A 56,084-nucleotide genomic window follows, 5' to 3' on the forward strand; every position below is an offset into this window, starting at 1 on the left:
CAGCCGGGAAACCCCTTCGGTATATTCCGTAGTCGCTTGTTGAAATAATTGATCCCGTAATTCCACCGGCCACTCCATCGTCTATGAAAATTACTGTACCGGCTTCAAATAAAACCTTACAAAAAGTTTCGCTGCTCTCGATTGGCAGTATGTGTCGGTTCTGGAACAATGAAGGAGCGTGGTAAGTCCATACTTGCGCTACACTGGCGCAAAACTGCCACCGGTAAGTAGGGTGTGCCTATGGCCAAGTCCATAAACGAAGACCAAAAACTCGATAACCAACTTTGCTTCAGCCTTTATTCTGCCTCCCTGGCAATGAGCAAGATGTACAAGCCTCTATTGGAGACACTGGGAATAACCTACCCCCAGTACTTGATGATGCTGGTGCTCTGGGAAGACGATGGAATCACCGCTACGGAGCTGAGTCTGCGGCTTGGCCAGGATAAAGGTGCCCTAACGCCAGTTATCAAACGACTGGAGAATCAAAAGCTGATCAACCGCCACCGAGACCCGGAGGATGAGCGTCGAGTCATTATCGAGCTGACTGATGCCGGTAGGTCGATGCAAAAAGAAGCTGCTTCAATTCCCACTCAAGTGCTGAATGCCTGTGGCTTGAATCCTCAGTCTGCACGGGCGCTAAAGACGCAAATAGAGACGCTTCGCCAATATTTAGCGAACCCCTAATCTTCCCCTCTTTTATCGCCCCGCCATTAGCGGGGCCCCCGCTTTGACTCCATTTGTTATAGCTATCGTCCTTATAGCGACATTTAATTATCGCAATAACAGTTATCGCAATAACTTTATCTGGCGTCCAAGCTGACGCGCTGTTTAGAAGCTGACTTAGAAATCCGGACTACTACCCCCAGCTCAATAAATCCAGCGGGAAAAGGACTGGACTCCATTCCAGGCGGCTTCTGACAGACAAACACACATCAATGAGGACAGGTTAATGCAAACAGTTTACACCGCAGTAGCAACCGCAAATGGCGGCCGTGATGGCGAAGCTCAATCATCAGATGGAAAGTTAAGCGTCAAGCTCAGTATTCCCAAAGAGCTTGGCGGCCCCGGTGGCGATGGCACCAACCCAGAGCAACTGTTTGCTGCGGGTTACTCTGCCTGCTTTATTGGCGCTCTTAAGTTTGTCGCCGGTAAAGAGAAAGTAAAAGTCCCGGAAGAAACCACTGTGCGCGCTGAAGTTGGAATCGGTCCCCAGGGTAAGGGGTTTGGTCTGGATATTGACCTCTATATCGATCTTCCTGGTCTGGATCAAGCGACGGCAGAAAAAATTGCCAACACCGCTCACGATGAAGTTTGCCCTTATTCCAATGCAACCCGAGGCAATGTTGATGTGCGCCTGCACATATCTTCTTAAGCAACCGGTAGAGAATTGAAGGTATCCGTTATGAATGGCTTAAAAGTTTCCAAGCTGGCACTACCCCTTTTCTTTGCTCTAGGTATGACTTCTGCATCTGCTTCTATTTCCCCTGGTGTTGAGCAAAATACCCAGGGGTTCCTTCAAGCTCTGGCACAAGGTGGCGGCAAACCCATTGAGCAACTATCACCAAAAGATGCCCGCGCCGTCCTGGTCGGAGCCCAAGAGGGTGCGCAATTGCCGCCCGCTGAAGTCAGCAAGAAAACCATTACGGTTAATGGAGAAAAGCTGGAACTGACTATCGTTAAACCGAAAAACACCCGGGGCCAGATTCCCGCCTTTATGTATTTCCACGGCGGAGGCTGGGTCTTGGGTGACTACCCAACCCACGAACGCTTGATCCGCGACCTGGTTCAACGCTCCGGCGCCGCTGCGGTATATGTGGATTACACCCCATCTCCAGAGGCCAAGTACCCGACTGCAATTAACCAGGCTTATGCGGCTACCCAGTGGGTCGCGGAGAATGGCGAAAAGATCGGGGTCGACGGTTCCCGTCTTGCCGTGGCCGGTAACAGTGTCGGTGGCAATATGGCAGCCGTGGTTGCCTTGATGGCGAAAGAGAAAGGAACACCGGATCTGCAATTCCAACTGCTGCTCTGGCCGGTTACCGATGCCAACTTCAACAACGCTTCTTACAAGCAGTTCGCCCAGGACCACTTCCTGACACGGGATATGATGAAGTGGTTCTGGGATAACTACACTACCGACCCCAAACAGCGCAACGAGATCTATGCTTCACCTCTGCGCGCAAGCAAATCCCAGTTGGTCGGCTTGCCTCCCGCTCTGGTGCAGACTGCTGAGATGGATGTGCTGAGAGATGAAGGCGAAGCTTACGCCCGCAAACTTAACGAAGCTGGTGTGACCGTAACCGCTGTTCGCTATAACGGCATGATTCACGACTACGGCCTACTAAATGCCCTGAGTGACGTACCCGCAGTGCAGGATGCACTTGATCAAGCGGGCTCCGAGCTTAGGGAACACCTCAAGTAAAACTTAAAAGCCCTGCAATGCGGGGCTTTTTTATTCAGGTACCTAAAGCAGCGTTTTAGCCACTGCCTCAATTTCTATCAATGTCTCTGGCGACGCCAGGGATGTGACTCCCACTCCCGTGATTGCCGGGCGAGTAATACCCAAATATTTAGATAGCACAGGGACTATTTCCCCCAGATGCTCACTAACTTCTCCACGCACATAGATACGTAACTGCAAAAGGTTCTCTACCGACGATCCGGCCTCATCCAATACTGTCAATAAGTTTTGCATGGCGCTTTCCGCCTGAGCACCAACCCCTTTGTTTTTAACTTCACAATTACTATCCCAATCCACCTGACCCGATACAAATACCAAGCCTGTTTTGGTATCGACTCGGGCGTGGGATAGGCAGGAAGAACTGCCATCATAAAGTGAAGAAGGATTAATATTCAGAATACTCATAACAGACCTGTACGCTTTCTAGCTTTTGAAAAAATCATAGTAGAAAGGCAGCTTTGCCAAAGCTATGGAGTAAAGCTTGTTACGGATACAATCAGGAAGCCATTGACTTAGAAAACCGTTGGTGCAGATCATTGAGAATCCAACTTACCAATGGATCATTTTCCACTCGGGGATGAAAGGCGGCTACAACTTCGTAGCCAGGTGGATACTTGTCCAAGGTAATTTCCACCAAGCCCTCACAAGGCATCAACCTAGAGGGAATAAAGGCCAGGGTATCCGTCCTTTTCAAGAACTCCTGGGCTATATAAAAAGAGGGTGCCGAAGCAACAATCTCTCTTTTTAGATCTTGCCCCTCTAGCCAACGATCGGCTGAACCGCGCAAGCCTCCAACCCCTGGCGATGTAATCACAAAATCAGATTGCATCAACTGATCAATAGGGACCAACTCATCTAAACTATACATAGGATTAGCCGATACACAGACATAACGCTCATTAAAGAGCACCTGTGTATTAATTCCATCAGGCACATACCCCGCTGATGTGAAAGCTAAGTCAATTTCTCCCTGATGCATTTTCTGGGTGAGCGAGACGCTTTCAATATTAGTGACAATAAATTTCACTTTCGGCGCATATTGCCTGACCCTTTGGATCAACTCGGCAACAACCACTTTTTGCGCGTAATCTGTTGCAGAAATCACCAGAGTTCGGGAAGTCTGGCTTGAATCAAGAGAGCCGGGGGCAGGAATCTCACTGAGTAACGTCAGCACCTGTCGAATCTGTGGCTCTATAAATTTTGCATAACTGGTGGGAGCCATCCCATGCCCAGTGCGCACAAATAGATCATCCCCAACTATTTTTCTAATCTTCTTCAGCTGCAAACTGACAGCTTGCTGCGAAACCTGCAGATGCTCTGCGGCAAGGGAGATACTTTCAACCCTGAATAGTATTTCCAGGGTTTTTAAGTGATTAATTTCAAGATCTTTGATCATATCAACTACAAAAGCGGAGCTTTCTGCCAGTCACTTACGGCTGTAGATAAAGATTAAAATAGTGGTTTCTAATACTGAAGTTAACGCGACCTCCAAAGCCATAGTGGCCGCGCTGTATTATTAAAAATACTCAGGGGATTTTTCTGGCCGCACGATTTGCAATTTGAAATCCCAGGCGGGCCGCGGTACGCGCACCATGATCCTCAATATCGAAATAAGGATTAAATTCAGCGACATCCGCCAAACAAACTTTATTGGATTCCAAAACGGTATCCAGCAAGACTTCCAAAAACTCCATGGAAACCCCCCTGCCAGAGGGGGCACTCACCGCTGGCATTACTGCCGCCGGCAATACATCCAGACATACCGTCAGATAGACAAAATCCACCTTCTCAATAAAGTCGCGGATTCGCGCCTGAACCGTATTCAGATTCCAACTACTGATTTCACGATCCCGAATAACCTGGGCACCCAGCTCATCAGCTCTCTGGTAGAGAGCAGGTGTGTTGGCGTTATCCGCCGCACCTACACAGAGATAATTAAATTCGCGACCATTTATCCTGCACTGCTCCGCAATCTGGAAAAATGGCGTGCCCGATGACCCCTTTGGCGCAGGAGTGCGTAAATCCAAATGCGCATCAAAATTGATAATACCCAGGCTGCTCTCGCGGTGATGCTCGCGCATCCAGCGGGCAATCCCCTGATAACTGCCAAAAGCAATTTCATGGCCGCCTCCCAATACCAGAGGAAAGTGACCGGCACCGAGCAACTCATTGATACGGGCACCCAATAGCGATTGGGCAGACTCCAAGTCTTCCCGTTCGACCCTGACGTTACCCGCATCGTATAAGGGCGCATCAAAAGTTGCCGGCAAATTCGCCATGGCCAAACGTAATATTCTCGGTCCCTTGGCCGCGCCAATTCGCCCTTTATTTCGACGCACACCCTCATCAGAAGCGAAGCCGAGAACAGTCAGGCCGGGAGGGTCATCCAATTGCAAAGGAGAAATCCGCTGGTGCCAGCGCTCACCTGCACGTCCATCCTCAGAGTCGGTGCGACCACTCCATAACTGCATATCAGCAAGTTGTAACATCAATACCTCCGAGGAAGATCTTTATTGGCTTCAAGCCCCCACTTTGTAGGCAAGTTGAACCGGAATATCCATTGGCCGTGCGCAATATGCGCGCGCAAACCTTCGCACAGTGGGCTGTGGGAACTGTAAAGCCCCAACGCGAGAGCTGCCGATACTTTTGGAAGTAGACGATCAAGCAATGCCCTCTGCAAGTACCTTAAAATATGTCACGGAAAAGAAGCATTTAAGTTACGCTTCTATAACACTAACGTGCCGCATTTTTCAACAGCACGTGTTGCATGTCGGTACTATACCGCAGACGCTGTAGGCTGCTCCATAGCTTTCCCTTTGTGGGAACGGAAATTAACCCAAGCTCGAGTCCCGACATGAGAAAGCAGGAGTACGATAAACATTGCTGTTAATGTACTGGCCATACCAAGCTGCTGGGAACCAACTAACATTAATCCCCATCCAATTATCAACCACTGAGCAATATAGAACGGAGTTATGTTTTTACCCCAAAACACCATTACGTCAATGAGCTTTCTGTTCTTTACTTTGTTTAAGAGGAAATTACTAATCCAAAGCCAAAGGAAAGTATAGCCAATAAGCAGAATAATTAGACCTGGGCCACCTCTCATGTTTTCGGCAAAAAAGTATTGCGTATTCAACATGATTAGAAGGCCACCTATGCTCATTAGGGCTAAGCCAATCCATATGCTGCGTGAGAACAATGCATCTATATTTTTTGTATTTTTAAACCAGTAGCCAACTGCCATGCCTGCGAGGGGATAGGCAAGCCAGGAAAATAACGGGAACATTACCCCTTCGCGCTTATTGCCAAAAAACAACTGTAAAATTTCGTCAATAACAACGGAGTTACTGCCGATATCCCAGACGAGTGAGGAGCCGAATGCTACGATAGCTGCCGCAGCGAGCCAGTATATAGGATGAGGCAAGAAGTGCCTGACTAGTGCACAAATAGCAAGCGCAAGGCCAGCAAACTGGAAAATATCTACCATAAGAAATTCACTCAGCGGTGTGTATTCTCCCAGTTGCTCTTGTGTCACAAGGCCAAACTGTAAAGAAAGCCACATAGGCACTGTGCCACGGGCGAAATTAAGTAAATACCCTATTGCAAAAAGACCAGCAGCACGAAACAAATCCTGTTTCAGACTCGGCTTCGAACTATAGCCAATGAAAATACCCATAATCAGCATAAACACTGAAGCTGCCGGAGTTCCCGCAGATACCTGGATAGCAACACCAATAGCACTGTCTGCCACGTCTGTTCGTCCATAATGATATAAGACGTGAATAGCAATCATAAACAGTACGGCAATGCCTCGGGTCAGATCAAAGGCCAAAATACGAGGATTTTCTTGCGGGAGCACCACTGCTCCTGAAAGACTGGAATTACTCATTTTCAAGAGCTCCTAGCTTTAGAGTAATGAATTTAGTGTGCATTAACTGATATAGAGATATTGCAAAGGCAAGATGCACTTCCTGTGAAAATGTAAGGTATACAAAAAGCCTTATTACTTATTTATCGGTTACAGCCCCCTGATCATTAATGTTAAGAGGGGACCGTTTATTTATTCCGATTGTAAATCTAAAGAGGCTTACAGTTTATAAGTATGCCCTATTTATCAGCCAACGCTGTGACATTGGTTAGCAGTATCAAAAAGTGTCGCCCATTGTAAATACAAAGCGGCACTCATGAACTAAAAATAAAGCCCTCGATAGATACTAAATAGAGATCAACATTCCAATTCTCAGATAATAATGGGCGCAAAAACCTTATAAAAATTGTTGATAATATTGTTGCTCATTTAGCACCAACTTATCCTTATTTCCGATATACATCCACCCTAAGAATCAACTTACCCGATTCTCAGTTGCATATCAGCAAGCTGTAACATCGCGCCCCTCCAGGAAAATTCTTGCAGGCTTTAAAGCGCCAACTTCATAAGCGAGCTGATCCGGGGTATCCATCGGCCAAAGAACAATATCTGCTCGCAGCCCCTCGCGCAGTACACCGCGAGAACAGCACAAACCCAATGCCCGAGCGGCTGCACGGGTAACACCTGCGAGAGCTTCTGCCGGAGTTAAGCCAAACAGCTGACAACCCATATTCATCATCAAACGTAGGGAAGCGATTGGACAACTCCCGGGATTAAGGTCTGTAGCCAATGCCATACAAACCCCCGCCTCGCGTAATTTTTCAATGGGCGGAACCTGGGTTTCGTGCAGCGTATAGAAAGCACCCGGCAGGAGGACGGCCACGGTGCCGCTTTCCGCCATGGCCCGGACATCCGCATCGCTGATGTATTCAATATGATCTACCGATAATGCCCCGGACTTTGCCGCCATTTCAGTGGCCCCTGTACGCGCCAGCTGCTCGGCGTGCACTTTTACTGGCAGGTCCAGTTTTTTCGCTGCATCGATAACTCTCTGGCACTGATCGACAGTAAACCCAATCGTCTCGCAAAACATATCCACGGCATCGGCCAATTGCTCGCGGGCTACAGCGGGCAATATCTGCTCGCAGATAAGATCGATATATTCATCGGCACGACCGTCGTATTCCGGTGGCAGAGCGTGTGCTGCCAGACAGGTCGTTACTATTTCCACTGAGTTGTGTTGCGCCAGACGTCTCGCGGTGCGCAATTGCTTTAGTTCAGTATCCAGATCCAGGCCATAACCGGATTTAATTTCCACGGTTGTAACGCCTTCGGCCATCAGCGCGTGCAGACGGGGCTCAGCCAACTTATACAGGTTCTCGGCACTCGCACCCCGTGTCGCCCGCACGGTAGAAATAATACCCCCGCCAGAGCGAGCCACTTCTTCATAACTCTCTCCCCCCAGGCGACGGGCAAACTCCCCCGCGCGATGGCCTCCATATACGAGATGCGTGTGGCAATCGATCAGGCCCGGAGTTGCCCATTGACCTTCGCCATCAACAATGCGGTCTGGGGTGCACTCGGGCAGATCCCGGCGGGGACCAATCCATACGATCCGACCTTTGGTTACCGCAATTGCAGCATCCTCGATAACACCGTAACCACCGGCAATGGATGGGTCCATTGTGGCGGCATTCAAATTGGTAATCAGCAAATCACAGCGTTCTGACATAAGCTTTTAGCGGCACGCTTTTCCTTTTAAACCATAGATGCTCGGCCCGATGACCGACAAACCAGTAACGGGCAGGATACAGCTCCCCTCTTCGACTTGACAGCCCGCAGCAGGGAAACCATAGTAGTCGTAACTATCCTTGTATATACAACAATATACAAGCCACGGAAGCACTGTACCTGAGTCTATGAATACTGCAAGTGAACCCCGATACGCGGCCATCAAGCGCCATATCCGCCAACAAATTGAGTCTGGCGAGTGGCCAATTCATTCCCAGGTGCCCTCGGAGAACCAACTGGCACAGCAATTCAGTGTGAGCCGGATGACCGCAAGGCGGGCACTCACCGAGTTAACCGATGAGCGCGTTCTGATGCGCTCCCAGGGGCTGGGTACTTTTGTCGCCGAGCCGGTGCCCGCCAGCTCACTGTTGGAAGTGCGCAATATCGCCGACGAGATCTCGGCCCGGGGGCACAGTTACAGTAACCGCATTCTGTTAGCTCAACCCTGTGTCGCCAGCGCCGATGTAGCCCTGGCATTGGAAGTGCCCGAACAGGCAAAAGTGTTTCACTCCATTATTGTGCACTGTGACAACGGTTTACCGGTGCAGTGGGAAGAACGATTTACCAATCCAGCCTTGGCTCCAGATTACCTGGACCAAGACTTCGCCCACACCACCCCCAACGCCTATCTTTCCAAAGTCGCACCGCTGACCGAGGCCGATACAACCGTCGAGGCCATAGCTGCGGAAGCCGCTATCGCCCACGCACTAGAAATTGCCCCCGGAGATGCGTGCCTCCAGGTTTGGCGACGCACTAAATGCAGTGCCGGCACCGTGAGCTTCGCGCGCCTGGTTCACCCTGGCAATCGATACCGCCTCGGTGCACAACTGAGATTCTAGTTATTGATTTATCCCGCGCGCCCTGGGAAAAGAAACAATCAAATCCGGGACGTGTGAATTTTTTTACGAGAAAAATTGACGAGGAAGCTATGTCTACCGACAAACGCCACGATCCCAGCCGCAAAATCCGCGCGCCTCGCGGCAGTGAGCTCAATGCCAAAAGCTGGCTCACCGAAGCTCCCCTGCGCATGTTGATGAACAACCTGGACGCCGAGGTAGCTGAACGCCCGGAGGACCTGGTGGTGTACGGTGGTATCGGCCGCGCCGCGCGGGATTGGGAGTGCTACGACAAGATTGTCGAGGTGCTGAAGCGCCTGGAAGACGACGAAACTCTGCTGGTGCAGTCCGGCAAGCCTGTCGGAGTCTTTAAAACCCACGCCGATGCACCCCGGGTATTAATTGCCAACTCCAACCTGGTACCCCACTGGGCCAACTGGGAACACTTTAACGAGCTGGATAAAAAAGGCCTGGCCATGTACGGCCAGATGACTGCCGGCTCTTGGATTTATATCGGCTCCCAAGGCATCGTCCAGGGCACCTATGAAACCTTTGCCGCCGTCGCACGCAAACACTTTAATGGCGAAGCGAAAGGCAAATGGATTCTTACCGGTGGCCTCGGCGGCATGGGTGGCGCTCAGCCACTGGCGGCGACCATGGCCGGTTTCAGCATGATCGCAGTAGAGTGCGACGAAACCCGTATCGATTTCCGTCTGCGCACTGGCTATGTAGACAAAAAAGCCACCAGCCTCGACGAAGCCCTGCAAATGATTGAAGCCGCGATGGAAAAAGGCGAAGCCATTTCCGTTGGCCTGCTGGGCAACGCAGCAGATATTTTCCCGGAAATTGTAAAGCGAAATATTCTGCCAGATTCGGTTACCGACCAGACTTCCGCTCACGATCCTTTAAATGGCTACCTGCCCCAGGGCTGGACTATGGAATACGCTGCGGAGATGCGCAAGAAAGATGAAGCCGCAGTAGTAAAGGCAGCCAAACAGTCTATGGCGGTTCAGGTTGAAGCCATGCTGGAGCTGCAAAAGCGCGGCGCCGCAACCCTCGACTACGGCAACAATATTCGTCAGATGGCTCTCGAGGAAGGTGTGGAAAATGCCTTCGATTTCCCCGGCTTTGTACCCGCTTATATTCGTCCGCTGTTCTGCGAAGGTGTCGGTCCTTTCCGATGGGCGGCCCTGTCCGGCAACCCGGAAGATATCTACAAGACCGATGCCAAGGTTAAGGAACTGATTCCCGACAATCCGCAGCTGCACAACTGGCTCGATATGGCCCGCGAGCGGATTCACTTCCAGGGACTGCCCGCACGTATCTGCTGGGTGGGCCTGAAAGATCGCGCGCGTCTGGCACTGGCATTTAACGAAATGGTAGCCAACGGTGAATTGGAAGCACCGGTAGTGATCGGCCGCGACCACCTCGACAGCGGCTCTGTAGCCAGCCCCAACCGCGAAACTGAAGCCATGATAGATGGTTCCGACGCTGTCTCCGACTGGCCGCTGATGAATGCCCTGCTGAACACTGCCTCCGGCGCTACCTGGGTATCCCTGCATCACGGTGGTGGCGTAGGCATGGGCTTCTCCCAGCACTCTGGTGTGGTCATTGTCTGTGACGGTACCGAAGCTGCGCGCAAACGTATCGAACGGGTTCTCTGGAATGATCCCGCCACCGGCGTAATGCGCCACGCCGATGCCGGTTACGAGATCGCAAAAAAATGTGCAAAAGAGCAGGGCTTGGACCTGCCCATGCTGAACGACTGATTTTTTACCGCAATAAAAATACCGCCGGCGGAAATCTTTTACAGCCCGAATAATTTTTATCGGGCTGCGCCGCCGGCGCCTCACAGGGTGTTGAAAAAGCCAACAAGCAACTTTTTCAAGCCATCTTTGCGGCACATGTCCACAAAGATGGGCACTCAAATCAAGCAATTGCAGTGCTTGATTTTGCGGCAGGCGCTTTCGCACCGCCCGCGCAGGCTGTTTTTCAACAGCCTGCTAAGCAGTAAATATTTTTTGGTGAATGAATTTATGTATCAATTGGAAATCGATCCCGGTCAATTGAGCCTTGCGCAACTGCGCCGCGTAGCCCGCGAGTCGGTGCAGCTGTCCCTGGCGAAAAGCGCCTACCCCGCTATTGAAGCCTCTGCCCACACTGTTGCCCAGGTTATTACCGAAGGGCGCACGGTTTACGGAATTAATACCGGTTTTGGTTTATTGGCCAACACCCGTATTGAAAAGCACGACCTGGAAAACCTGCAACGCGCTATCGTACTCAGCCATGCCGCCGGTACCGGCAACTTTATGAGTGAAGCCACCGTGCGTCTGCTGATGGTGTTGAAAATCAATTCGCTCGCGCGCGGCTTCTCCGGTGTGCGCCCACAGGTTATCGAAGCTTTAATGCAACTGGTCAATGCCGGTGTATACCCCGCTATCCCTGAGAAAGGTTCTGTCGGCGCTTCTGGCGATTTGGCGCCCCTGGCTCATATGAGCGTGGTACTTCTCGGTGAAGGGGAAGTATTTATCAAGGGCGAGCGCAAGAGTGCTCACGAAGGCCTCAAAGCCGCGGGGCTTGAGCCCATTACCCTAGCTCCCAAAGAAGGCCTCGCCCTGCTAAACGGCACCCAGGCTTCTACCGCCTTTGCCCTGCTCGGCCTGTTCGCCAGTGAAGACTTGTTCGCCGGTGCCCTGGTAACCGGTGCCATTACCCTGGAAGCCGCCAAGGGCTCACGCCGCCCTTTCGATGATCGTATTCACAACGCCCGCGGCCAACAGGCTCAGCGCGACGTAGCGGCAATTTATCGGGACCTGCTCGGTGAAACCAGCCAGATCGGTGATTCCCACCAGTTCTGTGAAAAAGTACAGGACCCCTACTCCCTGCGCTGTCAGCCCCAGGTCATGGGTGCCTGTCTGCAGCAGATGCGCTTCGCTGCCGAAGTATTGTTAGCCGAGGCAAATGGTGTTTCCGATAACCCGCTGGTATTTACCGACGAGGAAAATCCGGATAACTCCGACATTATTTCCGGCGGTAACTTCCACGCGGAGCCTGTTGCTATGGTCGCCGACAACCTGGCGCTGGCATTGGCAGAAATCGGCTCCCTATCCGAGCGTCGCATGGCCCTGTTGATAGACAGCAACCTATCGGGCCTGCCTCCTTTCCTGGTGGAAAATGGCGGGGTGAACTCCGGCTTTATGATCGCCCAGGTCACCTCAGCGGCGCTTGCCAGTGAGAACAAATCCATGGCGCACCCAGCCTGCGTGGACTCACTGCCCACCTCCGCCAACCAGGAAGACCATGTATCCATGGCCACCTTTGCTGGCCGTCGCCTGCGGGATATGGCCGACAATACCTGTGGCATCCTGGCGGTGGAGCTACTCGCTGCCTGTCAGGGACTGGATTTCCGCGCGCCGTTAAAATCCACGGAAAAACTGGAGGCCGCCAAGGCAAAACTTCGCGCCCGAGTACCTTTCTATGACAAGGACCGCTACTTTGCCCCGGATATTGAAGAGGCAAAGCAGTTGCTGAGCAGCGGCGCCTACTTAGAGTCAATAGACCCCAACCTCCTGCCCAGCAGTCACTAGGTTAAAAAACCTTCATGGCTTGATTCGCGCATTGCGAGAGAACCATTTTTCTCACAATGTGCGAATTTTTAGTGGTTTCACCCGCCTGCCGACCTTACCTTTTTTGACTCCGAACAAGTGGGTCTATCAAATTGAAACTGAAGAGTTTCCATCAACCAATACAGACCTGCCTCGGTATTCAGCTTTGCTAGAACATTTACTCTGCCCCGTGATGATTCACGCGCCAAAAATGCTAGGCTGAATGTAGAAGTGTTACCCGCCAATAGGTGTGGAGGTCTTGATGAAACCGCTGCCCACTAGATTGCTGCGAGGCTCAGGTTGTGCGCTCGCCATCGCAGCAGGACTGGCTCTATCGGCCTGTAATGGAACATCCGGCTATCCCTGCGGAGGCAACGATTGTTCCGCCAGTTATTACGGATACAGCCCTTATTACAACAAGACGTATTACAACCTGCGTGGCCGCTATGCCCACTGCCACCCGGATGGCACCTGTCACAATATGCAGCACTGTAACTTCTACTGGGACGGCAACTTTTATCGCCTGAGACCGCCTGCGGTTGTAAATACCCAGTATCAAATTGTCGATCCACCGCCGCGCGCAAGACCTTACTAAGTCTGAGATTCTGTGCTCGCCTAGTTGGCGCGCCTAGGGGCTTGGCCCCTGCCGGGCCTCTCCGGGGGGAAATTCCACTTACCGGAGAAAGCACTATGAATAGAGCTGTAAAAACGGTGATTCTCACCGCCACGGTGTGCACAGCCCTAGCCCTGGGTGCCTGTGCCACCGATGGTTACTACACCACCTACACCAGTTACGGTGGCCCAAGTGGAGGGCAAGTCGCTTACACCTCCTCCTACGCTTATCCCTATGCCACGCCCAACTATTACGCTTCGAGTAATGTCTATTTAACTTCCTACAGGACACCGGTTTACCAAACCGTTGGTTTCACTCCGGTGAATACCTATTATTACCGTGGTGGCTACGCCAGTTACCGATCCGCATCATTCCGCGGCCACCCTCGCTACCGGGCTCGCTATTACTATCGCGGAATGCCCTACTACAACCGTTTCTATTATCCTCGGTCACCCCACGCCCGCTACCGGGCCCATCACCGAGGCTATAGAAGTTATCACCGCGGCGGTTATCGCGGCTACCGGGGCCATAGAGGCCACTATCGTGTTCGCGGTGGACACCATCGCGGTAGACGCTAACTCCAAGCTTTATTAGGTAACTAACCCCGCTGTAGCAAACCATCAAAAGACGCAGCGGGGTTAGTTAATCGCCAACCTCAATACAACCATCCGTTTAATTAGCCTTCTCCCTCCAATACCACTGTCGCCACTTTTAACAAATTGGCGCGTTATACATCTCAATGACGGCTATTACCTCTACCCTGAATAAACAAGTTATTCGGGAATGCGTCACTCACACCACTCAAAGAGGTAACTGCGGTGCAGAAAATACTACTTATTCTGCTTGCCGTGGCCCTGGCGACAGGAGTTGCCGGTTGTTCGACAACCGCGCCCCAGGGAAGCCCAAAGTCATTAACCCTTGACGGTCAGAAGTTTCGCTGTGTTGAGCAGGAATTGGAGACCAAGGTACTGGTTAGATGTGTTCGTGCGGGGTAAGTTATTTGCACCGTGAGAATTTGTAATTTAATCGTTTGTATCAGGGCACGCGGACAATACGCAGGGTATCGGTGTGACCACCAATATCCTGTTGATAGCCCCGGGATATCAACACGAAGTCCCCTGAAATTAGCAGTTCCTGATCCAGCAAATAAGAAATTGCTTTTTGATCTCGCAGTGGGCCGTCCATATTGGAGACATCCATTAATACGGGGTCAACGCCGCTGTAGAGGGCTACACGATTGCAGCACTTTTGGTGCCGACAAAAAGCGTAAATAGGAATTAATGCACATACTCTCGACATCAATAACGCAGTATTTCCAGTTTCGGTCTGGCAAATAATGGCTTTAATTTCTCGGCAATGATTCGCGATGATCATGGCGGCCATGGCGATACACGCATCACCCGCAGGGTAATCGCCGCGAAGGCTTTCCGGCGTGGAATAAATTTTACGGTGTTTTTCTGCCCCAAGAATAACTTCAGCCATATGCTTAACGGTTTCAATAGGATATTCGCCTGCCGCTGTCTCAGCAGATAACATTACCGCATCAGTACCATCCAGTACTGCATTGGCCACATCGCAGACTTCTGCTCGAGTAGGTACTGGACTCGAAATCATCGACTCCATCATTTGTGTCGCAGTAATAACTACCCGATTGAGATAACGGGCATAGCTGATCAAATGTTTTTGTACTCCCATTAATTCTGCATCACCAATCTCCACGGCAAGATCACCACGCGCTACCATAATGGCATCACTGGCTAAGATGAGCTTCTCAAGGCGAGCATCATTGGATACCGCTTCAGCCCTTTCAATTTTGGCAATAATATGTGCGGTGCCACCCGCCTCTCTGAGTAACTTTCTCGCTTTGTGAATATCGCGAGCATCGCGAGGGAAAGAAACGGCTAAATAATCTACCTGTAACTCGGCGGCAACTTTGATATCCCGATGGTCTTTTTCTGTCAGTGCCGGCGCAGTAAGGCCACCTCCCTGCTTATTTATTCCCTTTCTATCAGATAGCCAGCCACCATTTTCAACCTCGGTTTTTAATGACAGACCAATAATTTTTTTGATGCGCAAACTCAATCGGCCGTCATCCAGTAACAGGCAGTCTCCCTCATTACAGTCTTCTGCGAGTGCTTCATAATCAACCCAAACACCTTCAGGACTGCCACTTTCTTTATCCCAATCAGGGTCCAAAATAAATTCTTCACCTTTGCGCAGATATATACGCCCATCAGTGAATTTTCCGACACGAATTTTGGGCCCCTGTAAATCTCCCAGCAGGGCAATATGTCTGCACTGACGCTCGGCTTCTTCACGGACAAATTTTGCCCGGCGCCGGTGATCATCGATTTTTCCGTGAGAGAAATTCAGGCGAACCATATCCACACCGGCCTTGATTAATTGCCGAAGTGTTTCTTCTTTATCGGTAGCTGGACCCAGGGTGGCAACAATTTTGGTGCGCCTGATCATATCGACGACCGTCCTTTAATCGATGGCCAAATACTATTTTTTTACATCAGTGCAAGCATAGCTTGTCACTGCTGTCGTCTCATCACGGCAGCCAACAACTAAGCTTTTGTGAAAGCCGAAAAGTGGCTGGCTTGGGTGTGGGCTGGAGAAGGGTTTGTGTTTGGGAGTTATTCGTCGATGAGTAGGTTGGTACAAATATGGCTTCTGGGAGCCCTATTAGTTGTCGGCGGATGTCTAACAAACCGAATAGAAGAAGCCCAAGTTGTTCAATCCTCAGGCAGTATGGGAGCAGTCTGTGGTAAGAAGTGGCAGCTGGTACGCTTGCGCGTCAATGGTGGGGTGGTCGACATCCAGAGGCCTGCGGACTTTACCTTTGTGTGCAATCTCCAAGGCAATGTCATGGGGAGGAGTGGCATAAACACCTATCGGGGAGAGGTGCAGGTAACCGATAACGGGCAGTTACTTTGGGATACCTCCAGCTTTGTCTCTACCAAGATGGGCGGCCCCGAACCCTTGCTGCGGCAAGAGCATGCCTACCTCGGTGCCCTTGCCGCCACTCGCCAGGCATTTACCAAATCGCGCGGGAATCGTTTGATACTTCGTGACCCCTCCGGTGATATCTATATAGAATACGTAAAGGCCGGACCTTGAACGCCGCCACAGAAGACCTGTAAATTTTTAGGTTAAATGTCGCAAAATCAATGAGAACGACATCATGCCACGTCGTGCTTTTTACTTACTACTGAGTATTATCGTATGCAACCTGGTGCTTGCAGGCTGCAGCACCCCCAATCCCCCAATTCCCCAACTCCAACGATCGGCCTGGTCTGCCTGTGAGCACGAGTGGGTGCTATCGAGCTTGTATTACTCCGGACGCACTTATGACTCAACCCTGAGCTGGAGCAGGTTTTGGCGGGATAGACCCTTTTTCAAATGCGATCAATTTGGTTACGTTAGGGGCAACAGTGGCACCAATCCGTACTTGGGGCGATTTTCTCTCACTAGCAGCGGTGCTTTCACCTGGGAGCGGATTCCCGCTATTGCGCGCATGGGGGGAGCACACCCCAGCGATGAACTGGAGATCGATTACCTCAATGCCCTGAGAAAGTCTGATTTGATTGTTATCGTGGGTAACAAGATGATGATCAGCAATACCGATGGCAGTGCCTATATTGAGTTTGAACAAGTAGACCGCAGCTACCGCCAGGCCCAACCCTATAAAAAAGGCGACCCATTGGGTCGCCAGAATGACAATCAAGAAGAATCAAAAAGATGAGCTTTAGGAGTCTAAAAAAGCACTCTTGAGGGGAAAGCCTCAGCGGCGCATCTTAATTTGCATAAGTGACAGAAAAGTTACAAAAGAACCTTAACGGCGTCTTTGATGTATCTCCAGATTCTCCTGCCGCTTGCGTTCACTCTTTCTCAGCAGCAGATAAGTCGCTCCCAAGCCCCCGTGTTGGGGTTGGGCACTGTGAAAAGCCAGTACTTCGTGCAGCTGCGGCAACCAGTGATTGATACAGCTTTTCAATAACGCCGGCTGTTTACGCCCCTCACCCTTACCGTGGGTAATCAGGGCACAGCGCACATCCGCTTCAACGCAATCACGGATAAATTCCATCACGGCCCTGCGCGCCATCTCCACAGAGTGGCGATGTAAATCCAGGCGCGCATCCACGCTGTATTTGCCCAGGCGCAAATTGCGATAGACCCCGTTTTGCACACCATCGCGCTTGAATTCCAACGGATCCCATGGCTCTACGAGATCGATATATTCACCGGATAGGGGGTTCATTTCCCGCTCTGTCAGGCGCGTGGCAGCGGCGCGGCGCTCCCGCAACATAGACTCAGATTGCTTCGGCTCCTTGCGCAAATTGACGCGGCGCTCCTGCGCCAGCGGTTTAACGTCTCCCATTTCACCGAGAGCGTCTTTAAATAATTTGCTGTCGCTGCTCACAAATACCCCCTGCCAGCGTCAGTCGAGAAATAAATCCTTGGTTAAATTGTTTGCATTGGCTGGATTGTGGGCATAACCGGTGAAATCCTTCACACCGCGCTCTGCCAACAGCTCTTCATCGATTAGCTGGCGACCGCTCAAGGCGACATCTTTAGTCGTCAGTATCTCGTAGGCCGCATCGGCCATAATCGAGGGCTTGCGGCTCTGCTCAAACATATCACGACTACCCACCGCAAATTCAATCGCGGCGGTGGCCACCAGTGTGCGCGGCCACAAGGTGTTCACGCTGATCCCCGCCTCACGCAGCTCTTCTGCCAAACCCAGGCTGAGAATGGTCATACCAAATTTTGACAGGGCGTAAGGAGCGAAGGGCCCCAACCACTTGGGCTGGATATTCAGCGGTGGGCACAGGCTGAGAATATGAGCATTGTCAGCTTTTTTCAGATAGGGAGTCGCCAAGTGGGCGGTGAGATACACCGCGCGACTATTGATACTCTGCATCAGGTCGTAGCGCTTGGGTGGTGTCGACTCAACATTGGTCAGGTTGATCGCGCCCGCATTATTAATCACAGCGTCGATGCCGCCAAATTTTTCGGCAGCCTCCGACATAGCCTGCTCTACTCGCTGCTCATCGCGCACATCCACCTGCAGGGCCAGGGCATTGCCGCCGGCTTTCTCCACTTCCTCCGCCACCGAGAAGATGGTTCCCGGAAGCTTGGGATGTGGCTCTGCCGACTTAGCGGCAATCACGATATTGGCACCATCCGCCGCGCATTTGAGGGCAATCGCCCGGCCGATGCCGCGACTGGCACCAGTGATAAAGATGGTCTTGTCCTTAAGCGCGCCTGAATTATTGGTCAGGGATACAAACTCTTCACTCATTTTTTTCAGCCTCCGGGGCAGTCACTGCCGGACTGTAAATTTCCTTGAAGATCGCCGGCATACGTTTTGGCTTGCCAGTGGAAAGCTCAATGCACACCATCCGCCATTCGGCCCGCAATACCAATGCCTTATCGGCGGCGCGAAATACCTGAAAGCGGCGAGTCATATTCAGACGCCCGTCCACCTCAGTGAGCCAGGTGCCAAACAGCAATTCCTCCCCCTCTCTGGCCGCCAGTATATAGTCATACTCGCCATGACGAATTGCCATTCCCCGGTCAAGCTGCTGATAATTCGTGACATCCAGACCCAGGGCTGCGCTGTGCGCCCAGGCGGTAGCCTCACACCAACGCACATATTCCGCATTGTTGGCATGACTCAGACCATCCACATGTTCGGCGCCAACCGTCACTTTGGTGATAAATGGGTTTGGCAGATCCCACTGCATAAGCGGCTCCAGGTTTGTGCTGCGGTTGCGGAGGGATAGTCAGTAAAATGGACGCTATCCCCGGGGAGATTACAGATATAAAAAAAGGCCCCGCTAAGGGACCTTTTTATCGTGCCAGCTGGGCTAAAACGAATTAAGCGTTCGCTTGAGCGCCTTCTGCTTCTTTCTGTGCCTTATCGAGGGCAGCAGCGAACAGAGCGTCGAAGTTCACAGGCGGCAACATCAGTGCCGGGAAAGAACCTTTAACTACTGCGTTATCGATCACTTCGCGAGCGTAGGGGAACAGAATTTGCGGGCAGGCAGTATTCAGGGCCTGGGCCAGCTGTTGACCTTCCAGACCTTTGATACCGAATAGGCCAGCTTGTTTTACTTCCACCAGGAAAGCGGTGTCTTCTTCCAGCTTTACGGTGATAGTCAGGGTCAGAGCCACTTCGTACAGATCGTCTTCGATCTTCGCGGTCTTGGTGTTCAGCTCCTGATTAACCTGGGGCTTCCACTGCTTTTTGAAGACCTCGGCACCCATCGGGGTTTCGAAGGAGAGGTCTTTCAGGTAGATGCGTTGCATCGCAAATTGTACTTGTGGAGCCTCTGCGTTTGCCGCTGCGCCATTCAATTCTTCAGCCATGTTACAGCCTGTTCATTATAAAAAGTTTATTGATGCCTTCCGTGAGAAAGGCTCCGGTAATAACTCAACAGTTGGGGCCTCGATAAAACGTTTCAAGGCCCAGACCGGATAAATAGCAAAAATTGGGGACCGCATGTTGGCGGCCGCGTCAGTTTTCCGCTTATCCCGCTGCTTTCAGCAATTTGTCGAGTCGGCCACCGCGCTCCAACGCCATCAGGTCGTCGCAACCACCTACATGCTTATCGCCAATCCAAATCTGCGGCACCGAGCGGCGCCCCGCCTTGTCAGCCATTTCTGCGCGCAAGCCGGGATTATTGTCCACAGGGATTTCGCGATAAGCGACACCCTTGCTATCCAGTAGCTGCTTGGCGCGAATACAGTAGGGGCAGAAACGGGTGGTATAAATGACAACATTCTGCATGACAAAACTCCGTCAAACTTATACTTCAGGTTAACCTTTGCCTTTAACGACAGGCAGGTTCTGGTTAGCCCACTCGCTCATTCCGCCCTGCAGGCGACGCACTTGGAAACCTTTCTGTTTCAGCATGCGCCCCACCGGACCTGCGTGCTGCCCCATCTTGTCAGCGACAATAATGGTCTTATCTTTAAACGGTTCCAGCTCGGCAATGCGCTCAGCCACATCCCCGTGGGGAATATGCAGGGAGTCGACAATATGACCGGCAGTGAACTCGCTGCGATCGCGAATATCCAGCACCTTGGCCCCGTCGCTATTGATCAGCTTGGTCACTTCATGAAGTGATGCCGGCTCGCCAGACTTGAATCGCTCAGTCAAAACAAATGCGTAAAGCAATGCCACAAGCAGGCCGACCAACAGCCACTGCTCAGCTAAAAAGTCGAGAAAATCCACTTCGCCCCCAAAATCCTCAAGTGGTAATCAATAGGGCACTACGGCGCCCAATGCCGGCGGGAGTATACACGATCATGGCGAAATTCTAATCAACCAAATCCCTCCGCCCCAGCCTCTTTGTAATCCGGCTTAAGCTAAATAACATGGTGAAATACCAGCCCCACAGGTTAAAATCCGCGTCCGCAATTTAACCCTTGGAAGAGGAATACTGTCGCTATGGCCGCTACGCAAGCCCCGCAAAAACGCCCCCTGGTCCTGCTGATTCTGGACGGCTTCGGCCACAGCGACAATCCCGAGCACAATGCGATCCACGCTGCCAAATCGCCGGTTTGGGACAATATCTGGGCAACCCGCCCAAAAACCCTGATCCAGACATCCGGGATGGCGGTGGGCCTGCCCGATGGACAAATGGGCAACTCGGAAGTCGGCCATATGACACTGGGTGCCGGTCGAGTGGTCTACCAGAACTTTACCCGGATCAACAAAGCCATCCAGGACGGCGACTTCTTCCGCAATACCGCTTACACCACTGCGGTCGATAAGGCTATCGCCAACAACGGCGCCGTCCATATTATGGGACTCCTGTCCGAAGGCGGCGTACACAGCCACGAAGATCATATTGTTGCCATGATAACCCTGGCGGCACAGCGCGGCGCCCGCGCTATTTATGTACACGCGTTTCTCGATGGCCGCGACACCCCACCGCGCAGTGCCGAACCCTCCCTGGCGCGCCTGATGCAGGTGTGTGACTCCGTCGGCAATGCCCATATGGCTACCCTGGCCGGGCGCTACTTCGCCATGGATCGCGACCAGCGCTGGGAGCGCACCGAGTCCGTTTACGACATGCTGACCCTGGGTACAGCAGAGCATAGTGCCAGTGACGCCCAGGCAGGGCTGGCCTCGGCCTATGAGCGCGGTGAAAACGATGAGTTTGTCGCGCCAACGGTGATTGGCGAGCCCGCCCCGATCCGGGATGGCGATGCCCTTATCTTTATGAATTTCCGCCCGGATCGCGCGCGCCAGTTAACCCGCGCTTTTACCGAGCAGGACTTCAGCGGCTTCGAGCGCAAAGCCAAACCGCAGCTGGCGGACTTCGTCATGACGACCGAATATGCTGCCAATATCCACGCCAGCTGTGCCTTCCCGCCAGAAAACCTGGTCAACTCCCTCGGCGAGTACTTGTCTGCAGAGGGCAAAACCCAGCTGCGCATCGCCGAGACAGAGAAGTACGCCCACGTTACCTTCTTCTTCAGCGGCGGCCGCGAAGAGCCCTACAACGGCGAAACCCGCGAACTGATCAAGTCACCGGATGTGGCCACCTACGATCTGCAACCGGAAATGAATGCGCCAATTGTCACTGACAAACTGGTAGCGGCGATTGAGAGCGGCGAGTACGACGCCATTATCTGCAACTACGCCAACGGCGATATGGTCGGCCATACCGGTGTTTTCGAGGCGGCAGTAAAAGCCGTCGAAGCCCTGGACCAGAGTGTAGAGCGCGTCGTAAACGCCGCTCTGGCTGCCGGCGGCGAAGTGCTGATAACTGCCGACCACGGCAATGTGGAAGAGATGTTCGACGCCAACTCCGGCCAGGTCAGCACCCAGCACTCCACTCTGCCGGTGCCTTTTGTTTATATCGGCGAGCGCAATGTGCAAATGTGTGACGGAGGTAGTCTGGCGGATGTAGCACCAACCATGTTAGCGTTGATGGATCTGCCACAGCCGACGGAAATGACCGGCCAAAGTTTGGTAAAAATGGACTGATGAAAACTTTCGTATTCCTCCTGATCACACTGATTTCCCTACCCGCCTGGAGCCAGGCAGAGGGAGATGAGCAGGCGCGCCTGGCGCAAATCAAGCAACGCATTGAGTCCCTGCAACAGGAACTCAACCAGGTGCGGGGCCAGCGTGACCAATTGCTCAAGGATTTGGAGGAGAACGAGAAAGATATTTCCGGGCTGCACCAGCGCATAGACAAGATCAAACAGGATATGCGCAGCCGCTCGGACAAGCTGCGAGAACTCCAGCAAGAACAACAGCAACTGCAAGAGTCGCGACGAAGTATGCAGCGGCGGGTCGAGCAGGAGATCGCCGCCGCATACCGACTAGGCCGACAGGAGCAGATCAAGCTCCTGCTCAACCAGCAAGATCCACAGAACGTCGCCCGCCACCTCCGCTACCACGATTACTTCCTCCAAGAACGCAGCCGCATCATAGACACTTACCTGGAAACCCTCACCTCACTGGAAACCGTATCCGCCTCCATTGAGCGCGAGCGCGAAACCCTGAAAGCGGAGCGAGAGCAGCTGCAGAAACGCCAGAGCAAACTGCGCGTCGCACAGCAGAATCGCAAGGACACGCTGGATAAACTGGCGGCGCGGCTCTCCGATGGCAGCGGTGAACTCAAGCAGCTCCAAGGGGATCGCACACGCCTGCAAAAATTGATCGACGAAGTAGGTCGCGCCATCGCCTCACTGGTAAACCCCAGCGAGCAAAAGCCCTTTGCGCGCCAGCGGGGCAAGATGCAGTGGCCTGTTGATGGCCGCCGCGCCAATGCCTATGGACAGCGCCGCGCCAATGGCATCACTTGGAAAGGTGTCACCTTGCGCGCCAATGAAGGGGAACCGGTGCGGGCGATCCACCGCGGCCGCGTGGTTTTCTCCGATTACCTGCGCGGCCACGGCATGCTGGTTATCCTGGATCATGGAGAGGAGTACATGAGTCTCTACGCCCACAACCAGTCCCTCACCCGCAATATTGGCGAGTGGGTGGAAAGTGGTGACACCATCGCTCGGGTTGGCAATAGCGGTGGACTCAGCCATAGCGGTGTTTACTTCGAAATTCGCCACCGGGGTAAAGCGCAGGACCCTACGATTTGGTGCAGCTCCTGATCGGAGCTGGCACAGAGGGCATAATACGAGGCGTAAAATCCCGGGCATTTTCCACGCACCCGTTATAGAGCCCCCTCGCAAATCACAGCGATCGGGATTACACACCCGCCTAATGCTCCCCACTTCATCTCACGACTCCCGCCGCTGTGCTAATTAAATGAGAAAGCACCACGACGAAAAGCTGCGGAGTAGCGGCTTTTTTATCGCCAAAAGAGAATAAGAGCGGGAGCCAACCCAGGTGTAAGACCCATGGGCTTATGACGACTAAGATCGTGACACTGTAGAATTTGGCGTCCGCTTAGAATCCCTGCCAATCTCTGCGGTCTACACTTTCGCAAAGCAGCGAAGAAATAAGGCAGAGGTCACAACAACATGTTTATCCCCAAGGCGCTGACAACCTTGATCGGCGCAGCCGCTCTGACAGCCCTGCCTTTAATGGGTTTGACCGACGGCGATAGCCATTCCCAGGTGGCTGCAGACACTGAAGCCCGCCTGCCGCTGGAAGATCTGCGCAGCTTTGCCAAAGTTTTCGAGCAAATTCGCCAGGGCTATATCGAGGAAGTGGACGACCGCACCCTGCTGGAATACGCCATCAAGGGCATGCTGCAAGGCCTAGACCCGCACTCCTCCTATCTTGATCGCCGATCCTTTGACGATTTACAAGCCAACACCACCGGTGAGTTTGCCGGCCTCGGGATCGAGGTGGGCATCGAAAACGACCATATCACCGTCGTCACCCCCATGGACGACACCCCCGCCTCCCGCGCTGGCCTCAAGGCCGGCGATGTCATACTGCGCCTGTCGGGCAAATCCATGAAGGGTGTGAGCCTGGATGAAGCGGTGGAGTGGATGCGCGGGCCCAAAGGAAGCAGTGTCACCCTGACCATCGCTCGCAAAGGTTTTAAAGAACCTTTCGATGTCACTCTCAAGCGGGACACCGTGCGCGTGCGCAGTGTGCGCAGCAAAGTCCTCGATGATGGCTACGGTTATCTGCGCATCAGCCAGTTCCAGCTGGACACCGGCGCCGATGTGGCCGACGAGCTGATCAAGTTGCAGAAGAAAGGCGCACTGAAAGGGCTGGTTATCGACCTGCGCAACAACCCCGGTGGCGTGCTGCAATCCTCGGTGGAAGTAGCGGATGCATTTTTGGAAGAGGGCCTTGTGGTCTACACCGAAGGTCGCAATGAAGCCGCCAACCTGAGCTATTCCGCCGAGCCGGGCGATTTAACCGAAGGCGCTCCGTTGGTTGTATTAATCAACGCGGGCTCCGCCTCTGCAGCGGAAATTGTCGCCGGCGCCCTACAGGATCACCGCCGCGCAGTGGTGATGGGCACCGACAGCTTCGGCAAGGGATCGGTACAAACGGTAATCCCTATCAATAATGAACGCGCTATCAAACTGACAACCGCGCTCTACTTCACCCCCAATGGCCGCTCAATCCAGGCCCAGGGCATCACACCGGATATCGTGGTAGAGCGGGTGAAAGTCACCCGCTTGGACGACTCTCCCAGACCCACTGAAGCGGATCTGGCAGGGCATCTGGACAACGGTAACGGTGGTGCCGACCGAACTTCTGAAGACCGCTCGAGAGAACAGGAAGAACGGGAAGACTGGATGGATCGCGACAACCAAATCTTCGAAGCCCTCAATGTACTCAAGGGCCTCAATCTCTACGCTCACAGGGACAGGGGTTTGCGCGAGCGCCTTGCCCGCGCAGACGAACAGCAGTAAGCAGAGTGCGGCGGGCCCAGGGCCCGCCGTGCAAGACCTACACCTACCTACAAGCGCATTTCAATCCCTGCGCTGTGCATAAACGCTTTCGCTTCGGCAATGGTGTATTCGCCGAAGTGAAAAATACTCGCAGCCAATACCGCATCCGCACCGCCGTGCAATACGCCATCCGCCAGGTGCTGTAGATCTCCCACACCACCGGAAGCAATGACTGGCACTTGAACCGCCTCAGTAACCGCCCGGGTCAGGGCCAGGTCAAAACCGTTCTTGGTGCCGTCGCGATCCATACTGGTCAGCAGGATTTCACCGGCACCGTATTCGGCCATCTGCCGAGCCCAGGCCACTGCATCAATGCCAGTGGGCTGGCGCCCGCCATGAGTGAAGATCTCCCAGCGGCCCTCTCCCACCTGTTTGGCATCAATGGCCACCACAATACACTGGCTGCCAAAGCGCTCGGCGGCCTCGCGTACAAACTCGGGATTTTTCACCGCCGCTGAATTGATTGCAGTCTTGTCCGCACCGGCATTCAGCAGATTGCGGATATCTTGCAAGGTGCGCACACCGCCGCCGACAGTGAGGGGGATAAACACCTCGTGGGCCATTTTCTCCACCGTGTGCAGGATGGTATCGCGCTGCTCGTGGGTGGCGGTGATATCGAGGAAAGTGACTTCATCCGCGCCCGCTTCGTTGTAGCGGCGGGCAATTTCCACCGGATCGCCGGCATCGCGGATATCGACAAAGTTAACGCCCTTCACCACGCGGCCGTTGTCCACATCCAGACAGGGAATAATACGTTTCGCCAGAGCCATTATTTGTTCCGTTGGTCGCAAAGCTGCTGCGCTTCGCGCAGGTTCAACTTGTCTTCGTAGATCGCCCGGCCGGTAATCGCACCGTAGATTTCACCGGCATCCAACAGCTGTTCAATGTCCTCGATGCTGCTGACACCGCCGGAGGCAATAATAGGCACCTGCACTGCGCGGGCCATTTCCAGGGTCGCCTCAATATTGACGCCTTGCATCATGCCGTCGCGGGCTATATCTGTATAAACAATAGAGCTGACGCCACAATCGGCAAAGCGCTTGGCCAGTTCTGTCGCCTTCAGCTCGGAGACCTCAGCCCAGCCCTCGGTAGCCACCAAGCCATCTTTGGCATCGAGCCCGACAATAATATGGCCCTCGAACTCGCGACACGCCTCTTCCACCAGCTTGGGATTTTTTACCGCCGCAGTGCCGATAATCCCCCACTGCACACCGGCATCCAGATAACGCTCGATAGTGTGCAAATCGCGAATGCCTCCGCCAATTTGCACCGGTAAATCGGGAAACTGTTTGGCGATAGCAGTTACCGCTTCACCGTTCACCGGGTTGCCGGCGAAGGCACCATTCAGGTCCACCAGGTGCAGGCGCTTGGCTCCCTCGTTCACCCAATGCTGGGCTGTCGCCAGGGGATCATCGGAAAATACAGTGGCGTCATCCATCTCGCCCTGGCGCAGGCGCACGCATTGGCCGTCTTTTAAATCAATCGCGGGAATTACAATCATGTCTTTTCTTACGTCGGCAGTAATTTCAGTGTGATCGGTGAGCTGGGCCTATTGGGCCCGGCCGTTCCAGTGGACAAAGTTCTTTAGCAGCTGCAAGCCAGCCTCTGCACTCTTCTCCGGGTGGAACTGGGTGGCGAAGATATTCTCCCTGGCAACTGCGGCAGCCAGGGGAATTCCGTATTCGGCTTGCCCGGCAATATCCGGATTTTCAGCAGCCGGCACATAGTAGCTGTGGACAAAGTAGAAACGGCTGCCATCGGCAATATCGGCCCACAAGGGGTGCGGCTGACGCTGCTGAACGCTATTCCAGCCCATATGGGGCACCTTGAGCCGTTCAGCACTCTGCGCCGGGGGAATGTTGTCGCCGAAGAATTTCACCGGCTCCGGGAAAATCCCCAGGCAATCAACGCCATTATTCTCCTCGCTGTGGTGCATCATAATCTGCATACCCACACAGATACCCAGCACCGGGGTACCCACACTGATGGCCTCGCGAAGCAGCGGCGAAAAACCCGCCTCGACAAACCCTGCCATACAATCCCGAATGGCACCCACACCGGGCACCACCAGGCGCTCTGCGCCCGCAGCCTGCTCCGGCGTCTGCGCCAGCACCACCTCGGCCTCCGGCGCCACCTTGTTCAGGGCGCTGGCCACCGAGTGCAGGTTGCCCATACCGTAATCGAGTACTGCAATCTTACCCATCACAAGACTCCTTTGGTGGAGGGCATAGTGCCGGCCATACGGGGGTCCGGGGTCAACGCCATACGCAGGGCGCGGCCAAAGGCTTTAAATACAGTTTCCACCTGATGGTGAGCGTTGTGGCCCCGCAGGCAATCAATATGTACGGTTACCAGCGCGTGATTGACGAAGCCCTGGAAGAACTCAAAAAACAGTTCGGTATCAAAATTGCCGATCCGCTTCTGGGTGAAAGGCACATCCATAACCAGGCCGGGCCGGCCGGAGAAGTCGATTACGACCCGGGAGAGCGCCTCATCCAATGGGACATAGCTGTGGCCGTAACGGGTCATCCCCTTTTTATCTCCCAGCGCTTCAGTAATGGCTTTGCCCAGGGTAATGCCAATATCTTCCACCGTATGATGGTCATCGATATGAATATCGCCATCGCAGCTAATGTCCATGTCGATCATGCCGTGGCGGGCAATTTGATCGAGCATATGCTCCAGGAAAGGAACCCCAGTCGCGAACTTGCCATGACCTTGGCCGTCCAGGTTAACGCTGACTTGAATCTTGGTTTCCAGGGTGTCACGGGTGACGCTAGCTGTACGCATCGAAAGCGATCCTTATTTGCACGATAAGACAGAGGGCGCAAATTATAGGATGAATGACACCCCCTGTGGTTCTCTAGTGTCAGATGAAACTTGATTCGTAATTGTTTAGCTCTATCATGCACCGCATGGTTACTCTAAAGCGCCGAAAATCCCATTACTGGGCCAGCCTGTTCCTGTTACTCGCCGTAGTAGCAGCTCAGCCGCTGTGGGCGGAGCACTTCCACCTGGGCGATACCCAGGTAGAGATGTGTGACCTGTGTTGCATGCATTCACCTGCAGCACTCGGCAGCGAGCCATTGCTCGTACAGGCTGAGCCCCAAAGTCACTACGAACGGCCCTCTGCGCCAACCGCGCGCGATCGCCAGCCAGAGCGCCAGAGTGCGCGCGCCCCTCCCTTCTTCCTGTCACTCAGTTAACACCCAAAAACCGATAATTTTTTAGTGAATGCCCACGCTGGAGCGCGTATGGCATTGTCCGCCTGTGACAGGAATAAAAAACAATGACTAAGTTCAATACTCTGGCCCTGGCTATTGCCAGCTTGGCCGTGCCCGCTATTTGCGCCGCAGAAGACAGCAACAAACTGGAAGAAGTTAACGTCACCGTATCTCCCCTGGATAAGCCCGCCGACGCAGTAGCTGCCCCGGTATCAGTGCTCTCCGGCGAGACCCTGCGCAAAGCCGCTTCCGCCACCCTGGGCGAAACCCTGAAGAACCAGCCGGGAGTGGCCAACGCCTCCTTCGGCAGTGGCGTGGGCCTGCCGGTTATTCGCGGCCAGAGCGCCAACCGGGTGAAGATCCTGAACGACAACCTGGATGTCTCTGACGCCTCCAACACCAGCGCCGATCACGCCGCCAGTATCGAACCTCTACTGGCCGAGCGCATCGAGATACTGCGCGGACCGGCGGCACTACGCTACGGCAGCGGCGCTATCGGTGGGGTGGTAAATATTATCGACGGTCGCATCCCCACTGAGGTACCCGAGGAAGTTGAAGGCGCGGTTGAGATGCGCCACGACACCGCCAACAGCCAGGATGCCTCGGTATTCCGCTTTACCGGCGGTGCCGGGCAGCTGGCCTGGTACTTCGACGGTGTCTATCGCGAAAACGACGACACGGAAATCCCTGGCCTCGCTATTGTCGAGCACGAGGAACACGAAGAGCACGACGAGGACGAAGGCGAGCACGAGGAAGAATTCAACACCGACGGCTACGTCGGCAACACCAACGCCCGCGCCCACAGCTACAGCGGTGGAGTTTCCTGGATTACTGAAAGTGGCTATATCGGTCTGTCAGTAAACAAGCTTGAGAACAACTACGGCATTCCCCTCGGCACTCACGAGCACCACCACGAAGAGGAGGAGCACGACGAGGACGATCACGAGGAACACGAAGAGCATGAGGAGGAGAGCGAAGTCGAAGCTGTGCGTATCGATATGGCGCAGACTCGCTACGACCTCAAAGGCGAGCACCGCTTCAACAGCAACTATTGGGACAAGCTGCGCCTGCGTATCGGCTATAACGACTATGAGCACGTAGAGCTGGAAGAAGGTGAACCCGGTACCCGCTTTACCAATGAAGCCTGGGAAAGTCGCTTGGAAATCACCCACGACAACGATAGTGAGTGGCGTGGTGCTTACGGCCTGCAATTGTCCGACAAAGACTTTGCTGCAGTGGGCGACGAAGCCTTTATCCAGCCCTCCCGCACCCGCAGCGCCGGCCTCTTCACCATGAAGGAACGCGAGTGGGGCAACTGGCACCTGGACCTGGGCGCGCGTATTGAGCTTGTCGATGTCGATCCGGAGACCTCAGAGGATCGCGACTTCAATCTGTTCAGCACCAGTGCCACTCTGCAGTACTTCCTGCAAGAGCACCAACATATCAGCGTCGGCGCCACCCACTCCGAGCGCGCCCCGGTAGCCGAAGAGCTGTTCGCCGACGGTGAGCACCTGGCCGAGTCGCGCTACCTGATCGGTAACAGCGACCTGGACAAAGAACGCTCTTTAAACCTGGAACTGGGCTATCACCACCACAACGAAGCAGCCAGCGGCTGGCATGCAGCGCAGATTGAAGCCAGCGTCTTCTACAACCGCATCGGCGACTACATCTATTCGCAGAATACCGGTCTTGAGTACGAAGAAGAGCTGCCCATCTACGCCTATGCCAATCGCGATGCCACCTTCTACGGTGCTGAAGCCTCGGTGAAATTTCCCCTGCGCAGCAACTTCTATCTGACTCTGTTTGGCGATGTTGTACGCGCGAGCTTCGACGAAGATATCGCCGGTGAGAGTTCCGATGTGCCGCGCATGCCTCCCCTGCGCCTGGGCCTCGCCCTGGGAGCAGAGTACGACCAGTGGGGTTGGGAATGGCGCACAGTCGAAGCTGCGGACCAGGACCGCGCCGGCGCCTACGAAGAGGAAACCGACGGCTATACCCGCATGGACCTGAGTGCCCACTACAACTTCAACATCGGCAGCAGCGACGCGGTGATCTTCGCCAGCGCCCGCAACCTGCTCGACGAAGAAATTCGCAACTCCACCTCACTACTGCGCGACTACGCTCCTGAAGCTGGTCGCAGCGTCGAAGCCGGTGTGCGGTTTATTTTCTAATAAACACCTGCTTCAATGGCCCCGCAGTGCTTTCCCAGCCTCGCGGGGCTGCATCTCCTACAATTCCGGCATAACCTATTTGTAGAAGTGCGCGGGAACATCGAGCCGCGCTGCGGCGTCATATGCGTGACACCACACGACAAATACACAGGGACAATGCTCTCCATGGCCTGGATAAAGCGCACTTTTATCGCACTTTTAATCGTTTTCCTGCTACTCGCTGGCGCCGTCGCCTGGCTGTTAGCAGGACTCGACATCAACCAATACAAACCCCAGTTAGAAAAACTCGCTGCCAAGCAGGGCGTCTCCCTGCAACTGGAAGGTGATATCGGCTGGCAGCTGTGGCCCAAGCTCGGCCTGCAACTTGAAGATGTACAGCTGGCACCATTAAAGCTACCAAAACAAACTCTGGTGAAAGCAGAAAAAATTGCCATCGGCGTGGCCCTCAAGCCACTACTGCAACGCAAAGTAGAGGCTGAGGAGATAGTCCTGGTAGCTCCGCAAATTGAGCTCACCGTCGACAAAGAAGGGCGCGGCAACTGGGAGCTGATCAGCGAGGCCCTGGAAGCTCAGAGCAAGCAACCTCCCAAACTCTCCATCCCCAAGGAACAGGAAGAACCTTCACAACAACAGGTCGACCTGAGCCTGCAAAAGCTGCGTATCGAGAAGGGCGTGGTGCTTTACAGCGATGCCCAGACTAACAAAGAGTACAAAGTCCAAGACCTGCAGGTAAGCGTTATCAACCTGGTGCCGGGTGGCGAGCCAGGCAAACTCACCGCCGCAGCAGACCTTACCGGCAGCGACCTCAAACACCCGCTGAAGCTAAAAATTGACAGCACCCTCGCCCTGGATGAGGGCCTCAATGGGCTGCGCCTGCAGCCGCTACAAGTAGACCTCACTTCTGAGAACAGCGCCAAGGCCAGCCTGCATATGCGCGGCTACCTGCGCAGGGACAGCAACACCCAGCCTTGGCGTATACAACTAAACGTCAACGCCAATGCCGACCCTCTGCGCCCCTGGTTTGAACTGACGGGCACCGAAATCGATACCCGCGATAAAGCGGCACTGCAAAAGCTGAGTATCGAAGCGAGTGTGGAAGGTACCGAGCAAAAACTCGACCTGACACCGCTGCAACTGAAACTGGACGACGTCACCTTTAGTGGCAACGCCCAGTTGCGCAACGCAGAAATGCCCGGGCTGGACCTGAACCTGCGCGGCGGCGCCTTTAACCTGGATAACTATCTGCCCCCTTCGAACGAAGATGAGGCTGGAGCCGCTTCGGCGGAACAAACCGAGGGAGTGGAAGCACAGAGTGCGCAGGCACCCGCCGCTGAAGGCAAAAAGCAGGGAGAGCAGGCGGCACAGAGCGATCAAACTGAAATCGCAGGAAAACCAAAGAGAACAGTAGCTGCCAAACCGCCTGCGGCAGAACCCCTGCCACTGAGCGACCTGCGCGGCTTCAACGCCAATATCAGCCTGGCACTGGACCAACTGCAAGCCGCTGACCTGCAAATGGACAGCCCGGAAATCCAACTCACTGTGGATAACGGCCTCTACCGACTGCAAAAATTGAGCGCCGATATCTATGGTGGCCAGCTGAACACGAATGGCCAGCTCAACGCTCGCGCCCAGTCCGCCGAGGCGCAAATGCGCGGCGGTCTCACCAATGTGGATATCGGCAAGGTCCAAGCTGCCCTCTTCCCCAGTGAAGACGTCCAGCTGGCTGGGGAAGCCAGCGTTAACTGGAGTGCCAGCACCAAAGGTAAAACATCCAAAGCCTTAGAGAAAAACCTGCGCGCCTCCGTTGAGGTTTCCAGCAAGGAAATGTCGATTTCTCCATTCAATCTGGAGAAAAACATGTGCCAGCTGTTTAGCTACGCGGAAAATACCGAAATGCCCACCCGGGACTGGCCCAACAGCACCGGACTGCAGGACCTTCGCGCCACCATCGCGGTGAAAGGCGACCAGGTAGATGTGAGCGAAATTCTCGCCGGTATCGAAAATATCGCCCTGACCGGTGACGGAGAGGTGGACCTGAAGAAACAGGGCTTCGATTTCAAGCTCGGCCTGGCCCTGGTTGGCGAAAGCACCTCCGCCGACGGCTGTACCGTGCGCAACAAGCGCTGGCGCAACCGCCCGCTGCCACTGCGCTGCAAGGGCGACTTCGACGATGTGAACATCAGCACTTGTAAACCCGACAGCCGCCGCCTCGACGACTTGCTGCGGGAAGAACTGAAGCACAAAGCCGAAAAGAAATATGGCGATAAAGTTGAAGAAAAGGTCGACGAACTGAAAGAAAAATTGAAAAATCTCTTCGGCCGCTAAGGCCCCGCTAAAGTGCACCGGGGTCCACCCGGTGCACAACTCCAGCGTTCAACCACAGATTCCAGCCCGCAGTATCCCCATGACCCCAAAGCAGTTCCAAAATGCCGTCCTGAAATGGTTCGACAAACACGGGCGCAAAGACCTGCCCTGGCAGCAGGACATCAACCCCTATCGGGTTTGGGTGTCCGAAATCATGCTGCAACAGACCCAGGTCACCACGGTGATTCCCTACTTTGAGCGCTTTATGCAGAGCTTCCCCACCCTGGAAAGCCTCGCCCGCGCGCCTCAGGACAAAGTCCTGGCTCACTGGAGCGGCCTCGGCTACTACGCCCGCGCCCGCAACCTGCACAAGTGCGCCCAGACGGTGCTGGAGGAATACGGCGGGGAGTTTCCCCAGGACGTAGAGGAACTGACCGAATTGAGCGGCATAGGCCGCTCCACCGCTGGCGCTATTGCCAGTATCAGTATGGGACTCAGGGCGCCGATCCTCGATGGCAACGTCAAACGGGTGCTGGCCCGTTTTCACGCAGTGGAGGGCTGGCCCGGACAGACCGCAGTTGCCAATCAACTGTGGCAACTGGCCGAGACTTACACCCCAAACCAACGCGTTAACGACTACACCCAGGTGATGATGGACCTGGGTGCCACCCTGTGCACCCGCTCGAAACCACGCTGCGAGGAGTGCCCGGTAAAAAAATCCTGTGTGGCTCACGCCCAGGGCAATCCACAGGATTTCCCCGGCAAGAAACCGCGCAAGGAAAAGCCGGTGCGCAGTGCCACCCTGCTCTTGCTTGAACACAAAGGTGAAATCTATCTGGAACAGCGTCCGCCCAGCGGTATCTGGGGAGGACTCTGGAGCCCACCTGAAGCCGACAATACCAGCGACTGGCTCAAGGCAAAGCGCTGGCGTGCCAGTGACGTCCAAACCCTGCCGACCCTGCGACACACCTTCACTCACTTTCACCTGGATATTTCCCCGGTGTGGGTACAACTGAGCAAAGTCCCAGCACAGGTGGCGGAGAGCGGCGCTGGCTGGTATAAACTGCGGCGTTTAAACCGCCCTCGTGCGGCCCAGGAACTGGGGCTACCCGCCCCTATCGTCAAGCTGGCAAAACAACTACTGGCGCTGCAGGCTCCCCTGCTCACGCCGACCACTGCCGACTAAAACCAGGAGGAGTCCATGTCCAGAACCGTATTCTGCCGCAAGTACCAAGAGGAATTGGAAGGTCTGGATGCACCGCCCTTTCCCGGCCCCAAAGGCATGGATATCTTCGAGAACGTTTCCAAAAAAGCCTGGCTGGAGTGGATGTCCCACCAGACCATGCTGATTAACGAAAAGCACCTGAACATGATGGAACCCTCAAGCCGCGCCTACTTGAGCGAGCAGATGATGAAGTTCTTGAGCGGCGAGGAATACGACGCAGCCGACGGTTATGTTCCGCCGGAACAGCAGTAACACAAGGCCCTGAAGCTTCCCCGGCAAAGAAAAAAAACTTTTTTATAATCAAGGGGTTGACTCTGACCCGGGGAAGGGCTTTAATACGCGCCTCGCGACGCAGGGGAAGCCCAGCAAGATCGCAAAGCCCGGATAGCTCAGTCGGTAGAGCAGGGGATTGAAAATCCCCGTGTCGGTGGTTCGATTCCGCCTCCGGGCACCATATCCAAAAGCCTCATCCGCAAGGATGGGGCTTTTTTTATGCTTGATTCACAATGAAACTCCAGCTTTCAAATCTAGGGCATACTTATTAATCACCCACCCTTCTGCTACGCTTGCCTGCTTTTCATCCAGCCCTGTTAACCCCACCAATCCCCATTTCACCTTAAAAATTCTTTTTGCTTTTAACTCATTAGGACTAGAAAGCTCACCCCTCGACCCATTTCCCCCACCCTCTTCATGAGTCCTTTCACCCCTTCTACCTCAAAGTGCAGCTTTTTAAGAGATTGCTTTATTTCTTCTCGACCTCATTAATTATTGGATTATGCTTGATGGAAACCCTCCCCTTTTCATCTATTCTGACAATTATTTTTGTTAGTAAGGCCCTACCACGCCTTAGCGCTAAGTGACATCTAACTTAAGGAGCATCTATAATAAGTATTATCTGGGCAAATTAATGTTTAATTATCTCCGCTCTTGAAAATAGAAACTGTGAGAAAATATTACCTATTTTGACCATTAACAATGAATCAATTTTCAACTAGAAAAATATCTGAAGAATAGTAACTTAGCCTTTATACCAACCTCTATATTTCAACAATTAGACGGGATGGATCAGAACAATGACACTCAAAGAAATATTTCTCCTTATATTTGTCACTTCCCCCTCTTTATCTACTGCATGTGCGCCAATCATTCAAAAGAAGATCGCTATTCCCCCACTGTCTCCAGATAAAGAATTTACATACGTATACCCAAAACCTGAAAAAGATTATTTTATTCAGAAAATTGAAAATTCTAGTAATATCGCTATTGTTGAAATCCATGTTGATCATCATTACACCAACCATCCATACGACGCACAAACTGGCTTTATAGTTTTATATGGATGGGGAGATCCACAGCCTAAATTCATTAGCATTCATCGGCAAGGATCAAGCTGTGGAAAACCGGAAAAAATAGAAGCAAACTCAAGATATGTAGCTATCTTTGAGAAAAATAAAAACCCAATACTAATCCCTCTTAAAGAGGCCGAAGAATCTATCAGGTTTCTTGGCAAGCCAGAATATATGCATACATCCGTTGGTCTTTTACCAAGAGAATTGTAACCACAAAAGAATACAACATGAAGAACTATATACTAGTTGGCACAGCCTCTTTAATGCTTACTTTATTCTCATCAATTTACAGCTTTCTATACGGAAAAGAAGGCAATGACAACATCCTCAATGAAGCCCGAGCACTAGCTCAAGAACATGCAACCAATGAATTAAAAAATAACAATTTAACCTTGATGGCAGAAAGCTACATGGAAAGCAAAATAGCGAATATCCCAGGTTTAGATGAAGAAAAATATCTAAACTGCTTATCCACTTTAGTAAGCTTGAAATTTTATAAAGACAATGCTGACTTTGAGCCTAATCTTACAGAACCTGAAAAAATTCAACAATTAAAATACACCCCAGAAAAATCGCGCCACTACGCTGTAACATTCAACGAAGTTAAACTTTCTGCAATAAGGAGGCACCCTGATATTAATTGTATTTTTTAAAGATAAATATCAGCTTAACAGTATTTTGAACCATTTCACTTCCCTTTCCTAATCATCTCAGCCTGTAACTTTTCGGCCAATACCATTTCAATCACAAATATCAAGCGTAAGATAGATATTTAATTGGACCAACACCCTACCTACTGTAGAATGCGCGGCTTTTTGCACCTAAGCAGTGAACCACAAAAAAGTTATAGCTAAGTTTCAGAGGTATATATGCCAGCAGGGAAGCCGAATAAGGGTGTTCATTTTATTTATGGAAGTATCATTGCTCTTATTGTGTTGAGCTTTTGTTTTTTACTCTATAAAAGTGAAAGTAATGGTTCCCTACGGGTGAAAATAGGAAACAATGAGCTGGAACTACAAATTGATGATAACAACCAATCAGTTTCAATTCGAGCCTTACTCGATAAGCTGTTCCAAAATGAGGAAGCAAGTCGTGAATCCAAGGCCCTATTAAAGGAATTTGGTAATTTCTATTTGCCGACCGATCCTGAACTTATTGGAGAGATTGAAAAGCAGCCCGTCAAGTCGCAAGTCTCCCGACGTTTGCGGGAGCTTCTCTATGGGTTAAAGGGCCCCTTCGATCGACAAGCTCACAGCTACTACGATGTTGAAAGCTTGCAGGTTATCGACGCAATTAGCGGTCTGGAGTTTAACCATCCAGTGTCTAAAGGACTACGAGAAATGTTGATCTATAGACGTGGCCCCTTTGAAGAAAGATCCAAAGATGTACTGCTAAGCGTTCCCGCAGGCAATAGTATTCCATCAGGAAGAGCGGCATCCTGTCGCGGCAATGATTTTTTCAGGCGGGAAATTCGTATTTTTAATACTCAGCGAACAAATTCAATTTCCGTCTTTGTCAGCGGTAGTTTTCCTTGTACTGCTGACACTTCCAATGACATACATCGGCTAATTCAACTTTCCTATGCCGATATGAAGAACCTATTGGGAGATTCTCCTGTGGGAGCCAAGGAGCCCGCCCTTGCTGAGATCATGATGAATATCAATTAATTGGTGGAAGTTCAGCCGTCAGGCAGTTCATCCTCTCGCATTCATCCTTATTACTGCTAACCTTGGGCCTGCAAAGGAATAAGAATAAAGGGAATCAAAGCATGGCCCAACCATTTCACCTTGAGCGTTTTGTGACGGCGCAAGAAAGCTCTTATGAAAGTGCCCTGAGTGAGTTGCATAGCGGCCATAAGCGCTCCCACTGGATGTGGTATATATTCCCCCAGATCTCCGGCCTGGGGCATAGCGCGACATCCGAACATTTTGCAATTAAAAACCTGGATGAAGCCCGGGCTTACCTGGAGCACCCTGTGCTCGGGCCCAGACTCAAAGAGTGCTGCAAGGAGTTATTGCAACTGAATAATTACTCCGCTTACCAGATATTCGGCTCACCGGATGATGTAAAACTTAAGTCATCCATGACGCTATTTTCTATCGCCGATCCCAAAGACAAGCTATTTGAAGAGGTGCTGGAAAAATACTATGAAGGACAGAAGGACCTTCGTACTTTCGAGATACTGAAAGTTCCTGTCCAACATTAGTTACCTGCAAGGGTGGAGCTTTTTTATGATCGGAAGGCTGGATGGCAATCATAATCTGAACCATTATATTGGCGTACAAACTGTAGTATCCATACTCACAGAATCTACCACTCTACCCATATTAAATTTTCCTCATCATTTTAAGCCAAGCCGATCAGCACCTCTTCCCCCCCTCCAAAGAAACTGTAAATCTACAGCCCACCTTAGAACTCTCTCCATTCGATTTCTAATTGTCTTTTAACAAGGCTATTCCTACCCAAGCCTTGGACTCTCAACTTTTCGAAGTTACGATTTTCTACTAATGCATACAACCTGGACCTAGTCGATGTCTATAATGGTAACGGCAAATAAAATCCAAAGTTCAGTCAAATTAGTGGCTTTCTATGGCACGAAGAGTCCCCAAAAAAATTGTCTTTATTGGCTCCAGTTCTATCTATGGAAAAGGTGATATAGAACTAGGCGGATTTGTTCAACGATTCCGGTTTCGGTTCGAAACTTTAGATCCCCATAATATAGTTTACGCTCTGGGAATATTCGGAGAGAACGCGAACTCTTTAGCCATAAGACTTTCCCGAGAACTGCCTCCAAGAAGGCCACACTTAATCGGGATATATCCTGGTTTCAATGATATTTGCCGCATCGGGGGACCAAAGGCTGAGAACTCTGTAGCGCTGGACTCTTTCCGTCAAACAGTGCGACAGCTGTTACAAACGTCTAAAACCATCGCTCCGTCCTTCCTAATGACAGGTATTCCGTTCGATGAGCAACGAACCACTCCCTTTCGGAATAGTGATAGCTATTTCTATCAGGCTGATGCGGACCTTTATAACCAAGCTATGAGAGAATCTGCCACTGCCGAAATGATCCCCATACTGGAGTTTGACAATTTATGGCGAGATCAGGAATTTATTACTCTTCTCTCAGAGGATGGCCTCCATGCAAATCCCAAGGGACATCAATTACTGTATGAACAGACTTGGGATTTTATCTCTAAAAATTACTTTTAGTATTTATAAAAATTTTTCAATCAGATAAATTCTGAAAAAAAATATAATGACCGTTACGATATTGAATAGTTTATATTTGTTTTTTTCATTTTATAAAGATCACCCATACTTTACATATGCCACTTTTTCTCTATTTCAAGCTTCCTTTAGATACACTAGAAGTAATTAAGATTTTAAGATGAAATTTTCTATGGCCTTATTTGCATTGGCAGAAGAGGGCAGAACTTTATTTGATACAGTCCAGGAGAAATACTACGAAGGTCAAAAAGACCCTCGTACTCTGGAAATTCTAGTTATGCAGCAATAGAAACCGGGAACCCTCATTTAAGCCATCACTTTAACAGTCAGGCCGTTTGGGCGGCTTCCTCCTCCAGGTTGTCGCTGCCTAACAAGCGGTCCATCACCAGACAGGCTGTCAGATCCCCGGTCACATTGACTGCTGTACGGCACATATCGAGAATCCGATCCACCCCCAGAATCAGCGCAATACCTTCCGGCGGGACACCAATACCGGCCAGAATTGTCGCCAGGATTACGATACCGACGCCCGGCGTACTGGGAGAACCAATTGAAGCGCCAACGGTAGTCACTGTCAGCCCCACTAGCTGCGCGGTTGTCAGGTCAATGCCATATACCTGGGTTAGGAACACCGCTGCGATTACCTGATAGAGCGCCGTGCCATCCATATTCACAGTAGCGCCCAGGGGCACAATAAATTTGGCGATGGATGGTTTTACTCCCAGGGGACTTTCTGCAACTTTCATTGACAGCGGCATTACCGCAGCAGAGCTGGATGTGGAGAATGCCAGCAGCTGCACTCCGCTAATTCTCTGCAAAAATGTGATCGGGCCGACGGAGGTCACCAGGGAAACAATTATCAGGTAAAAGCTGAGAAGAATAAGTAGTCCCAGAATCACGGTGCCCACATACACAGACATTCCCAAAATTGCAGTGAGGCCCACGCGAATAGCAATATCTGCCAGGAGGCCAAATACGGCCAGGGGCGCAAACAGCATGGCCCAGCCAACCACTTTAAGTGCCACCTCCTGAATAATGCCAAAGGCGTATACCGCTGTTTCCCGCTGCTTTTGCGGCAACAGCATCACGGCAACACCAATGAAAATCGCGTAGACCACCAGCTGCAACATATTGCGCATGGCAATACTTTCGTTGAGGTTGGCGGGAATCAACTCAGCAATACGCTCGGGAAGCGGTTTGGACTCCATCACCTGGGGGGCGCTCGCAACTTGCAACTCGGTAGCGGCGCTAAGCAGGGACTCATCGATATAGTCGCCGGGTTGGATCAACTGGACCAGGATAATCCCGATAATCACCGCAACGGTGGTGGTGCCGACAAAGTAGGGGGCGATGCGCAGCCCGACCCGTTTAAGCTGACTGACATTCCCGCTGCCACTGAGCCCCAGGATGATTGAGGACATAATCAGCGGTATCACCACCATCTGGATCATATTCAGAAAGATGGAGCCCGGCAGCTTAAACCAGCTGGCCAATGCCGCACTGAGATCCTGGCTCACCAGCGCGGCCCCCTCAGGAGATAGCAGCAGGCCGACAGTTAGCCCCAGGATCATGGCGACCACTATCTGCATCCATAGGCGAGTGCGCACCAGCACACCGAGGGATTCCACCATTCGGATCAGATAGAAATTTGTACCATTGCTCATTGTTGGTATTCCGGATTACCTGAAATAGTTAGAGGCATTATGTCCCAGGGCCATTAAGGAAACCTGGCGGTCAGATCAAGTCCTGGGCATATAAGACAGTTATTCGACGCCATTTATTGATATCAATAAGAGTGCTGAGCCTCTCTTCGTCTTTCACTATTTGAAGCAACAATCGGGCCTGAGTTAACGCCTGGGTGGTCCCGGAGGTCCCCGGTGGGAGAAATCGCACTGGCTTTGATTGCCGGTCAGGGCACAACCTCTCTCCCCTTTCAGGCAATGCAGGATATCGTTTTCTGCAGCGAGGTTGGCGTGGTAGTGATAGCCCAGGCCGGCAAACTCATGGCCACGGCATTCGTCCAGGTCATCGGGCTCGCGGCCATCGGCATTCTCCCGCGCATAGATCAGGTAGCCATCTATGGCGACACCGACAATCGCAGCATGACTTGCGGCAGACGGGTAGGCTTGGCTGCAACCCAGGGCAGCATGGTAGTGATAACCCACGTGGGGGTTTACATGACCACCACAGGCATCCACTGGCGCTAAGGTGTGTGCACCTAAAATTGCACCAATGGGTGCGGCAATATCAAATTTAACCCCATTAAAAGCGACTCCATAACCGGAAAAACCATCGGGATTCTGCTTTGACTTGGCCTTGGCGGGCTGTACGGGGATCAGGTAGCGGGTATGAAAATCCGGGCCCATATAGCTGGCCAGGCACTCCACACAGTAATTGTTGTATTGCGGTGCCACATCAGGCCGCGCGGCCATCTCGCAAGCCTGCTTCGAATCGGTAACCTTTATCGCCCCAGTTTTAGGATCATATAGGCTCCATTTTGGATCAGAGAAAAAGGTCGCAGCATTTTTAACGAAAGGTCCATCAATCGGCACTATCTGCTGCTTGATAAACATCATGCCGCCAGACGTAATTGGGTCGACAACATTGCGTGGGCACCAGGGCCCCATTTTATGTTCGGGTTCAGCCTTTACCACAATCATCCAGCATTGGGTCTTGCGCCCCTCAGAGAGGGTGCAATCCACTTTTTTAATTTCCTCAACCAGTGCATCTTTGGCAAATAAGTGGGGGATACCCATTTGCTCGGTAAAATCGGTATGAGCGTAAACAGAAGAACTCAAAAATATCAGTAGAAAAAATGCTGTACGCATGGCGACCACTACCTGAACCCTTGGACTGCTCAAGTTTAGCAGCGCTGCCTCCCTCGCTAAGGAGCCTCTGAACAACTCCGTAATGCCTCTGCGGGTCTTGAAGGCTGCAGATGTTAGGCGCAGCTTGCCGCGAATGGCTCTAGCCCTTTGCAAGGGCTGCAACGCAGCAGCTGTGGCCTTCAAGGCCCGCCCTTCGGAGCTTGCAGAGCGATTCACACTCCGCGTTGCGACTTCTTGAAAGGTCTAGACATTCCTGCGAAGCCGCGCCTTGATTGTGAACCGCTCTGCATGCCAGAGGTATCACGAAGTTATTCAGGGGCTCCTTAATTACTGGGAAATTGTTGTGCTAACAGAGTGCGAATCCACTTGTGCAAAGGGTCCTGACTGCTGCGAGTATGCCAGGCGGCAATCACATCAAACCCCGGGGGCTGTTCGACAATAGGCAGTGTTTTTAGTCGGGGATCAGGCAACAGTCGCGAGGGCAAAAAGGCAACGGTATTGGTAGAGGCAATGCACTCGGCTGCGGCGGCAAAAGAGGGGACAGACAGCACCACATTGCGCTCCAAACCAAACTGCTCAAACCAACTATCCGCCATGCCCCGCAGATCCCCCCTGGAAGGTGATACCACCAGCTGTGGCAAAGCCGCCAACTCTTCCATTTCCAATGGCTGATTGGCGCTGTGCGGCATATCGGTGTGCTGACAACATACGCAGACGTAGTGCTCTCGATACAACAACATGCTGGGACTGTTATCCGGCACAAATCCCGGCGTGCTAAACACCAGATCCACTTCACCGGTTTGCAGTTGCTGGGCCATGCGATCAATTTCCAACTTAAGCACCACGACTTTTATATCTGGAGCCTGCTGACGCAGTTGCTTGAGGAGAACTGGCAGTACCACCCGCTGCTCAAAGTCCGTTGCACTGATGGTAAAGATGCCCCGATGCTGTGCCGGATCGAATTCATCCGTACGCAGCAGCGCCGCGACATTATTCAGGATCTCATCCAATTTGGGAGCCAGGCGCTCGGCCAGGGGGGTGGGAATAACACCGTTGCTGGTGCGAATAAAAAGCCGGTCATCAAAGATTTCCCGCAGGCGTTTCAATTGTTCACTGACTGTTTGCTGGCTCACACCCAGTTGGTCAGCCACCCGGGATAAGTTCAGTTCCCGCAAGATAGCGTTCATTAGGCGAAGTTGACGCAACTCCAGCCTCTCCAGTGGGTTCGCCCGATGATTTCTGCTCAAACCTGTATCACTCACAACTGTTACTTGGTTTTCATTGTATCCACGTAACCCTAGCATTGTGAGTAGATTGGCCCGTATGGCATCCACTTCGGTGGGGGGAGAGTTCACTATGCAATCCGCAGCCCGATCCTCCTTTCAGGATCAATTAGTTACAGCAATTATTCACTACGCTGATCCCAGTAGCGATCTGGTGTACGACAAGCGTTCAGAGGGCCCAGGGCCCGCCAATCTGGTCGAGAATGTTATTTCCCAGCAGGTTCACATCTACGATGGTCGCGCCCTGAAAACCGCCGGGGAGCGTTTTCGTCTCGATACCCAGGGATTTGAGCTTGTACGCCCTATGCTCGGCATAAACCTGCGCCAGCTGGATGATGCGCTACACGCGCTGGACCAACCCTCAGGGAGTGGCCCCAGCCCTAAGGAGCGCGACCAGTTGATTCGCACCCAATGGTATCCAGCTATTGAATCCTGGATAGGCGCTCACCTGGGTGCAGCAAAGGTACTGACCTTTGACCACACATTGCGAGCCCAGCCATCGACTGATGCGACACCGGAGCTGAGCCGCAGTCGCCGATCCCCGGTGAAACTGGTGCACAACGATTACACGCCCTGGTCCGCAGAGCGCCAGCTAAAGGAAACCCTGGAGGCCCGGGGGTACAAGCCATCAGATTATCCGCGCTACCAGTTTATTAATCTCTGGCTGCCCCTATTGCGCCCGGTGCAGGAGTCGCCGTTGGCAATGGTGGACCTGCGCACTGTCGCCGCCAGTGATTTCCACAATATGCGATTAATTTACCCAGAGCGAAAAGGGCAGATTTCGGTGTTGAGTTTCAACCCGGTTCACCGCTGGATTTGGTTTAGCGATATGCAGCCCGGCGAAGGCATTTTACTGCGGGTCTTTGATAGCCAGCATCGAGGCGATGTAACCGGTGTTCCCCACTGCGCTTTCGACCTGCCGGGAAGTGCAGGGGCACCACGCAGAACCAGCCTGGAAATTCGCACTATTGTCCTGTTTGACCAATAACACCAACGCTTTTAAAAAAACACCCGGCCACTCAATAAAGTGGCCGGATTGAGTGAGACCTCATTATGGAAAATATACTTCGATCGATTGATCCACTAACCGGAGAGGCAATCGGATCGCTACCTGTCAGCAAGCCCCAAGATATTCAGGACATGGTGGAGAAAGCCCACAAAGCGCAGCGAGTGTGGTCGAGTAAATCTCTTCAGGAGCGGGTACAACTACTTCAGCAGGCTTACACAAAACTGAATGCGGAAGAGGGAGAGCTGGCACAACTTATCAGCCGTGAAATGGGCAAAGATGCCCGGCGAGCACAGTATGAAGCCGGCGGCGTAGTTCAAGGCGGTGCCTGGTTAGCGGGGGATGCCGGAGAGGCCCTGCGGACAAAACGCAGTGGCGGTAGCGAAATTCAATATCGGCCACTGGGCGTTGTTGCGGTTATCTCCCCCTGGAATTATCCACTGGCCATGGCCAATAACCTGATTGTTCCCGCCCTGGTCGCTGGCAACGCTGTGATTCTAAAACCTTCAGAAGAATCGCCATTGGTCGCTGACTTATTGGTGAAAACACTCAATCAAATCCTGCCTCAGGACATTTTACAAATCGCTCACGGCGATGGCGCCACCGGTGAAGCCCTGGTGAAATCCCCCATCAATATGGTCGCCTTTACCGGGTCGCGAACAACGGGCCAAAAAATTATGGCCAATGCCGCTCCGGCATTGAAACGCCTGGTTATGGAGTTGGGTGGCAATGACCCAATGATCGTGTTGCAGAGCGCCAATATTCCCCAGGCAGCACAATTTGCCGTTGGCTCCAGTTTTGAGAATTCAGGCCAGATGTGCACCTCCACAGAGCGTATTTATGTGGACGAAAAAATTGCCGATAAATTTGAAAATGCCGTGGTGGCATTGGCGAAGCAGTATCGTGTCGGCGGGTGGCAGGAGCCACAGGTGGATATCGGCCCCTTGGTTAATCACCGACAACACCAAAAGGTGGTGGAGCATATCCACGATGCCCTGAATAAAGGCGCAAAGCTTCTTTTAGGGGAGCGCGATCCACAGTTGCCGTTTATTCCGCCCACAGTTATCAGTGGTATTCGACCGGGCATGCTGGTGGAAGATGATGAGACTTTTGGGCCTATCGTAGCCATCGACCGCTTTAGCTCAGTAGACGATGTGGTCGAGCGGGCCAATAACTCTGTTTACGGTCTCGGTGCGGTTGTGTTTGGTGAAAGCAAACAGGCCGAACAAGTCGCCAGCCAGCTGCAAGCGGGAATGATTGGCATCAACCAGGGCGCCGGCGGCTCACCTTGGGTAGGCGCCAAGCAAAGTGGCTTTGGCTTCCACGGTGGAGCTGAAGGGCACCGGCAGTTTGCACAAATTACCGTTTTAAACCGCTAAGTCTTTTAAAAGTTTTTCTATAGAAGTACAGCAGATGTCCACGACTGAAAGTATTGATACTGTCACCCACTTGAATGACTTCTTTGTTATCGCCCACGAACCCGGAGCAGAACACCCGGCTCTACCCACCTGGGCTACTCGCAGTAAAAACCCGGCGGCCCTGGCCGAGCAAGCGCCGCAACCGGTTTCACGACGAGATATCGCCGAGGTACCCGGAGCCTTCCAATTGCTCAATGTCTTTTCAAAAGACGAATGCCAACGGCTGATTGATATCACTGAAGCGGTGGGGTATTTACCGGATGCAGCCGTCTCCCTGCCCCGGGAGGTCCGCCATAACGACAACCTGACCTGGGTGGTTGACGAGGTTACAGAGCGGCTGATCTGGCAGCGATGCCGAGACCTGGCGCAGGACTTAAATGGTTACTTTGGTGGAAGAGAGGCTGTTGGCATCAATCGGCGTTTCCGCTTTTATCGCTATGGTGAGGGAGATTTCTTCCAGTTCCACACCGATGGCGCCTGGCCCGGTAGCCGCATTGACAACAACCAGTTGATCACCAATGGCTTCCCCGATCGCTATAGTGAAATGACGTTTTTAGTACTGCTGAGTGAAGATTTTGAAGGTGGTGCAACCCGATTTAGGGTGAATGCAGATGATCCCCTAAAACAACCCAGTCGGGACTCTTTATTAGACATCGATGTCCGCACACCTGCCGGGGCCGTACTGTGCTTCCCCCATGGAATGCATCCCTTACACAGAATTCACAGCTCTACTCCAATCACCCGAGGAATCAAATATATTATTAGAACGGATATTCTCTTCCTGCAGGAATAAATTCTTCAAGACTTGTTAAAAGGGAAAAGATGCTTCGGCTCACATCGAAGTATTAAGTGCTCCAGGCGCTAGAATTCCATTCGATTTCTACCTTGGAGCACATTCAGTGGAATTGCTTAATTATCTGGATAAACACTTCCTAACTAAAGAGCAGCTTATTCAGGCTACTCAAATCAGCGAACTACAATTGCAGCGCTACCAGGATGAGGGTGTTATGCCAAAGCCCTCTTATAAGCTTAATATTCAATGGGAGTGTGAATCCTTTTTTGGACCCCACTCCGAAAAACAGGCAGTTGAGTACTTTGCAAAAGGCTACGCCAGCTGGATTGGTATCATAGAGGCTAAGCAAGACTTTAACTCTATTTATCAATGCTTTGCTAATCGATATATGGCTAAAATAGCTCAATTGCAAAATTTAAGATACAAATCAAGAAACCCAAAATTTTCATCCGGAATTTCTCAACATATCGAAGAGGAATGGCAACACTTTATTGAGGGGACTTATGGATTATGTACTCGCAGTGGCCTGCCAGAAGATATAGCAGCAAAGGAGCTGGCTAGCACAGAAATCAATGCACTTCTTGCTCAAGATAATTTAAACCAAAAACAAATACATCGGCTTAATCGCTTTGTAGATCTTCTAGATGAAACCAGCGCATATTTTGCACCTCACGAAAGAAGTACAAGCTCAAGAACGAAGCTAATTGATATACCACGCCAGGAGTACAATTTAGGTTGTGCAATATAAATTTTTCTATACACCAATATCCCAGGGCAAATAATTATTCAATTACGGGGATAGGGTCCCCGATATACTCCGTAGAAGTTGCCCTCAGCAAAGGATGAGCTGTAAGTATTTTCCCCGAATACTCAACGGACGGTTTCAGGAATGGGCCAAAATCTTCTGTCAACTCCGTACAATTTAACCAGGACTCTACAAAATCTGGGCGATTGGGCGCAATCATAGGAAGTGACTTTTCATGGTAGCGCTTAGTGGCTGGGTGGGAGTCCAAAGTAATGATTGAGCAACTGAGTAAATTTCCCCAGATTTTATACAAACCACAAAAGAAAAAAGGTTCACCATAACTGAATTCTACCGGGTACTTGCCACCTTGGCTTTCCACCCAGGCGGTAGCGGGTATTAAGCAACGGGACTTGCGATATTCCGGTCTGGAGTCCAGTTTCTTCCAATTACTGTTGATGGACCAGTATTTTTTATGGGGCCGCCAAGTATCACCATGCCTTTCAAGATAGAGATGCCAAATGGCATTTTCTATTTCAGCAGAACCCTTCCGAGTAGTTACAATAGACACCTGCTGGGTGGGCCTCCGGCGTCTACCGTAAATCATATGTCCGGCACCCCGAATGCCATAGGTATCGAGAAAACGCTCCATACCCGCATGATCACTGACATCAAAGACACTACACACCCAGAGCCTCCCACTTATCCCGCTGAACTGGTTTTTTCAGTATATTCGGACAGCCACCTTAAATTACTCTCGATCCCTCTCATCTGGCACAAGGTTAACTCCAATTCCTTGCGCAAATCCACTCCCACAGCAACAGAAAACCGACGTACGTACTTTTCATAGTTCAAAATACTAATCGCGTACATAGGGCGATTGTCATAACTGGACCTATAGCGGCAGATACGAATCGGTTCACTATCAAAAACTATAACTCTGGGGCGCATAATTAAACACCTACAATACTGTGCAAAAATACAGTATATCTTCATTTGACGTGAACCTGTCAAGGAAACAGAAGACTGACGTCACTGTCACCATTACACGAACGCAATACTTTCCTTAGGAATTCGACATAAATAATTGGCGCGCCAGCCACCAAACAAAAAAATAAATAAATAAATCTAAAATTCTGATATAAAACGGAAAATAGATTCCAATTATATATTACAAAAGTGAAATTAATTCCTATAAATTCGCAATTGGAACATAACGAATGTCATAGGAACACTCTCCGCTTAAAAGGTACACATAATGAAAATACGTAACATTTACGCAACAGTTTTATTTTCAGGATTATTGAGTCCATTTTCTGTTTGGGCTATTGACTGTGGAGATATTATTACAGCACCAACCACTCTGGATAGGGATTTGCTCTGTGTGATAACGGAACAAAATGAAGTCGCTTTAACCATAGAGGGTCCTAGTGGAAGCCTGAATATGGACGGCTTTCAGCTTACCTGTGATGATGAAGAGGCAACGGGGCAGGCCGGAATACTGTTAACTGGTATTGGAGCCCAGGTATATGGTGGGATCATTGCGGCCTGTCGAGACGGGGTCAATGCGGAAGGGGAAGGCTCACACAGTATTTATTCTATGGAAATCATTGATACGATATTCGATGCCATCTACATAGAATCCAATAACAGTATTGCCAGGGATAATATTATCACCAACAGCGATCGCGGCGATGGCATAGAATTAAATGGTAACACTAATACCGTAACTCGAAATACCATAACGGGTATTGATAACTCGGGCATTGAATTAAGAGGATCCTTTAACAATATTAGTTTTAATGAGATAAATGGAAGTGGCAATCAGGGAATCGAAGTAAATGGGCAATTTACCAATGTCTTCTCTAATATAGTGACCAACGGATTAAATGATGGTATTGCCGTAGGGGAAGGAGATGAATCTGACAATGCTGATTTTTCTACCATCTCACTAAATAACGTCTCAGGAAATTCTGGTTTAGGTATTCCGATTAGGCTTTCCTCAAATACTCTAGTAACTCAAAATACCGTAGAGAGTAATGGCGAAGGAGGTATCGGTATCTTTGTTGAGGGTAGTGAATTTAACAAGATTGTTCGAAATACCTCTCTCAATAACTCACCTTACGATTTGGAAGATGATACCGATCCGGGCGATTGCAGCGGCACCAATACTTGGGTCTTTAACACGTTTACCGCAGCAGAACCTGCATGCCTGGATTAAAATATCTATTGAAAACAGTGGGTAGCGAAAATATAAAGTGTCTCGCTACCCATTGCTATCTACCTAACGATCACTAATTGGCCGCTATTTAATCTTAGAAGATCTCTCTTCATCCCTAAGCGTTAGCACTTCATAACCGTCACCAGTTACCAAAATCGTATGCTCCCATTGGGCCGATAGCTTTTTATCCTTAGTTACTACAGTCCAGCCATCTTTCTTGAGTTTGGTTTTACGATTTCCCTGATTGATCATGGGCTCAATGGTAAATGTCATTCCCTCCTGTAAAACTTCACCGGAACCAGGCCGCCCAAAGTGAAGAACCTGAGGTGCTTCATGCATTTCCCGGCCAATACCGTGGCCACAATATTCCCGTACAACACTGAAGCCGTTGCGCTCGGTATGGCGCTGGATTGCATTGCCGATATCACCAAAAGTAACTCCCGGCTTTACCGTGGCAATACCGGCCCACATAGCTTCATAGCAGGTGGTTACCAGTTTTCTGGCAATAGGGGTCACGGTGCCAATGCTATACATTTTGCTGGAATCCGCGATATAGCCAGATTTCTCCAGGGTAATATCCACATTGATGATATCTCCCTCCCGCAGTAGCTGCTTATCACTTGGCATGCCGTGACAGACTACTTCGTTGACTGAGGTGTTCAGGGCGTAGGGATAATCATATTGCCCCTTGCTAGCGGGGCGGGCATTGAGTTCATTGACAATAAATTCTTCTACCCGCTCATTAATTTGCATTGTCGAGACCCCCGGTTCAATAAAGGAGTCCAACATGGCAAATACACGGCTCAACAATTGGCCCGATTGGCGCATTAACTCCTGCTCATCAGGAGTCTTTATTTTTATTTCACTCACGTGTCAGCTCTTCCAGGGTTAATGCCTGATTGCGCAGCAACTTCTTACACAAGTCGCTGTAGCTTAATTCCGGGTTCAGCTCCGCCAGCATCCCAATCTTGATCCAGTACTCCGCCTGGGAATTAATTGAACGGGCCATCACCGTACTGGCCTTGCGAATCTCATCGTGTAGCTCATCGGATATCTTGACGATGCCCATAACTATTACCTAGATATGCTTTATATACAAATTGTATACGTTACATATAAAAGCGCACAATAGATATACAGAATATTAATATGCAACTTATTGCATAGCTCGATAGGGGGCGCTATTGTTGAGGAATAAAAACAATAGTGGCGAGGCCATCATGACAGAGACCCCTGAGAAGAAGCGCAGTGCCCCAAAACCAAGCCGGCTGCGTATTGGTCGGCGCTATCGCCCGAGCCGCCTGGAAGGCAATTACGACGCCATTATCATCGGCTCAGGCATTGGCGGTCTGACTTGTGCTGCGATGCTCAGTGCCATGGGCAAGAAAGCCCTTGTCCTTGAGCAACACTACACTGCCGGGGGATACACCCACGCCTATGACCGCAATGGTTATGAGTGGGATGTCGGCGTCCACTATATCGGCGATGTGGGCGAACACCCCACCATGACCCGCAAGATCTTCGACTTTATTTCCAATAACCAGTTGCACTGGGCGCCAATGGACAGCACCTATGACCGCATCTGTATTGGCGATAAACAATACGACCTGAAAGCCGGCCGCCAGCAATTTATCGATGAGTTGGTCAGCCACTTCCCCGATGAGCGCGCGAATATCGAGGAGTACCTGCAACGGCTGAATGTGGTTGCCAAAGCTATGCAGCGACTGGCAATGGAAAAAATGCTGCCCTCCTGGTGTGGACCTTTTATTCGCCTGTGGAGAAAACTGCGCGAACCCGCCTGGCTCAATAAAACCACCCGCGAAGTTCTCAGTGGAATCACCAGCAATGAAAAGCTGATCTCTGTGCTGACAGGGCAGTGGGGTGATAATGGCATGACCCCATCCGAGGGCAGCTTTATTATTCACGCTCTGATCGCCAAACATTATCTCTATGGCGGTTACTATCCTGTCGGTGGCGCCAGCAAAATCTCCGAAACGATTATTCCCCAAATCCAGGCCAGTGGTGGAGATGTATTTACCTATGCCAAGGTGGAAACCATCCTGATGAATGGAGATCAGGTTCGCGGTGTAAGAATGTCTGACGGACATGAAATCGAAGCGCCATTAGTTGTCTCCGGCGCAGGGGTATTTAATACCTTCGAGAAGCTGTTACCGCGCAGTACCAGTGAGCGCATGGGATATATCCGCGACCTGGACACCGTCAACCGCTCCATGTCTCACCTGTGTCTGTATATTGGCTTGGAGAAAACAGCGGAAGAATTAAACCTGCCCAAGACCAATTACTGGATCTATTCCAGCGATCAGTACGAAGAGGATATGCAGGCCTTTATCGACGATCAGGATAAGGAAATACCGCTAGTCTATATTTCGTTCCCGTCTGCGAAAGACCCCACCTTTACTCAGCGCTACCCGGGCCGCGCCACTATCGAAATTGTGGCACCAGCCAACTACGATTGGTTTGCCCAGTGGCACGACAAGCCTTGGGGCAAGCGGGGAGATGATTACGAGGACCTGAAGGAGGCATTTAGCCAGCGCCTGCTGGAGCATTTGTATAAGCATATGCCGCAGTTGCGTGGGGAAATCGATTACTACGAGCTTTCAACCCCGTTATCCACGGATTATTTCTGCTTCTACCCACGGGGAGAGATCTACGGACTGGATCACGATCCCAACCGCTTTGAGCAATCCTGGCTGAGACCCAAAAGCCGGGTCAAAGGGCTCTACCTTACAGGGCAGGATGTGATGAGCTGCGGCGTAGCCGGTGCGATGATCTCCGGTATGCTCACAGCGCAGAGTATTATTGGATTGCGTCAAACCGGAAAGTTGATGAAGAAAATATTTTCCAACCAAGCCCCAAAGGCGCCGGTAAATTCCAGTGAGGAACTGGGTAATGCCTCTAGCTGAGACACTATCCTAAGCTAGCTCTTCACCTGCAAGCTGTTCGGGGTTAGCGCCTCGGCAGTTTGCTGGGAACACGATCAAAATTTAGTACCCGGATCATCAGGCGGCGGTTCTCCCGCTTGCCTTTCTCTGTCTCATTATCCGCAATCGGATCAGTATCGCCGTAGCCCTGGGCTTCCATACGGTCAGCGGAGACGCCCCGCTCTATCAGGAAATGCTTTACCCAATCCGCTCTGCGCTGGGACAGGCTGAGATTCTTCCTCGCATCGCCGCCACTGTCTGTATGCCCCTCAATGGAAATTCGCATCTCTGAAAAATCGCGCATGATCACCAGCAAGGCTTCCAGATCGGCAATGGTTTCTATGCGGGGGGCAAAACCACCGGGATCGAACTCCAGGCGCAGGCGGAACGTGTCTCCGATGGAGCGATTATTTCCCCGTAAAAACCTCACCAGCTCATCGGCAAAGGGGGCCGCTTCTCGGGCAGTCTTCTCACTGTCACCTGACTGTATTCCATCGACAGGCTCGAGCGTATATTTCTTTGGGGATTCGGACTGGTCACAGCCCACCAGAGTAAAGGCCAATAAGAATAGGCAATTGGCAGACAAGAATTTACCCGCCATAGGTACAGCTTCCGGTTTCTCGACGTCAAATTCAGTGTAGAACAGCAAAAGCGCTGATCAACCGGAAGCCCCGGCCGCTGTGGCCATTAAATAAAGTTGAGAACTGCCATCATATCTGTGACTACCCGGGCACCCTGCTGTTCCAGCTGGGGGCCCCGCACTGGGTGAGCGCTGTAGCCAACCACGCGCATACCTGCAGAGACGGCCGCAGAGACACCGGCAATGGAGTCCTCCACCACTAGACAGCGCTCCGGTGCCACCCCCATGGCATCTGCCGCGTGCAGGAACAGCTCTGGCCAGGGCTTGCCCCGGGATACATCGTCGGCACTGAAAATACGCCCGTCGAAATAATCGTACAAGCCGGTCTTATTCAGTGTCAGCTGCATTTTCTGGTGAGAGCCCGAGGAGGCCACGCAGCTGCGCAGACCCAGCTGTTGCAGTTGGTCGAGCAGGCCTTCAATACCCACAACCGGCTGTAATTCCTGCTGGAAAGCCTCGCGGATACGCCGCTCCGTATTGCCAAAATAATTATCCGGTAGTGGTCCGCCAAAGCGCTTCTCGATTTCCACCAAGCAGTCCCTGGCCGGGCGACCGCTGAATTGCTCGTCCAGTTCCTCGGCGGTGGTCTGCAAGCCCAGGCGATTCATTTCTTCTGCCAATATGCGACAGACGATGCTCTCGCTGTCTACCAGCACACCATCACAGTCAAAAATAATTAAATCGGTAGAAGACATGGGAACCTACATCGTTAACGCGCAGAGAGCAGCATCAGGCCGAGGATGACACCGATGACGCCGCTAATACGCAGGAAATTTTCATTGCCACGGGAAATTTTAACCGCTAATTCTTTGCCCCGCTCAAAACCAATTTGCAGCATATAGGCACCACTCAATAGCACCAGTACGCCGAGGGCATTGAACAAAATATACCAGTGGCGAGTGTCTGCAATTAGTAACAGGATCAGGCCAATAATAATTCGCGCCCAGGCGGAGAGGGCATATCCGGTTTCGTTAAGCCGTTCGCTGAGGCTTTGTGCCAGTTTCGGCTTGGCAATAATCGCCAGTGATAACACAACGATGACAATGCCCAACAACCAGATAAATGCTTTTATCATGCTCTTCTCTCCCTGAATACTCTCGAGTCCATTCCTTCAGCGACTACAAGTCACCCCATTGAAATTGCAATACCGACAATGCTGCTATCGGCGCTGTCTCAGTGCGCATCACCCTTGGTCCCAAGCGCAGAGGCATAAAATCCTGCGCCAGTGCCGCATCGATTTCCACCTGCGATAGCCCGCCTTCTGGACCTACCAGTAGCAGGGCGGACTCCGGTGTACCGCGCTCCGCCTGCCATTGGCGCAAATCCAGCTCGGTGCGGTGATGCAATACCAACTTGGCTTGGGGCTCAGCTTCAGCAGATTCACTATGTAAATACTGCGCCAGCTTTATCGGTTCGGCAATCTCCGGCACCCGGTTGCGCTCACACTGCTCACAGGCACTGATAGCAATCTGGCGCCAGTGACCCAGTTTTTTCTGTAAGCGGTCCCCGGACAGCTTCACTTCACAACGTTCGGTAAACAGCGGCTGTATCGCCGCCACTCCCAGCTCAGTGGCTTTCTGTATCACCCAATCGAAGCGATCGCCACGGGAAATACCGATCGCCAGGGTCAGTGCCAACGGTGACTGGCGATCCTCTGCACAGTACTCTCCCGTGCGTGCGCGCGCTCGTTTGCCGGTCTCGATCAACTCCGCCGTATACTCACCACCATTGCCGTCAAAAAGAACTAAAGGGTGGCCCGCATTCAAGCGAAGTACTTTTACCAGGTGACGGGAAGCCAGCTCATCCAGGTCTACTTCTTGATCGGAAGCCAGAGGCTGCTTGGAAAAAATACGCGGGATGCGCATGGGAGAATCCTATTCAAACACCATAAAAAAGCCGACAGGAATGTCGGCATTTTGCTGGCAGTTAGTTTAGGCATTTATACCCCAAAGGCGCAATGGTGAAGGCGATCCACCACTGCGCCTGAATACCTGCGCTACACAGTCTCCAATGAGACCGGGGTATCGTCTTCTACTGCAACTTTGTGCTTCGGGCGTAACTTCTCAATAACTTTGTACAGGTTGGGAACCAAGATCAAAGTCACTGCCGTTGCAAACAGTACACCGAATGCCAGGCTGATCACCATCGGGATCAGGAACTGGGCCTGGATTGAACGCTCGAACATAATCGGTACCAGACCGATAAAGGTAGTAATCGAGGTCAGGATAATCGGGCGGAAACGATCCCGGCCCGCGTGTACTACCGCATCCATAACCGCCATACCCTGAGCGCGCAGCTGATTAATACGATCCATCAATACCAGATTGTCGTTCACAACCACGCCCGCCGCTGCGAGGAAGCCGAGCATCGACATAATGCTGATGTTGTGTCCCATCAACAGGTGGCCAACTAGGGCACCGAAGAACCCAAACGGCACAGCAGTAAGGATCAGCAACGGCTGAGAGTAGGAGCGGAAAGCAATCGCCAGCAGCGCATAAATGCCGAACAGGGACAATACGAAGAAGGCCAGGATAGCACCGTTAAACTCTTCCTCTTCCTGCATTTCCCCAGCGGTTCTTAGGGAGAAACCGGGGAACTGGCGCTCCAGCTCAGGTACCAGGGTCTCGCGCATATCCTTAAGGATATCCTGCGCGCTGGAAGTATTCGGCGTTATTTCGGCAAATACCCGCACGGTGCGCTCGCGATCGTTGCGGCGAATCGTGGTATAGCCCGGCACGTAAACTGCCTCGGCCACCGCTGAAAAAGGTACTTCCCCATCGTTGGTGCGAATGCGGATTCGGTCCATCTGCTCTTCGCTGGCGCGCTCCTCCATGGGGTAGCGAACCATTACGCGAACATCCTCACGACCACGTGGGATACGTTGAACCTCCTCACCGTAGAAACCCTGACGAACCTGCCTGGCCACGTCTGCCAAGTTAATACCCATCGTAGTGGCATAGGGTTTCAGCTGGATCTCAATATCGCGACGGGCACTGGTCAGGTTATCCCGCACATCATAAACACCGACATAACTATCCAGTTTTTCCTTAACCAAATCAGCAGCAGCGCGCAGTTCACCCATATCCCCTGAGGCTGTGCTCAGGTTCAGGCTCATACCATTACTACTATTGTTGATGCTCGCATCAATATTCATGTCCTCGACACTAGCCGGCAACTCGCCAATCAATTCACGCCAGCGCAACGCTAAAGACTCGGAGGTGACATCGCGCATCTCTCCATCGGTAAGCTGCAAGGTTACATAAATATTGCCACGCCAATTGAAAACCAGGGAGTTTTGCAAGAAAGACTCACCCTTGTTCTGCTCCAGCATTCCCTCATCGGTTTCCAACTTATCAGCGGCAGTGAGTACCTGCTCCATTACCCGTTCAGCTTCACTGAAGGGTTCACCTGAGGCCATAGAAATTCGCAATTGCAATAAATCAGAGGGGACCTGGGGTGAGAATGAAGAGCCCACATAACCACTCTGGAAAACAGCGATCGACAAACCCAGTGCCAACATAAAGCTCATCACTGTGGTGCGGCTATTGCTAAGGGACTTTTCCAGTAAAGGTAGGTAGTACTTATCTCCAGCCGTCTTCATCGCACCGGCAAAACTTCTACGT

60 protein-coding genes and 1 tRNA gene (2 of these 61 running past the window's edge) are annotated in these 56,084 nt (G+C 51.9%); 32 read left to right on the forward strand and 29 right to left on the reverse strand.

The window, feature by feature from the left end:
* A protein-coding gene (locus tag ACG1BZ_RS22255; RefSeq protein ID WP_413663736.1) for an RNA polymerase sigma factor crosses the window boundary here: on the reverse strand, positions 1-66 show its 5' portion. Its footprint begins 438 nt before the window's first position; only the first 66 of its 504 coding nucleotides appear in the window; it begins with the start codon at positions 64-66; the stop codon falls past the left edge of the window.
* A gap of 174 nt (positions 67-240) precedes the next feature.
* Here ACG1BZ_RS22255 and ACG1BZ_RS22260 point away from each other — a divergent pair, with 174 nt between their 5' ends.
* From ACG1BZ_RS22260 to ACG1BZ_RS22270, 3 genes are all read left to right on the forward strand, one after another.
* A complete protein-coding gene (locus tag ACG1BZ_RS22260; RefSeq protein WP_413663737.1) occupies positions 241-684 on the forward strand; it encodes a MarR family winged helix-turn-helix transcriptional regulator in 444 nt (147 codons plus the stop codon).
* A 265-nt stretch (positions 685-949) separates the two neighbouring features.
* Positions 950-1,372 carry an organic hydroperoxide resistance protein gene (locus tag ACG1BZ_RS22265; RefSeq protein WP_413663738.1) on the forward strand — a complete coding sequence of 141 codons (423 nt, stop codon included), beginning with the start codon at positions 950-952 and terminating at the stop codon, positions 1,370-1,372.
* A 30-nt stretch (positions 1,373-1,402) separates the two neighbouring features.
* Complete coding sequence (locus tag ACG1BZ_RS22270; RefSeq protein ID WP_413663739.1) at positions 1,403-2,422, forward strand: alpha/beta hydrolase; 1,020 nt, start codon at positions 1,403-1,405, stop codon at positions 2,420-2,422.
* Between the two features lie 42 nt (positions 2,423-2,464).
* Here ACG1BZ_RS22270 and ACG1BZ_RS22275 read toward each other — a convergent pair whose 3' ends face one another.
* The 5 genes from ACG1BZ_RS22275 to hutI form a co-directional block, all read right to left on the reverse strand.
* Positions 2,465-2,866, reverse strand: coding sequence for a RidA family protein (locus ACG1BZ_RS22275; RefSeq protein WP_413663740.1), 402 nt, complete (start codon positions 2,864-2,866; stop codon positions 2,465-2,467).
* Positions 2,867-2,957: 91 nt separating this feature from the next.
* Positions 2,958-3,857, reverse strand: coding sequence for a LysR family transcriptional regulator (locus ACG1BZ_RS22280; protein ID WP_413663741.1), 900 nt, complete (start codon positions 3,855-3,857; stop codon positions 2,958-2,960).
* Positions 3,858-3,987: 130 nt separating this feature from the next.
* Positions 3,988-4,950 (reverse strand): formimidoylglutamase, encoded by a 963-nt coding sequence (gene hutG, locus ACG1BZ_RS22285; protein ID WP_413663742.1) that lies wholly within the window; start codon positions 4,948-4,950, stop codon positions 3,988-3,990.
* Positions 4,951-5,237: 287 nt separating this feature from the next.
* The gene (locus tag ACG1BZ_RS22290) at positions 5,238-6,353 is read right to left on the reverse strand and encodes a heparan-alpha-glucosaminide N-acetyltransferase domain-containing protein (protein ID WP_413663743.1); all 1,116 of its coding nucleotides are present in this window, start codon (positions 6,351-6,353) and stop codon (positions 5,238-5,240) included.
* Between the two features lie 481 nt (positions 6,354-6,834).
* Complete coding sequence (gene hutI, locus ACG1BZ_RS22295) at positions 6,835-8,064, reverse strand: imidazolonepropionase (RefSeq protein WP_413663744.1); 1,230 nt, start codon at positions 8,062-8,064, stop codon at positions 6,835-6,837.
* Positions 8,065-8,251: 187 nt separating this feature from the next.
* Between hutI and hutC the strand changes: the two genes are divergently transcribed.
* The 6 genes from hutC to ACG1BZ_RS22325 all read left to right on the forward strand — a co-directional run bounded on the left by hutC (position 8,252) and on the right by ACG1BZ_RS22325 (position 14,172).
* Positions 8,252-8,962: a histidine utilization repressor gene (gene hutC, locus ACG1BZ_RS22300; RefSeq protein WP_282930784.1), complete on the forward strand. Its 711-nt coding sequence runs from the start codon at positions 8,252-8,254 to the stop codon at positions 8,960-8,962.
* An 89-nt stretch (positions 8,963-9,051) separates the two neighbouring features.
* Positions 9,052-10,728, forward strand: a complete 1,677-nt coding sequence (gene hutU / locus ACG1BZ_RS22305; protein WP_413663745.1) for a urocanate hydratase — start codon at positions 9,052-9,054, stop codon at positions 10,726-10,728.
* A gap of 267 nt (positions 10,729-10,995) precedes the next feature.
* Positions 10,996-12,546, forward strand: coding sequence for a histidine ammonia-lyase (hutH, locus tag ACG1BZ_RS22310; RefSeq protein WP_413663746.1), 1,551 nt, complete (start codon positions 10,996-10,998; stop codon positions 12,544-12,546).
* A gap of 280 nt (positions 12,547-12,826) precedes the next feature.
* Positions 12,827-13,159 (forward strand): hypothetical protein, encoded by a 333-nt coding sequence (locus tag ACG1BZ_RS22315; protein ID WP_282930781.1) that lies wholly within the window; start codon positions 12,827-12,829, stop codon positions 13,157-13,159.
* Between the two features lie 95 nt (positions 13,160-13,254).
* Complete coding sequence (locus ACG1BZ_RS22320; protein ID WP_282930780.1) at positions 13,255-13,755, forward strand: hypothetical protein; 501 nt, start codon at positions 13,255-13,257, stop codon at positions 13,753-13,755.
* 240 nt (positions 13,756-13,995) lie between these two features.
* On the forward strand, positions 13,996-14,172 hold the full coding sequence (locus tag ACG1BZ_RS22325) for a hypothetical protein (RefSeq protein ID WP_413663747.1): 177 nt from the start codon (positions 13,996-13,998) through the stop codon (positions 14,170-14,172).
* Positions 14,173-14,212: 40 nt separating this feature from the next.
* Here the strand turns inward: ACG1BZ_RS22325 and pyk are convergent, their stop codons facing one another.
* A complete protein-coding gene (gene pyk, locus ACG1BZ_RS22330) occupies positions 14,213-15,649 on the reverse strand; it encodes a pyruvate kinase (RefSeq protein ID WP_413663748.1) in 1,437 nt (478 codons plus the stop codon).
* Between the two features lie 177 nt (positions 15,650-15,826).
* On the opposite strand from pyk, the gene ACG1BZ_RS22335 reads away from it, so the two are divergent.
* The gene (locus tag ACG1BZ_RS22335) at positions 15,827-16,300 is read left to right on the forward strand and encodes an META domain-containing protein (protein WP_413663749.1); all 474 of its coding nucleotides are present in this window, start codon (positions 15,827-15,829) and stop codon (positions 16,298-16,300) included.
* Between the two features lie 64 nt (positions 16,301-16,364).
* The gene (locus tag ACG1BZ_RS22340) at positions 16,365-16,925 is read left to right on the forward strand and encodes an META domain-containing protein (RefSeq protein ID WP_282930776.1); all 561 of its coding nucleotides are present in this window, start codon (positions 16,365-16,367) and stop codon (positions 16,923-16,925) included.
* A 90-nt stretch (positions 16,926-17,015) separates the two neighbouring features.
* Here the strand turns inward: ACG1BZ_RS22340 and smrA are convergent, their stop codons facing one another.
* The 6 genes from smrA to ACG1BZ_RS22370 form a co-directional block, all read right to left on the reverse strand.
* The gene (gene smrA / locus ACG1BZ_RS22345) at positions 17,016-17,561 is read right to left on the reverse strand and encodes a DNA endonuclease SmrA (protein WP_413665898.1); all 546 of its coding nucleotides are present in this window, start codon (positions 17,559-17,561) and stop codon (positions 17,016-17,018) included.
* Positions 17,562-17,621: 60 nt separating this feature from the next.
* Positions 17,622-18,485: an SDR family oxidoreductase gene (locus tag ACG1BZ_RS22350; protein WP_413663750.1), complete on the reverse strand. Its 864-nt coding sequence runs from the start codon at positions 18,483-18,485 to the stop codon at positions 17,622-17,624.
* Entirely contained in the window at positions 18,478-18,930 is a 453-nt protein-coding gene (locus ACG1BZ_RS22355) for an acyl-CoA thioesterase (protein WP_282930773.1), read from the reverse strand. The genes ACG1BZ_RS22350 and ACG1BZ_RS22355 overlap by 8 nt, the downstream gene beginning before the upstream one ends.
* Positions 18,931-19,063: 133 nt before the next feature.
* Positions 19,064-19,555: a protein-export chaperone SecB gene (gene secB, locus ACG1BZ_RS22360; RefSeq protein WP_282930772.1), complete on the reverse strand. Its 492-nt coding sequence runs from the start codon at positions 19,553-19,555 to the stop codon at positions 19,064-19,066.
* Positions 19,556-19,715: 160 nt separating this feature from the next.
* Complete coding sequence (gene grxC / locus ACG1BZ_RS22365; protein WP_282930771.1) at positions 19,716-19,976, reverse strand: glutaredoxin 3; 261 nt, start codon at positions 19,974-19,976, stop codon at positions 19,716-19,718.
* Between the two features lie 30 nt (positions 19,977-20,006).
* Positions 20,007-20,423, reverse strand: a complete 417-nt coding sequence (locus ACG1BZ_RS22370) for a rhodanese-like domain-containing protein (protein ID WP_282930770.1) — start codon at positions 20,421-20,423, stop codon at positions 20,007-20,009.
* Between the two features lie 216 nt (positions 20,424-20,639).
* Here ACG1BZ_RS22370 and gpmI point away from each other — a divergent pair, with 216 nt between their 5' ends.
* The 3 genes from gpmI (at position 20,640) to ACG1BZ_RS22385 (ending at position 25,045) form a co-directional block, all read left to right on the forward strand.
* Positions 20,640-22,187 carry a 2,3-bisphosphoglycerate-independent phosphoglycerate mutase gene (gene gpmI, locus ACG1BZ_RS22375; RefSeq protein WP_413663751.1) on the forward strand — a complete coding sequence of 516 codons (1,548 nt, stop codon included), beginning with the start codon at positions 20,640-20,642 and terminating at the stop codon, positions 22,185-22,187.
* Complete coding sequence (locus ACG1BZ_RS22380) at positions 22,187-23,314, forward strand: murein hydrolase activator EnvC family protein (RefSeq protein ID WP_413663752.1); 1,128 nt, start codon at positions 22,187-22,189, stop codon at positions 23,312-23,314. Before gpmI ends, ACG1BZ_RS22380 begins: the two co-directional genes overlap by 1 nt.
* Positions 23,315-23,686: 372 nt before the next feature.
* Positions 23,687-25,045, forward strand: coding sequence for a S41 family peptidase (locus ACG1BZ_RS22385; protein ID WP_413663753.1), 1,359 nt, complete (start codon positions 23,687-23,689; stop codon positions 25,043-25,045).
* A 47-nt stretch (positions 25,046-25,092) separates the two neighbouring features.
* Here the strand turns inward: ACG1BZ_RS22385 and hisF are convergent, their stop codons facing one another.
* Genes hisF through hisB form a run of 4 tightly spaced genes read right to left on the reverse strand, consistent with a single transcriptional unit; the run spans position 25,093 to position 27,874 of the window.
* Entirely contained in the window at positions 25,093-25,854 is a 762-nt protein-coding gene (hisF, locus tag ACG1BZ_RS22390; RefSeq protein WP_282930766.1) for an imidazole glycerol phosphate synthase subunit HisF, read from the reverse strand.
* On the reverse strand, positions 25,854-26,585 hold the full coding sequence (gene hisA / locus ACG1BZ_RS22395) for a 1-(5-phosphoribosyl)-5-[(5-phosphoribosylamino)methylideneamino]imidazole-4-carboxamide isomerase (RefSeq protein ID WP_413663754.1): 732 nt from the start codon (positions 26,583-26,585) through the stop codon (positions 25,854-25,856). The genes hisF and hisA overlap by 1 nt, the downstream gene beginning before the upstream one ends.
* 48 nt (positions 26,586-26,633) lie before the next feature.
* A complete protein-coding gene (hisH, locus tag ACG1BZ_RS22400; RefSeq protein WP_413663755.1) occupies positions 26,634-27,287 on the reverse strand; it encodes an imidazole glycerol phosphate synthase subunit HisH in 654 nt (217 codons plus the stop codon).
* A complete protein-coding gene (gene hisB / locus ACG1BZ_RS22405; protein WP_282930763.1) occupies positions 27,287-27,874 on the reverse strand; it encodes an imidazoleglycerol-phosphate dehydratase HisB in 588 nt (195 codons plus the stop codon). Before hisB ends, hisH begins: the two co-directional genes overlap by 1 nt.
* Positions 27,875-27,975: 101 nt before the next feature.
* Here hisB and ACG1BZ_RS22410 point away from each other — a divergent pair, with 101 nt between their 5' ends.
* The 12 genes from ACG1BZ_RS22410 (at position 27,976) to ACG1BZ_RS22465 (ending at position 38,877) form a co-directional block, all read left to right on the forward strand.
* Complete coding sequence (locus tag ACG1BZ_RS22410; RefSeq protein WP_413663756.1) at positions 27,976-28,290, forward strand: hypothetical protein; 315 nt, start codon at positions 27,976-27,978, stop codon at positions 28,288-28,290.
* 83 nt (positions 28,291-28,373) lie between these two features.
* Entirely contained in the window at positions 28,374-30,479 is a 2,106-nt protein-coding gene (locus tag ACG1BZ_RS22415; protein ID WP_413663757.1) for a TonB-dependent receptor, read from the forward strand.
* Between the two features lie 165 nt (positions 30,480-30,644).
* On the forward strand, positions 30,645-32,804 hold the full coding sequence (locus ACG1BZ_RS22420) for an AsmA family protein (RefSeq protein ID WP_413663758.1): 2,160 nt from the start codon (positions 30,645-30,647) through the stop codon (positions 32,802-32,804).
* 79 nt (positions 32,805-32,883) lie between these two features.
* Positions 32,884-33,969, forward strand: coding sequence for an A/G-specific adenine glycosylase (mutY, locus tag ACG1BZ_RS22425; protein WP_413665899.1), 1,086 nt, complete (start codon positions 32,884-32,886; stop codon positions 33,967-33,969).
* A gap of 15 nt (positions 33,970-33,984) precedes the next feature.
* Positions 33,985-34,260 (forward strand): oxidative damage protection protein, encoded by a 276-nt coding sequence (locus ACG1BZ_RS22430; RefSeq protein ID WP_282930759.1) that lies wholly within the window; start codon positions 33,985-33,987, stop codon positions 34,258-34,260.
* 126 nt (positions 34,261-34,386) lie between these two features.
* A tRNA-Phe gene (locus ACG1BZ_RS22435) sits at positions 34,387-34,462 on the forward strand.
* 619 nt (positions 34,463-35,081) lie between these two features.
* Positions 35,082-35,567, forward strand: a complete 486-nt coding sequence (locus ACG1BZ_RS22440) for a hypothetical protein (protein ID WP_413663759.1) — start codon at positions 35,082-35,084, stop codon at positions 35,565-35,567.
* Between the two features lie 17 nt (positions 35,568-35,584).
* Entirely contained in the window at positions 35,585-36,010 is a 426-nt protein-coding gene (locus ACG1BZ_RS22445; protein WP_413663760.1) for a hypothetical protein, read from the forward strand.
* Between the two features lie 216 nt (positions 36,011-36,226).
* Positions 36,227-37,024, forward strand: a complete 798-nt coding sequence (locus ACG1BZ_RS22450; RefSeq protein ID WP_413663761.1) for a hypothetical protein — start codon at positions 36,227-36,229, stop codon at positions 37,022-37,024.
* 101 nt (positions 37,025-37,125) lie between these two features.
* Positions 37,126-37,563: a DUF1810 domain-containing protein gene (locus ACG1BZ_RS22455; RefSeq protein ID WP_413663762.1), complete on the forward strand. Its 438-nt coding sequence runs from the start codon at positions 37,126-37,128 to the stop codon at positions 37,561-37,563.
* Positions 37,564-37,946: 383 nt separating this feature from the next.
* Positions 37,947-38,570 (forward strand): GDSL-type esterase/lipase family protein, encoded by a 624-nt coding sequence (locus ACG1BZ_RS22460; RefSeq protein ID WP_413663763.1) that lies wholly within the window; start codon positions 37,947-37,949, stop codon positions 38,568-38,570.
* 190 nt (positions 38,571-38,760) lie between these two features.
* Positions 38,761-38,877, forward strand: a complete 117-nt coding sequence (locus ACG1BZ_RS22465; RefSeq protein ID WP_413665900.1) for a hypothetical protein — start codon at positions 38,761-38,763, stop codon at positions 38,875-38,877.
* 37 nt (positions 38,878-38,914) lie between these two features.
* Here the strand turns inward: ACG1BZ_RS22465 and ACG1BZ_RS22470 are convergent, their stop codons facing one another.
* The 3 genes from ACG1BZ_RS22470 to ACG1BZ_RS22480 all read right to left on the reverse strand — a co-directional run bounded on the left by ACG1BZ_RS22470 (position 38,915) and on the right by ACG1BZ_RS22480 (position 42,771).
* A complete protein-coding gene (locus ACG1BZ_RS22470) occupies positions 38,915-40,252 on the reverse strand; it encodes a dicarboxylate/amino acid:cation symporter (RefSeq protein ID WP_282930708.1) in 1,338 nt (445 codons plus the stop codon).
* A 183-nt stretch (positions 40,253-40,435) separates the two neighbouring features.
* Complete coding sequence (locus ACG1BZ_RS22475; RefSeq protein ID WP_413663764.1) at positions 40,436-41,632, reverse strand: YHYH protein; 1,197 nt, start codon at positions 41,630-41,632, stop codon at positions 40,436-40,438.
* Between the two features lie 107 nt (positions 41,633-41,739).
* A complete protein-coding gene (locus tag ACG1BZ_RS22480; protein WP_413663765.1) occupies positions 41,740-42,771 on the reverse strand; it encodes a LysR family transcriptional regulator in 1,032 nt (343 codons plus the stop codon).
* 1 nt (position 42,772) lies between these two features.
* Between ACG1BZ_RS22480 and ACG1BZ_RS22485 the strand changes: the two genes are divergently transcribed.
* The 4 genes from ACG1BZ_RS22485 (at position 42,773) to ACG1BZ_RS22500 (ending at position 46,664) form a co-directional block, all read left to right on the forward strand.
* Positions 42,773-43,687: a CmcJ/NvfI family oxidoreductase gene (locus tag ACG1BZ_RS22485; RefSeq protein WP_413663766.1), complete on the forward strand. Its 915-nt coding sequence runs from the start codon at positions 42,773-42,775 to the stop codon at positions 43,685-43,687.
* A 65-nt stretch (positions 43,688-43,752) separates the two neighbouring features.
* Complete coding sequence (locus ACG1BZ_RS22490) at positions 43,753-45,084, forward strand: aldehyde dehydrogenase family protein (RefSeq protein ID WP_413663767.1); 1,332 nt, start codon at positions 43,753-43,755, stop codon at positions 45,082-45,084.
* A 34-nt stretch (positions 45,085-45,118) separates the two neighbouring features.
* Complete coding sequence (locus ACG1BZ_RS22495) at positions 45,119-45,916, forward strand: prolyl hydroxylase family protein (protein ID WP_413663768.1); 798 nt, start codon at positions 45,119-45,121, stop codon at positions 45,914-45,916.
* A gap of 106 nt (positions 45,917-46,022) precedes the next feature.
* Entirely contained in the window at positions 46,023-46,664 is a 642-nt protein-coding gene (locus tag ACG1BZ_RS22500) for a DUF6058 family natural product biosynthesis protein (protein ID WP_413663769.1), read from the forward strand.
* Positions 46,665-46,698: 34 nt separating this feature from the next.
* Here the strand turns inward: ACG1BZ_RS22500 and ACG1BZ_RS22505 are convergent, their stop codons facing one another.
* Together ACG1BZ_RS22505 and ACG1BZ_RS22510 are read right to left on the reverse strand one after the other, a co-directional pair.
* Positions 46,699-47,346 (reverse strand): SOS response-associated peptidase family protein, encoded by a 648-nt coding sequence (locus ACG1BZ_RS22505; protein WP_413663770.1) that lies wholly within the window; start codon positions 47,344-47,346, stop codon positions 46,699-46,701.
* A gap of 14 nt (positions 47,347-47,360) precedes the next feature.
* Complete coding sequence (locus tag ACG1BZ_RS22510; RefSeq protein WP_413663771.1) at positions 47,361-47,609, reverse strand: hypothetical protein; 249 nt, start codon at positions 47,607-47,609, stop codon at positions 47,361-47,363.
* Positions 47,610-47,916: 307 nt separating this feature from the next.
* Here ACG1BZ_RS22510 and ACG1BZ_RS22515 point away from each other — a divergent pair, with 307 nt between their 5' ends.
* Positions 47,917-48,879 carry a right-handed parallel beta-helix repeat-containing protein gene (locus ACG1BZ_RS22515; RefSeq protein ID WP_413663772.1) on the forward strand — a complete coding sequence of 321 codons (963 nt, stop codon included), beginning with the start codon at positions 47,917-47,919 and terminating at the stop codon, positions 48,877-48,879.
* A gap of 84 nt (positions 48,880-48,963) precedes the next feature.
* On the opposite strand, the gene map is transcribed toward ACG1BZ_RS22515, so the two are convergent.
* Entirely contained in the window at positions 48,964-49,707 is a 744-nt protein-coding gene (gene map, locus ACG1BZ_RS22520; protein WP_413665901.1) for a type I methionyl aminopeptidase, read from the reverse strand.
* 34 nt (positions 49,708-49,741) lie between these two features.
* On the reverse strand, positions 49,742-49,948 hold the full coding sequence (locus ACG1BZ_RS22525) for a ParD-like family protein (RefSeq protein WP_413663773.1): 207 nt from the start codon (positions 49,946-49,948) through the stop codon (positions 49,742-49,744).
* 151 nt (positions 49,949-50,099) lie between these two features.
* On the opposite strand from ACG1BZ_RS22525, the gene ACG1BZ_RS22530 reads away from it, so the two are divergent.
* The gene (locus ACG1BZ_RS22530) at positions 50,100-51,803 is read left to right on the forward strand and encodes a phytoene desaturase family protein (protein ID WP_413663774.1); all 1,704 of its coding nucleotides are present in this window, start codon (positions 50,100-50,102) and stop codon (positions 51,801-51,803) included.
* Between the two features lie 43 nt (positions 51,804-51,846).
* On the opposite strand, the gene ACG1BZ_RS22535 is transcribed toward ACG1BZ_RS22530, so the two are convergent.
* From ACG1BZ_RS22535 to ACG1BZ_RS22555, 5 genes are all read right to left on the reverse strand, one after another.
* Complete coding sequence (locus tag ACG1BZ_RS22535) at positions 51,847-52,422, reverse strand: OmpA family protein (protein ID WP_413663775.1); 576 nt, start codon at positions 52,420-52,422, stop codon at positions 51,847-51,849.
* A gap of 86 nt (positions 52,423-52,508) precedes the next feature.
* Entirely contained in the window at positions 52,509-53,156 is a 648-nt protein-coding gene (locus ACG1BZ_RS22540) for an HAD family hydrolase (RefSeq protein ID WP_282930693.1), read from the reverse strand.
* 14 nt (positions 53,157-53,170) lie between these two features.
* A complete protein-coding gene (locus ACG1BZ_RS22545; RefSeq protein WP_282930692.1) occupies positions 53,171-53,536 on the reverse strand; it encodes a hypothetical protein in 366 nt (121 codons plus the stop codon).
* 43 nt (positions 53,537-53,579) lie between these two features.
* Positions 53,580-54,326, reverse strand: a complete 747-nt coding sequence (locus tag ACG1BZ_RS22550) for a 16S rRNA (uracil(1498)-N(3))-methyltransferase (protein ID WP_413663776.1) — start codon at positions 54,324-54,326, stop codon at positions 53,580-53,582.
* A gap of 131 nt (positions 54,327-54,457) precedes the next feature.
* Positions 54,458-56,084, reverse strand: the 3' portion of a protein-coding gene (locus tag ACG1BZ_RS22555) for an efflux RND transporter permease subunit (protein ID WP_413663777.1). The gene runs 1,505 nt beyond the window's last position; only the last 1,627 of its 3,132 coding nucleotides appear in the window; the start codon falls outside the window, past its right edge — the gene reads right to left on this strand; it ends in the stop codon at positions 54,458-54,460.

The organism is Microbulbifer sp. CNSA002 (assembly GCF_047324085.1).
Taxonomy (GTDB): Bacteria; Pseudomonadota; Gammaproteobacteria; order Pseudomonadales; family Cellvibrionaceae; genus Microbulbifer.

What these genes read in the sequence shown, in the direction of transcription:
- ACG1BZ_RS22260 (WP_413663737.1), top strand. Translation starts at nt 241, where the DNA reads ATGGCCAAGTCCATAAACGAAGACCAAAAACTCGATAACCAACTTTGC.
- ACG1BZ_RS22265 (WP_413663738.1), top strand. Translation starts at nt 950, where the DNA reads ATGCAAACAGTTTACACCGCAGTAGCAACCGCAAATGGCGGCCGTGAT.
- ACG1BZ_RS22270 (WP_413663739.1), top strand. Translation starts at nt 1,403, where the DNA reads ATGAATGGCTTAAAAGTTTCCAAGCTGGCACTACCCCTTTTCTTTGCT.
- ACG1BZ_RS22275 (WP_413663740.1), bottom strand. Translation starts at nt 2,866, where the DNA reads ATGAGTATTCTGAATATTAATCCTTCTTCACTTTATGATGGCAGTTCT.
- ACG1BZ_RS22280 (WP_413663741.1), bottom strand. Translation starts at nt 3,857, where the DNA reads ATGATCAAAGATCTTGAAATTAATCACTTAAAAACCCTGGAAATACTA.
- hutG (WP_413663742.1), bottom strand. Translation starts at nt 4,950, where the DNA reads ATGTTACAACTTGCTGATATGCAGTTATGGAGTGGTCGCACCGACTCT.
- ACG1BZ_RS22290 (WP_413663743.1), bottom strand. Translation starts at nt 6,353, where the DNA reads ATGAGTAATTCCAGTCTTTCAGGAGCAGTGGTGCTCCCGCAAGAAAAT.
- hutI (WP_413663744.1), bottom strand. Translation starts at nt 8,064, where the DNA reads ATGTCAGAACGCTGTGATTTGCTGATTACCAATTTGAATGCCGCCACA.
- hutC (WP_282930784.1), top strand. Translation starts at nt 8,252, where the DNA reads ATGAATACTGCAAGTGAACCCCGATACGCGGCCATCAAGCGCCATATC.
- hutU (WP_413663745.1), top strand. Translation starts at nt 9,052, where the DNA reads ATGTCTACCGACAAACGCCACGATCCCAGCCGCAAAATCCGCGCGCCT.
- hutH (WP_413663746.1), top strand. Translation starts at nt 10,996, where the DNA reads ATGTATCAATTGGAAATCGATCCCGGTCAATTGAGCCTTGCGCAACTG.
- ACG1BZ_RS22315 (WP_282930781.1), top strand. Translation starts at nt 12,827, where the DNA reads ATGAAACCGCTGCCCACTAGATTGCTGCGAGGCTCAGGTTGTGCGCTC.
- ACG1BZ_RS22320 (WP_282930780.1), top strand. Translation starts at nt 13,255, where the DNA reads ATGAATAGAGCTGTAAAAACGGTGATTCTCACCGCCACGGTGTGCACA.
- pyk (WP_413663748.1), bottom strand. Translation starts at nt 15,649, where the DNA reads ATGATCAGGCGCACCAAAATTGTTGCCACCCTGGGTCCAGCTACCGAT.
- ACG1BZ_RS22335 (WP_413663749.1), top strand. Translation starts at nt 15,827, where the DNA reads ATGAGTAGGTTGGTACAAATATGGCTTCTGGGAGCCCTATTAGTTGTC.
- ACG1BZ_RS22340 (WP_282930776.1), top strand. Translation starts at nt 16,365, where the DNA reads ATGCCACGTCGTGCTTTTTACTTACTACTGAGTATTATCGTATGCAAC.
- smrA (WP_413665898.1), bottom strand. Translation starts at nt 17,561, where the DNA reads ATGGGAGACGTTAAACCGCTGGCGCAGGAGCGCCGCGTCAATTTGCGC.
- ACG1BZ_RS22350 (WP_413663750.1), bottom strand. Translation starts at nt 18,485, where the DNA reads ATGAGTGAAGAGTTTGTATCCCTGACCAATAATTCAGGCGCGCTTAAG.
- ACG1BZ_RS22355 (WP_282930773.1), bottom strand. Translation starts at nt 18,930, where the DNA reads ATGCAGTGGGATCTGCCAAACCCATTTATCACCAAAGTGACGGTTGGC.
- secB (WP_282930772.1), bottom strand. Translation starts at nt 19,555, where the DNA reads ATGGCTGAAGAATTGAATGGCGCAGCGGCAAACGCAGAGGCTCCACAA.
- grxC (WP_282930771.1), bottom strand. Translation starts at nt 19,976, where the DNA reads ATGCAGAATGTTGTCATTTATACCACCCGTTTCTGCCCCTACTGTATT.
- gpmI (WP_413663751.1), top strand. Translation starts at nt 20,640, where the DNA reads ATGGCCGCTACGCAAGCCCCGCAAAAACGCCCCCTGGTCCTGCTGATT.
- ACG1BZ_RS22380 (WP_413663752.1), top strand. Translation starts at nt 22,187, where the DNA reads ATGAAAACTTTCGTATTCCTCCTGATCACACTGATTTCCCTACCCGCC.
- ACG1BZ_RS22385 (WP_413663753.1), top strand. Translation starts at nt 23,687, where the DNA reads ATGTTTATCCCCAAGGCGCTGACAACCTTGATCGGCGCAGCCGCTCTG.
- hisF (WP_282930766.1), bottom strand. Translation starts at nt 25,854, where the DNA reads ATGGCTCTGGCGAAACGTATTATTCCCTGTCTGGATGTGGACAACGGC.
- hisA (WP_413663754.1), bottom strand. Translation starts at nt 26,585, where the DNA reads ATGATTGTAATTCCCGCGATTGATTTAAAAGACGGCCAATGCGTGCGC.
- hisH (WP_413663755.1), bottom strand. Translation starts at nt 27,287, where the DNA reads ATGGGTAAGATTGCAGTACTCGATTACGGTATGGGCAACCTGCACTCG.
- hisB (WP_282930763.1), bottom strand. Translation starts at nt 27,874, where the DNA reads ATGCGTACAGCTAGCGTCACCCGTGACACCCTGGAAACCAAGATTCAA.
- ACG1BZ_RS22415 (WP_413663757.1), top strand. Translation starts at nt 28,374, where the DNA reads ATGACTAAGTTCAATACTCTGGCCCTGGCTATTGCCAGCTTGGCCGTG.
- ACG1BZ_RS22420 (WP_413663758.1), top strand. Translation starts at nt 30,645, where the DNA reads ATGGCCTGGATAAAGCGCACTTTTATCGCACTTTTAATCGTTTTCCTG.
- mutY (WP_413665899.1), top strand. Translation starts at nt 32,884, where the DNA reads ATGACCCCAAAGCAGTTCCAAAATGCCGTCCTGAAATGGTTCGACAAA.
- ACG1BZ_RS22430 (WP_282930759.1), top strand. Translation starts at nt 33,985, where the DNA reads ATGTCCAGAACCGTATTCTGCCGCAAGTACCAAGAGGAATTGGAAGGT.
- ACG1BZ_RS22440 (WP_413663759.1), top strand. Translation starts at nt 35,082, where the DNA reads ATGACACTCAAAGAAATATTTCTCCTTATATTTGTCACTTCCCCCTCT.
- ACG1BZ_RS22445 (WP_413663760.1), top strand. Translation starts at nt 35,585, where the DNA reads ATGAAGAACTATATACTAGTTGGCACAGCCTCTTTAATGCTTACTTTA.
- ACG1BZ_RS22450 (WP_413663761.1), top strand. Translation starts at nt 36,227, where the DNA reads ATGCCAGCAGGGAAGCCGAATAAGGGTGTTCATTTTATTTATGGAAGT.
- ACG1BZ_RS22455 (WP_413663762.1), top strand. Translation starts at nt 37,126, where the DNA reads ATGGCCCAACCATTTCACCTTGAGCGTTTTGTGACGGCGCAAGAAAGC.
- ACG1BZ_RS22460 (WP_413663763.1), top strand. Translation starts at nt 37,947, where the DNA reads ATGGCACGAAGAGTCCCCAAAAAAATTGTCTTTATTGGCTCCAGTTCT.
- ACG1BZ_RS22465 (WP_413665900.1), top strand. Translation starts at nt 38,761, where the DNA reads ATGGCCTTATTTGCATTGGCAGAAGAGGGCAGAACTTTATTTGATACA.
- ACG1BZ_RS22470 (WP_282930708.1), bottom strand. Translation starts at nt 40,252, where the DNA reads ATGAGCAATGGTACAAATTTCTATCTGATCCGAATGGTGGAATCCCTC.
- ACG1BZ_RS22485 (WP_413663766.1), top strand. Translation starts at nt 42,773, where the DNA reads ATGCAATCCGCAGCCCGATCCTCCTTTCAGGATCAATTAGTTACAGCA.
- ACG1BZ_RS22490 (WP_413663767.1), top strand. Translation starts at nt 43,753, where the DNA reads ATGGAAAATATACTTCGATCGATTGATCCACTAACCGGAGAGGCAATC.
- ACG1BZ_RS22495 (WP_413663768.1), top strand. Translation starts at nt 45,119, where the DNA reads ATGTCCACGACTGAAAGTATTGATACTGTCACCCACTTGAATGACTTC.
- ACG1BZ_RS22510 (WP_413663771.1), bottom strand. Translation starts at nt 47,609, where the DNA reads ATGCGCCCCAGAGTTATAGTTTTTGATAGTGAACCGATTCGTATCTGC.
- ACG1BZ_RS22515 (WP_413663772.1), top strand. Translation starts at nt 47,917, where the DNA reads ATGAAAATACGTAACATTTACGCAACAGTTTTATTTTCAGGATTATTG.
- map (WP_413665901.1), bottom strand. Translation starts at nt 49,707, where the DNA reads ATGCGCCAATCGGGCCAATTGTTGAGCCGTGTATTTGCCATGTTGGAC.
- ACG1BZ_RS22525 (WP_413663773.1), bottom strand. Translation starts at nt 49,948, where the DNA reads ATGGGCATCGTCAAGATATCCGATGAGCTACACGATGAGATTCGCAAG.
- ACG1BZ_RS22530 (WP_413663774.1), top strand. Translation starts at nt 50,100, where the DNA reads ATGACAGAGACCCCTGAGAAGAAGCGCAGTGCCCCAAAACCAAGCCGG.
- ACG1BZ_RS22535 (WP_413663775.1), bottom strand. Translation starts at nt 52,422, where the DNA reads ATGGCGGGTAAATTCTTGTCTGCCAATTGCCTATTCTTATTGGCCTTT.
- ACG1BZ_RS22540 (WP_282930693.1), bottom strand. Translation starts at nt 53,156, where the DNA reads ATGTCTTCTACCGATTTAATTATTTTTGACTGTGATGGTGTGCTGGTA.
- ACG1BZ_RS22545 (WP_282930692.1), bottom strand. Translation starts at nt 53,536, where the DNA reads ATGATAAAAGCATTTATCTGGTTGTTGGGCATTGTCATCGTTGTGTTA.
- ACG1BZ_RS22550 (WP_413663776.1), bottom strand. Translation starts at nt 54,326, where the DNA reads ATGCGCATCCCGCGTATTTTTTCCAAGCAGCCTCTGGCTTCCGATCAA.